This is a genomic window from Nitrospiria bacterium (genome assembly GCA_035517655.1).
In the GTDB taxonomy this organism is placed as follows: domain Bacteria; phylum Nitrospirota; class Nitrospiria; order JACQBZ01; family JACQBZ01; genus JACQBZ01.
The window spans coordinates 1-56520 of record DATIYJ010000024.1; the positions used below are offsets into that span (position 1 = coordinate 1).

A 56520-nucleotide genomic window follows, 5' to 3' on the forward strand; every position below is an offset into this window, starting at 1 on the left:
GTCCATCTGCGTCGTTCTCGGTCCCTGCGGCCTTGCATCCGGAGCTTTTTGAACACCCTGAATCGTCTGGCCTGATCTTCCGCCGGTCTGAGCCGCGGCCTCGTAGGGGTTTGATTAATCAAACCCCTACAACGAGACGCCGATCCTCGATCCGGTTTCCGGAGGCACCCGTTATGATCACGCGCTCTCCTTCCCCTCAACGAACATCATACAATCGCGAAATCCACCACCGCGAATCGGTCCGCCTGAAGGCGTATGATTATTCTTCTGCAGGCGCGTATTTCATCACGGTCTGCACATGGAACAAGGAATGTTCGTTTGGGAAAATTGTGGATGGTACTGTTCGGTTATCACCGATGGGTGAAATCGCGCAAAATTCATGGTTGAAAATTCCGGATTATTTTGAGAATGTCCAATTGGACGAATTTGTCCTCATGCCTAACCATCTTCATGGAATCATCATTCTGACGCAAAACCATATCGCGCAATCGGATCATCGTAGGGGTTTGATTAATCAAACCCCTACAAGAACCGGCCATAAATGGATATTAATGCAAAACCCCAAACCGACGTTGGGGAAAATTTTGCGGCACTATAAGGCAAAGACGTCCAAATTAATTCACGACCGCGGCCATGCCGAATTTCGATGGCAGCGCAATTATTACGAACGTGTCATACGGGACAATCCCGAAATGCGCCGCGTACGGGAATATATCACCGGCAATCCGGCAAGATGGTTGGAGGATGAAGAGAATCCAGTTCATCACGTTTGAAACGTAGGTGCACAGCGCGGATTCGAAAAGGAGCAATATATTCGATCTGCATCTATTATATATATAGGTATATATATATAGGCCGGAGGGGCGGGAGCAGATTTGGCTATGGCTAAGAAAAGGGGACAGGCTGATTTTCAGAGATCACCGGCCAGTGAAAGCCAGAGGATGACGATAGAAAACTAGCCTGTCCCCTTCTCCTTTCTTTGATGCATCAAACGTCGCGTTGGTTGCAGCTAATAGCAATTACCTGTTCCTATTAGACAGAGACAGGAGGACCCAGATCAACTATGTCATGCTGGATGGGATAAAATTTAACAAATCGCTCCAGCCGACGCCATAAAATAAAGGCCTGAGGTTAGGTTTTGAGGTATGACATTGCCACCATGCGCCGGAGCCGAGGGCGGGGAGCGGGCGATGGCTCGTTGCGGTTAGCCCGTCTTGACATTCTCGCTCACAAGGTATAATTTCAAAGCATGGACTACCAACGTCTTATCACGATCGAACCCGGTAAGCGCGGCGGCAAGCCGTGTATTCGCGGATTGCGCATCACGGTATACGACGTGCTCGAATACCTCGCCTCCGGCATGACGGAAGACGAGATTCTTAAGGACTTTCCGGATCTCACACGCGAGGATATAAAAGCCTGCCTCGCGTTTGCCGCGGATCGAGAGCGAAGGCTCATCTCGATCTCAGGAAAGTGAAACTCCCCTTCGATCAGAACTTATCTCCACGACTGGTCAAAGCTCTCAACGATCTCTACCCCGACTCGGTCCACGCGCGAGACGTCGGACTAACCGATGCCTTGGACGAAACGGTCTGGGATTACGCCGCCCGAAACGGATTGATCATCGTTTCCAAAGACTCGGATTTTCACCAGCGAAGTTTCCTGTTCGGACATCCACCCAAAGTCGTCTGGATTCGACGCGGCAACTGCACAACAAACCAGATCGAGTCGATTTTGCGCGCTCATCACGCTGATCTGCTGAGGTTTGAGCAGGACACGGAAGGCGCGTTTCTGACATTAGACTAAACCGTTGCCACCCCGCGCCAAAGCCGAGGGGGGGAGGGCGAGGAGATAAAAAGTGAAAGTCATCGAGATTGCATTTACCGTTTACCCGGTCACGGACCTGAAGCGGGCGCGGCAATTCTATGAGGGCACGCTGGGCCTCAAGGCCACGCATGTCTTCGGAGACGAAAAGACGGGCATGGTGGAGTATGATATCGGACCCGGCACGCTCGCCATCGGCGCCGGGGCTCCTAATTTCAAGTCGTCGGCGGGCGGCGGATGCGCGGCCCTTGAAGTGGATGATTTCGGCGCGATGGTGAGTCGTCTCCGCGAGAGCGGCTGCACCTTTGTGAGCGAGCCGACCGAGACGCCCATCTGTCATATCGCGGTCGTTTCCGATCCTGCCGGAAATACGGTAATGATTCATAAACGGAAGGCTCGATGAGTCTGCGCACCACCGATCCCACGCCGGAACCGAGAATTCCAGCGCGGGGTGGAAGGATTAATAAAGATTGACTCCCTTAGACGGAAGGCGTAGGGTTGGAATAGAGATGAAACAACGTCTGCGGAAGTCATTTAGAGTCCGAGTAAGCAAGGAGAATCGATATGGCGACGAACCAGGTTCAATATACCGTTGAGATGACGATCCCCGCGGGGCAAACCGGCGAGTTTAAGAGACTGGCCCAGGGCGCCATTAATCTCGTCAAAGCCAATGAGCCCAAAATGCTGAGTTCCGAGTGGTATATCAGCGACAACGGCCGCCAGTGCTACGTGGTGGAGCGGTATTCCGAGGCCGATGGAATTCCGGCGCACATCAAGAATCTCGGCCGGATCCTGACGGATCTGATCAAGGTGTCTCCGATCACCCGATTTAAGGTCTTCGGCACCATCTCCGACGAGATCAAAAATACCTTGACCCCGCTTGGAGCGAAGTTTTTCCCGGCCTGGAACGGCATGACGCGTTGAAGCTTCCCCATGCGCCGGAGCCGACCGCGTAAGGGGGAGGAGTCTACGATTGTCGGTTGACAAGGTTCAGCCGAAGGGTTGATGCAATACCCGGCGTCCAGTCTTGAAATATGAGCAACGTTCAACCGGGAATACTCGCCCCCATTCCCAGTCTCGCGCGCTATTTGTATTTTCATCTCAACCCCGACCACCGGCCCGACAAAAGCCTTCGGGCATTGGGCGACATCTGCGACGGTGAAAAGACGGTTGTGGGGATCGGTCCATCGACGGTTCGGACCCTGGAAAAGAATATCCAGGGACTTCGGACCTTTCCTCCTTACGCGGGACCGGGTTTTGAAGTGCCCTCGACGCCGTTTGCCTTATGGTGCTGGCTGAGGGACGACGACGGGGGGGAACTTGTCCATCGGACGAGGACCATTGAACGCGTTCTGTCGCCCGCCTTCCGCCTCGATCATGGGATCGAGGCCTTCCGGTACGGATCCGGCCTGGACCTGACGGGTTACGAGGACGGAACGGAGAATCCCAAAGGAGCGAAGGCGGCCGCCGCGTCCGTTGTGCGCGGACAAGGCGCGGGCGTCGACGGGTCGAGCTTCGCGGCCGTCCAACAATGGGTGCATAACCTTGATCACTTTGAAGCGATGACGGCCAAGCAACAAGACAAGACATTCGGACGCCGGAGAAGCGATAACGCGGAATTAAAGGATGCGCCTCCGTCGGCGCACATCAAGAGAACGGCGCAGGAAAGCTTTGAGCCGGAAGCGTTTATCTTGAGACGCTCGATGCCGTGGGCGGACCCGGCCCGGGCCGGGTTGGTTTTCGTGGCGTTTGGCCGGTCGTTCGACGCCTTCGAGGCGCTTCTAAGACGGATGGTCGGGACGGACGACGGTATTACGGACGCCTTGTTCCGCTTCACCCGCCCGATCTCGGGGGCGTATTTCTGGTGTCCCCCGGTCGCGTCCGGCCGCTTGGACCTTCGCGCGCTCGGCCTCTGACAACCGCTTTCCGTGGGGCGACCACGTCAGAATTTGGCCCTCCTGTAGAAAATGCGTTTCATCATCTCCGCGGCCAGAATATAAAAGACCACGATCATTCCCATCAGCAGGAAAAACAGGGCCGGCAACCGGCCGAATCCAAAGAGCCCGCCGATCGGGGTGAAAGGGAAGACCAGCGTCGCTCCGATGACGAGCAGCGTGGCGATCAGCAAATGGGGTCCGGGCAGGCTTTGGAAGAAAGGTTTCCGGGTGCGGATCACCAGCACGATCAGCGAGGCCGAGATCACGGATTCCATGAACCATCCGGTCCGGAACTGAAGCGGCGTCGAATGAAGGACGAACAGAAGGACGCCGAAGGTGAGATAGTCGAAGACCGAACTGACCAGGCCGAAGGCGAACATAAAGTTTCGGATGAAGCGGATATCCCACTGTCGGGGCTTCTCGACCATCTCGGGATCGACGCGGTCGGTCGCGATGGCCATTTCGGGGAGATCCGTCAGTAAATTGGTCAGAAGGATCTGCTTGGGCAGCAGGGGAAGGAAGGACAGAAAAAGCGAGGCCCCGGCCATGCTGAACATGTTCCCGAAATTGGCGCTCGTCGCCATGAAGACGTACTTCAGGGTGTTGGCAAAGGTCGCCCTTCCCTCCTTCACGCCGTCCACCAGGACGTTCAGGTCCTTGGCGAGCAGTACGATATCGGCCGCCTCTTTGGCGACATCGACCGCACGGTCGACGGAAAGACCGACATCGGCGGCGTGAAGCGCCGAGGCGTCGTTGATTCCATCCCCCAGGTAGCCCACCACATTCCCGGCCTTCTGCAGAGCGAGGATGATCCGCTCCTTCTGATTGGGCTCGACCTCGGCAAAGATGTCGATATCGCCCGCGCGTGCCAACAACGCCCCATCGCTGATCGCATGAAGATCGGAGCCGGACAGGATCTGAAGATCGGGCAGTCCCACCTGCCGGCCCAGGGTGGCCGAGACCAGCCGGTTGTCTCCGGTGATGATCTTCAGCGAAATGCCCAGTTGCTTCAGTCGGCGCACCGTCTCGATGATTTCGGGTTTGGGCGGATCAAAGAAAACTAAAAACCCCAGGAAGGTCATGCCGGCCTCGTGGTCTTTGGTGATGACCGGCATCGAGCCGTCCGCCCGGTAAGCGATCCCCAGCGTGCGATAGCCCTGACGGCTGAGCGCGTCAAATTGTTTCCGGATTTGATCCCGGAGCGGAGCGATATCCGCGACCGTCCCTCCGGAAACCTCGACGCAGGAGCAGACCGCAAGGATGTTGGGCAACGCGCCCTTCGTGATCATGAGGGTCGCAGCATCTTTTGCAATCAGGATGCTCAATCGCTTGCGGATAAAGTCGTACGGCACCTCGTCCAGTTTCCGGTAGCCGGATAAATCGAACGGACGGTGGTTTCGAATCGCTTCATCCAGGGGGTTTGTGAAACCCGTCTCGTAAAACGCATTGAGATAGGCATAGAGCAGAACCCGCTCGCTGGGTTGGCCATCCGTATCCAGGGTGGAATGCAGCCGAACCACGCCCTCGGTCAGCGTGCCGGTCTTATCGGCACAAAGCACATTCATGCTACCGAAGTTTTCGATCGAGGCGAGGCGTTTGACGATCACCTGCTTGCGGGCCATTTTTTTCGCGCCATGGGCCAGGTTGATGCTGATGATCACCGGCAACAGCTGAGGCGTCAGGCCGACGGCCAGGGCGAGGGAAAAAAGGAAAGAGTCCAACACGGGCCGCTCCAGATAGACGTTGATCGCGAAGATCGCAATCACCAGCACCAGCGTCACTTCCATCAGGAGGTTCCCGAAGCGCCGGACGCCGCGCTCGAATTCGGTATCGGGCGGCCGGAGCTTCAGCCGCTCGGACACTTGGCCGAACTCGGTCTGCAAGCCCGTATGGACCGCCGCCGCCCGGGCGGTGCCGCTGATCACGTGGGTGCCCATCCAGAGCGCGTTTGTCCGGCGGCCCAGCGGCGTGTCCAGAGGGAGGACCCCGGCCGATTTTTCGACGGGGTAGGTTTCGCCCGTCAGGGTCGCCTCATCGATGAAAAGGTCCTTGGCGCTCAGAAGCCGGCAGTCGGCCGGGACGCTGTCTCCGGCATGGAGAACGATCAGATCGCCCGGAACGACATGCTCGACCGGAATCTCGATCGGGCTTCCGTCCCGCAGCACGTCGGCCTTGATTTGGATCATCGCCAGGAGCTTCTCGACGGCGCCGGCCGCGCCGCGTTCCTGCCAGAATCCGAGCAGGCCGCTGGCGGTCACGATCGTCAGGATGATGAGGGCGTCTACTGGATTGCGGAGAAAAAAAGACAGGCCCGCGGCGAAGAGAAGGATCACGATAAGCGGTGTTTTGAATTGTATCAGCAGCAGCGTCAGCGCGTCCGACCGCCTTTTGGCTTTTAGGCGATTGGGGCCGAAACGGGCGAGACGCTCCCGGGCCTCGTCGGACGTCAAACCCTGCGGCGACGCCTGGAGCTGCTGAAGCAGATCCTGCGGATCAACGCTCCAGAATGGATCGATCGGCCGGTTCAAGTCGGTTTTCCTCTCCATGAAAGTTAAGCCGTCCTGTCGCGGCGGAGAACGGAGCAGGACTACTGGATCTGGTGGATGTCCCCTTTGATGGAGGCGCCGGCCGATAAGGCGAAGGTGACGCCGTCCTGAAGCTTCAGGGTTGTCTTGACGATGCGCGACCGGTCGACGACATGGATCGCGCCGAGATAAAGATGGTTGCTCGGGATGTACACCACGGCCAGATTCCGCCGGGCGCCGTCCGCTTTCGTGAGCGTGAACTCTCCCGTCAGAAATCCGCCGTTGAATCCTTCCCCGGATGAATGCTCCACCAGGACGAATTCCTTGAATCCCGACGGATTGTTCGGGTTCAGGCTATCGACAATCCGCTTGATGTTCCGGTAGATGCCCTTGAAGATCGGAAGCCGTTCGAGAAGGCCGTCGATCCAGCCCAGGACCAGTGCGCCGTAAACACTTGAAAGAATCAGGCCCGCGATAAAAATGATCGCCAGCGTCATCAGCACGCCCAGCCCCCGTATCTCGACATGTAAAAACGTGGAGATCAAGGGCTGGAATAAGGCGTCCATCGTCTTCAGCAGCCAGACCAAAAGCGTGACGGTCAGATAAAGGGGAAGCAGCGCAATGAGACCGGTCAGCAGCGTATTTCGAAGGCGTTTCATCATTGGGTGTCTCCTTTAATAGTTAGAAACCACGGACCATTATACTGCCCTGGGGGGGTCTTGTCTAACCCTCCCGGAACGCCGATCGATTTTCGGACAACAAGCTCCTCTCGCCATCGTCAGGGGCAATGTGATAAAATAAAAGCAAAAGAGGGATTGTTATGGAAACCGCCGTGAACAGACCGGATGCGGTTGTGCCGACGCGGTACTGGCACAAGCTCGAGGACGGCCGCGTCCAGTGCGATCTGTGCCCTCGTTTTTGCAAGCTCAACGAAGGCCAGCAGGGCCTCTGCTTCGTGCGGGCCCGGCAAAACGATCAGATTGTCCTCACCACGTACGGGCGCTCGAGCGGGTTTTGCGTCGACCCCATCGAAAAAAAACCGCTGAACCATTTTCTTCCCGGCACCTCCGTGCTTTCCTTCGGAACGGCGGGATGCAACCTGTCCTGCCGGTTTTGCCAGAACTGGGACATCAGCAAGTCCCGCGAAGTGGACACCCTGGCCGACGCCGCGTCCCCCGAAGTCATCGCCCGCGCCGCGCGGGAATTGGGCTGCCGCAGCGTGGCCTTTACCTACAACGACCCGGTCGTCTTCCATGAATACGCGATCGACGTGGCCCGGGCCTGCCGGACGGCCGGGATCAAGACGGTGGCCGTGACGGCGGGCTACGTTTGCGAGGCGCCGCGCGAGGAATTTTACCGCTATATGGACGCGGCCAATGTCGACCTCAAGGGTTTCACGGAGCGATTTTATCAACAGATCACGGCCGGGCATCTCCAACCCGTTCTGGACACGCTGATCTATCTCAAGCACCGGACGAATGTCTGGTTTGAGATTACGACGCTCCTCATCCCGGGTGAGAACGATTCGGACCGGGAGATCGACGCCCTGACCCGGTGGGTGCTGGAACACCTGGGACCGGAGGTGCCCGTTCATTTCACCGCGTTCCATCCGGACTACAAGATGCTGGACAAACCGCCCACCCCGCCCGCGACACTGACACGGGCGAGACGGATCGCCATGGAAAACGGGATCCGCTATGCCTACACCGGCAACGTTCATGATCCCGAAGGTGACAGCACCTACTGCCACGGGTGCGGTAAAAAATTAATTGGCCGCGACTGGTACCTCCTTTCCGACTGGAACCTGACCGAGGACGGCCGTTGCCGGTCCTGCGGCACCGCCTGCGCCGGGGTCTTCTCCGGTCCGCCGGGAGACTGGGGCCCAAGGCGCCTTCCGGTGCGCCTTCAGGATTTTTATTGATTGAGTAGTGCGATCGCCCGCCTTTCCAATCCATCGTACGGCTCGCTTGTAACTCCCTTAACTTTATGAGATAATTCTGTCACGATGAATTCCGACAACCTGCGCAAAGGATTTTTAGAATATTTCAGCCGGCAGGGGCATACCCTTGTTCCGAGTTCCCCCTTAATTCCACAAAAAGACCCGACCTTGCTGTTCACAAACGCCGGCATGGTCCAATTCAAGGATGTTTTTCTGGGAAATGAAAGTCGTGCTTATAAGCGGGCCGTCTCGGTTCAGAAATGCATGCGAGCCGGCGGAAAGCATAACGATTTGGAGAATGTGGGGATGACGGGGCGTCACCACACCTTCTTTGAAATGCTGGGCAATTTTTCTTTCGGCGACTACTTTAAAACCGATGCGATCGCATTTGCGTGGGAATTGTTGACGAAGCATTGGAATCTTCCCAAGGCCCGGCTCTGGATTACGGTCTTCAGGGAAGACGACGAGGCCGAGGGATTATGGAAACAGATCGGGGTGCCGGCCGACCGGATCAAGCGCATGGATGAGAAGGACAATTTTTGGGCCATGGGTGATACCGGCCCCTGCGGTCCGTGTTCCGAGATCCTGATCGACCAGGGAGAGGCGGCCGCCGGCGCTCCGCATAACTGTAAAGGCGTCGGCTGCGACTGCGACCGGTATCTCGAGATCTGGAACCTGGTCTTCATGCAGTTCATGCGGAATCCCGATGGAAAACTCACCGCGCTTCCGAAGCCCAGCATCGATACCGGGATGGGCCTTGAGCGGATCACGGCCGTGACCCAGGGGGTCCTCTCCAATTACGACACGGATCTTTTCCTGCCGATCTTCAAAAGCGTTTCCGAAACGACCGACCAGGATCTGGTCGCGCTGCGCAACGGCATGCCCGGACGGGTGATCGCGGACCACATCCGCGCCATCACCTTTCTGATCGGCGACGGGGTGCTGCCCTCCAACGAAGGCCGGGGATACCTGCTGAGACGGGTCATCCGGCGCGCGGCGCGGTACGGAAAGGAACTCGGGCTGAACGAGCCGTTCCTCTATAAACTCTCCGGAGCGGCGGTGGATGCGATGGTCACGACCTATCCCGAGTTGGCCCGCTCGCGGACGGTCATCGCCCAGGTGACCCAGGGAGAGGAAGAGCGCTTCATTCAGACCTTGAATCAGGGCGTGGGCCTCTTCAAAGAAGTGATGGACAAGGTGAAGGCGACCGGCCAGTCGGTCATCCCGGGCGGCGAAGCTTTCCGGCTGTACGATACTTACGGGTTCCCCTTGGACATCGCGACGGACATGGCGCGCGACGTCGGCCTTCGGATCGACGAGGCCGGTTATCAGGCCGCGATGGCCGACCAGCGGGACCGGGCGAGGAAATCCTGGGTGGTAAAGGAAGTGGCGCCGTATTATAGCGAGGCTTCCGCCAGACTGGGGTTGACCGAGTTCGTGGGCTACGACAGCCTGGAAGAGGAGATCCGTCTCATCGGGATTTTAAAGGGCGGCCGCCCGGTGAGCAAAGCCGCGGCGGGCGAAACGGTCGAGTTGATATTCGACCGGACGCCGTTTTACGGCGAATCGGGCGGACAGGCCGGCGATCAGGGACTGCTCGAGCATCCCAGCGCCCTGGCCGAAATTCATGCCACGATCAAACCGGTGCCGGGATTTTTCGTCCATCAGGGAAAGGTGACTCAGGGCGAAGTGGTGGAGGGAGAAACCTACCGGGCGGTCGTGAGCCCCGCGGCGCGGTGGGGAGCGGCGAGAAACCATACCGCCACGCATATCCTTCATTCGACGCTCCGTGAAATTCTGGGCGAGCATGTCAAGCAGTCCGGCTCGCTTGTGGCCCCGGACCGTCTCCGGTTTGACTTCGGACATTTCAAGCCGTTAACCGCGCAGGAGATCAAACGGATCGAGACCGTCGTGAACGAACGCGTTCGCGAAGACGATCCGGTCGAAACGCAGGTGATGGATTTTCAGGAAGCGGTCCGGACCGGCGCGCTGGCGTTTTTCGACGACAAGTATGGAGACCGCGTCCGCGTGGTGCGTATTTCGGACTTCAGCAAAGAACTCTGCGGGGGAACCCATTGCCATGAAACCGGCCAGGTCGGGTTGTTCAAGCTCGTGCAGGAGGGCAGCATCGCGGCCGGCGTCCGACGGATCGAGGCGCTGACGGGCGAGATGGCGTATCTGCATGTCCGGAAGCAGGAGGAAGACATCCGGGAGATTGCCGCGTTGTTAAAGGTCCAACCGGCCGAGGTGGTCGAGAAGACCCGGCGGCTTCTGGCCCAGATGCGCGAGCGCGAAAAAGAGATGGACCGGTTTAAAGGACGGGCCGCCGGCAGCCAGGCGGAGGACCTTGCATCGGAGGCCCGGACGGTGGACGGGATCCGGGTGCTGGCCAAGCAGCTTCAGGACGGACTGGAGGCGAAAGATCTGCGGGCGTTTATGGACAGGTTGAAGAACCGGCTGAAAACGAATTACATCGCGGTGGTAGCCTCCACCTCCGCCGACCAGAGCAATGCGTTTCTGATCACGGCCGTTTCGCCCGATATGACGGGCCGCTTCAATGCGGGCGAGATCGCGAAGGAAATCGCCGGCATTGTCGGCGGTTCGGGCGGAGGCCGTCCGGACATGGCGCAGGCCGGAGGGAAAAACGTCTCAAAGCTTTCGGAGGCGCTGGCCCGCGTTTACGAAATCGTGGAAAAAAAGCGGCCATAATGCGCGGTATAATATAAAACAGGCGGGTGGGAGGAAACGATCATGGTTACGAAGATGATGAAAAAAATGGTGATGGCCGGTCTTGGGGTTGAAGCGAAGGCCCGCGAGACTTGGGAGGAGCTGGTCCGGCGTGGAGAGGAGAACCAGAGAGACTATGCCAAAAAAATGAAGGAACGCGTCGCAGGGCTGGAGAAAGATCTGAGCAGGCTGGAAAAGAAAGAGCGGGATCTGATCGATAAAGTGATGGCCAAGCTTCCCCTCGCAACCAAGGCAGACCTGGATCGCCTTGAGAAGAAGATTCAGGAGCTGACGGCCAAAATAAAAAGCGGCTAAGATGTCGGCCCCGGGCGAACGCATTCTGGCCTTGGATCTGGGCGAGCGACGGATCGGCTTGGCCGTCAGCGATGAACTGGGCTGGACCGCACACGGCCTTCCCACGATGGAGCGGATCGGCCCCAAGAAGGATATCCAGAGGCTCCGCGAAGTCGTAGGCCGGTGTCAGGTCCGGAAGCTGGTCGTAGGCCTCCCTCGCAACATGGACGGCAGCTTGGGACCTCAAGCCAACCTCGTTCTGGACTTTATCGAGCACCTGAAGGACAAGCTGAAGCTGGATGTTATCCCGTGGGATGAACGTCTCACAACACAGGCGGCCGAACGGGCCCTTCTCGAGGCGGACATGAGTCGCGCCAAACGCCGGAAGAAAGTGGACCAGGTTGCGGCCGTGCTGATCCTGCAAGGCTATCTGGACAGCCGCCGAGGTCTGCTCCAGACCGCCTCCCAAACCGACGCGTGATGGAGTTGACGGTACAAAAACGAATCGGCCGCATGGCGATTCCGCTCCTTTTCATCGGGACGGCCCTCCTGTTTGTGCTCGTGCAGGAGGTGACCTTTCTCTACATCCCGCCCGATCGGGATCGGGTTCAAAAGGTGCTGGAAATTCCGGAGGGGACGACACTCCGGAAGACCGCCCGGTTGCTTTTTCAAAACGGATTGATCACCAGCGTCGAGTCGTTTGTGGTGGTCGGCAAGATTCTGGCGATCGAGCGGCACATCATCCCGGGCGAATATGCCTTTCATACGCGGATGCTGCCGCTCGAGATTATAGGACTGCTGAAGAGCGGCCGGGTGATTGAGCACGAAATCACGATCCCGGAAGGATCGACCCTGGCTCAGATCGGACAATGGGTGGAGGAAAAACATCTGGCTCGGGCGGACGAGTTTATCCGACGGGCGAACGATCCCGTTTTTGTTCAATCGTTGGGATATGAAGCCGATTCGCTGGAGGGTTATCTCTATCCGGAAACGTACTATTTCTCCAAGCGCGTCGGAACGGACGGGATCCTACGGGCGCTCGTCAAGCAGTTTGAAACGGTCTATACGCCTGAGATGGAAAAACGGGCGCAGGAAATCGGGATGACGCGGCAGGAGGTCGTCACACTGGCATCGATTATCGAGAAGGAAACCTCGGTCGAGGCCGAACGGCCGATCATCTCGGCCGTGTTTCACAATCGGATCCGAAAAAACATTCCCCTGCAGAGCGATCCCACCGTGATTTACAGTCTTCCGCATTTCAACGGGAACCTGACCCGGAAGAACTTAAGAATTCCTTCTCCCTATAATACCTATCGCATCAAGGGACTTCCCCCGGGTCCGATTGCGAACCCCGGTCGGGCGGCGCTTTGGGCGGCGCTTTACCCGGCGCCGGTGGACTATCTCTATTTCGTTTCCAAGAACGACGGAACGCATTATTTCTCAAAGACGCTGGCCGAGCACAACCGGGCCGTCCAGAAATACCAAAAACGGCGCCTCGTAAAAAGCACGTAGGGATTCCGATGTTTTCACAAGCGGGCGAGCTGGCCGGAATGATTGACCACACGCGCCTGGCCCCGGACACGACGCCCGCAGATATCCGCCGGGTTTGCAAAGAGGCCCGGCGGCATGGTTTCGCGTCGGTTTGCATCCCGCCCTGTTATGTCGAGGAGGCGGCCCGCGGGCTCGCGGGATCGAAGGTGGCCGTCGGCACCGTCATCGGCTTTCCGATGGGGTATCAATCCCTGTTCGTGAAGATCGTCGAGGCTGTGGAGGCCGTCAAGCGCGGGGCCGAAGAGCTGGATCTGGTCGTCCACTTGGGGGCCGTTAAAACGGGAAACGCCGACGCCGTACGGACCGAGGTGGCCCAGATCCGGAACGCGGTTGCCGGGGCCCGGCTCAAAGTGATTCTCGAGACCGGCTATTTGACCCGGAAAGAGATCGTCTCGGCCTGCCGCTGGGTCCGGGAAGCGGGGGCCGTGTGGGTCAAGACCTCCACCGGATTCGGTCCCAAAGGAGCCACGGCGGCGGATGTCCGCCTGCTCAAGAGGTCGATCGGGAAGGGCGGATTCGTCAAGGCCGCGGGTGGAATCCGGAACCTCAAAATGGTGGAGATCATGGTCCAGGCCGGCGCCTCCCGAATTGGGACCAGCCGCGGCGCGGAGATTCTAAAAGAATACCTGCGCGGATCGGATCAATCATGAAGCCCCCAAAAGTATCCAAGGAAGCCTTGACGGCGTCCGACCGACAGGCGCTGGACCATCTGGTCGCCCAGCTCCGTAAGCTCTATTCCGAGCGCCTGAGGCAGGTGATCCTCTATGGCCACAAGAGCCGCGGGGAGCGGGGGTCGGACCTGGATATCTTGGTTGTGATCGAGGGAATTACGGACCGCTTTGTTGAAATGAGCCGGATCCATCGGATCACCGGCCCGATCACCGTAGAGGAGGATATTCTGATCACGGCCGTTCCGGTCGACGCAGCCTACCTCGATCAGCAACGCGAAGACTCGTTCTTTGCCGCGATCCTTCAGGACGGGATTACGCTGTGAAAGGGAGAACGCTCGAATGAGCATCGAGACCCGGCTGAAGGAGCAGGGGATTGTGCTTCCGATCCCGCCCAAACCGGTGGCGAATTATGTGCCGGCCGTCCGGACCGGGGAATTGCTTTTTACCAGCGGGGTGTTGCCGATGAAAGAGGGGAAGCTGGCTTACGAAGGAAAACTGGGCCGGGACCTGACGGTGGAGCAGGGGCAGGATGCGGCCCGGCTGGCGCTGCTCAATGCACTGGCCGTTGTGAAACAGGACCAGGGAAACCTCGACCGAGTCGTCCGGGTCGTTCGGTTGACGGGACATGTCGCCTCGGCGCCGGGGTTCGTGCAGCAGCCGGCCGTGCTGAACGGCGCTTCGGATCTGTTGGTTGCGGTCTTCGGCGAGGCTGGCCGGCACACCCGCGCGGCACTGGGAGCGGCCGAACTGCCGCTGAACAGCCCGATCGAGCTTGAATTGATCGTGCAGGTCCGCCCGTGAAGAGAATACGCAGTTAAGCGGGTCCTGTCCTTGGGCAGCCCCGCCTCGGCCACCCGCGTATGTGGCCAAATCCGAATTACTCCGGAGGCGGCCGATTGATCCGGATCGTCGCTTTGGCACGAAGACGGCCGAGATATTCCTTCAACTTCGAATTCGTTTTCTCCGCAATCAAACTGTCCTGAACCGCTTTTCGGGCGTCCTCCGGTTTCTCGCTCTTGAATTCCTCGCTGTGATCCTGCAAGTAATGGTCGGTCTCCTCCGGAGTGACGAACACGAAAAATTGGATACGCTGCTCAATCAGTTTGTGAACGATCAGCTGTTGCTTGAGTTGTTGTTCGATCTCGGCGTCCGTGAGGGACAATCGATCCTTGAGCAGGTCGAATGTCTCCGCGCGCCCGAACCGGAGCCGGAGCTTTTTGTAGGCGGCCGCCACGTCGTCGTCCGACGGCGGAGGGATCTCGAGTTTCTTGGCCTCGGCCAGGAGCAGTTTCTGATCGATGAGATCATTGAGCACGGTCGAGTCATCCGCGCCGCGTTTCTCCACAAAGACCTCCCGGTATTCCTGGACGTCGCTCAACGCGATCACTTCGTTGTTCACGACGGCCAAGATCCGATCGGCTACGACGGCCGGAACCGGCGAGGGAGAGGACAGGATGAAGCAGAAAATCCCAATCGGAATCAACGCAAAGAATCGCATACCGTCTAAACGGTAGCATAAAAAAGGCTCGTGATCAAATGGGAAGGGGTTCATTGACAAAACGGTCCCGACCAACGATAATACGCCCTGCTCGACCGAATCATCAACAGCGGAAGGAACAGCCATGGCGTATTCCAAAGAGAAAGACAAACTGATCGAAGTCGTCGGCACCGTGGAAGGCCCGCGGTCGAACATCGAAGTGGCGATCTATTCGTACGACGGCGCGGCGCCGAAAATCGCCGTCACCCGGTTTTCCGAGCGGGAGGACGGAAGCCGCGGCTTTCAAAACCTCGGCCGGTTGACACGCGAAGAAGCTGAGGGACTCCTGCCCTTGCTGAAGGCCGCCATCGGCAAACTGTAGCCGTGTTCAAGACCCGGCGGGGCAGGGCGGAGCTTTTTCTTTTTGCGACCACCTTTATCTGGGGCGGGACATTTGTCGTCGTCAAGGTGGGGCTGGGAGATTTTTCACCGGTCCTCTTGGTGGCCCTTCGGTTTTCGCTGGCGGCCCTTGTTCTCTTCGTCTTCGGCCTCAAACGGATCCTCCGGATCGACCGGGTCCTGCTCTGGAAGGGGAGCCTGCTCGGTTCGCTCCTGTTTCTCGGGTTTGCGCTCCAGACCATCGGGCTGAACGACACCACGGCCTCGAAGTCGGCGTTTATCACCGGCTTGATGGTGATCTTCACGCCGGTCTTTCAATTCGCCATCGAGAAACGGGTCCCGAAACTCGGCAACCTTGTCGGCGTCGCGGTCGTCACGGCCGGGCTCTGGTTGCTGACGTCACCGTCCGGCGCCGGTTTCACGCGCGGAGACGCGCTCACACTGCTGTGCGCCGCGGTATTCGGCTTGTATATTGTCATGCTGGATCTCTTCTCGAAGGCGACGGAGCCTCTTCCCTTGACCTTTGTTCAGATGCTCACCCCGGCGATTTTGGGGTGGACGACGCTTCCCCTGCTCGAAACCCCTGTCTGGCATCCCACGGCGAACGCTATCACGGTCTTGCTCTACTGCGCCCTGCTCGGAAACGTCCTGAGCAGCTACGTCCAAACCCGGTATCAGCGCGATACGACCCCCACACGGGCCGCGATCATTTTCACCGTTGAACCGCTCTGGGCCTCGATACTGGGTTATCTGATGCTTAAAGAGATGATCGGGTATTGGGGAATGGCGGGCGGCGCGCTGATCATTGCGGGGATCTTGGTTTCGGAACTGTCGGATTCCGTGCCTTCTCCGCCAGCCGAAGGATGATTTTCCATTCTTTCTTCGTGACGGGCTGAACGGAGAGTCGGCCATGGCGGAGAAGGACCATGTTCTCGAGCCCCGGTGTTTTTCGGAGGGTCTGGACCGGGATGACGGACGGAAAGGCCTTCACGAACTTCACGTCCACACGGTACCAGATCGGATGATCCGGGCTGCTCTTGGAATCGTAATGGAGATCGGCGGGGTCAAAGGCCGTGTCATCCGGGTAACCTTCCCTTACGACCTCTGCAAGACCAGCAATCCCACTTGGGTACGTGCTACTGTGGTAAAAAAGAACCTGGTCTCCCACTTTAATGGAGTTTTTAAGGTAATTCCGTGCTTGGTAATTCCTTACGCCGTCCCAGCCGGTCACGCCGCAGGTCTTGAGGTCCTGGATCGAGAAGGTGTCGGGTTCGGACTTCATTAACCAATAGGAGGGAGTTCGGACCATTTACTCCACTTTGATAGAGGCATTTTCGAGGATCGCCTTGTAGGTATACCCGGCGCCGAGGTCTTTATCGGTGTCCAGAGTCCCCGAAACGAGGACATGATCGCCGACCTTCACGTCCTGTTGGGATGTGACGGCGAGGTCGTTCGTTCCTTCTTTGCCGCTTCCGTCCTGGATGTGAAGGAAGTTCTTTCCCATGATTCCGGGGTTGAATTTCACCACCTTGCCGCGAACCTGAACCTGTTTTCCTTTCAGAGTTTCGCGGTCGGCATAAACCTGCTCCACCGTCTTAACCTCTTTTGAACCGGACTGTGTTTGAGCGCCCGGCGGTTTTGACCGCCCGCCTTTGTCGGGGGAAGGATCATTTCCGATTACCTTGACCGATGGAGTAAAAATGATCGAGTCAAAGGTGCGTTTCAGCGTCGGGCTGTAGAAGTCTTTCATCTCCGAGCCGGGCGCAACATCCACCTGATTGCCGACGGCCAGATCCATTTGGGGTGTGGCGGCCCAATACCGACCGCTTTTTGTCTCGACCTCAAGATAGGTGTACGATCCCGCGTTCATGGTGGTCACCACGACGCCGGTTCGTTCCAAGGCCCCCGCCGTTTCCGTCCCGATGATTAAGACCGCGCACAGCGACGTCAAGATGACAAAGCGGTTTTTCAAGGAGTTCCTCCGTTCAGGTTGATGGGACGACTCACATCCCCATGATATGATAGCCGGCGTCGACGTAAATTACTTCTCCCGTGACTCCGCTGGACAGATCGCTGGCCAGAAAAAGGGCCGTGCCGGCCACTTCGTCGGCAGAAATATTTCGCCGCAGAGGCGCCCTGGCCTCGACGTGATGAAGCATGTCCAGAAAACCCGAGATGCCGGCCGAGGCCAGCGTTCGGATCGGACCGGCCGAGATCGCGTTGACGCGAATCCCCTTCGGACCCAGATCCGCCGCAAGGTAACGGACGCTGGCCTCCAAGGCGGCTTTGGCTACGCCCATCACATTGTAACGCGGGACGACTTTTTCGGCGCCGTAGTAGCTGAGCGTGAGAATACTGGCCGGCCGGCCTTCCATTAGAGGCGCGGCATGGCGGGCCAGGACCGTGAGCGAGTAGGCGCTGACGTCCTGCGCGAGCCGAAATCCGTCCCGGGACGTGCTCAGAAAGTCGGCTTTGAGATCTTCTTTATTGGCATACGCGATCGCGTGCACGAGAATGTCGAGATGGCCGAAGACGGACCGCACCTGATCGAAGACGGCTTGGATCTGATCGTCCTTTGTGACGTCGCAGGGAAGGATCAGCTTGGCCCCGACGCTCTCGGCCAGCGGCCGGACCCGCTTCTCCAGAGCGTCGCCCGCATAGGTAAAGGCCAGCTCGGCCCCCTCCTGGTTCATCGCCCGCGCGATCGCCCAGGCGATGCTCTTCTCATTCGCGACGCCGAAAATAATCCCTTTCCGACCGTTCAGAAGGCTCATCAAGAAGTCTCCGGCGGATTCATTATAAAGAGAGGTGAATCATACATGAATAAGAGGGAGTTTTCAACTGCCGGGGACAACGATCCCAGGGAGTAAGGACGGGCCGGATTGGAACGGAGAGATCCGGGCGAACCATTCAGGCGTAATGGCAGGCCGGGTTTCCCGGCACTGAAATCGTGTCAGTCTCCGCCCGCGAAGGCGTCCTCTTCGTATTCTTCGATTCCTTCGTCATCGGTTCGGCCCAGGCCGTTCAAGAAGGAATGCCGAAGCTCACGAATTTGATTGGATTGAGTCTGGTTGATTTTGCCCGCGGTCTCTTTGAGATAGCGGCGACAAAGCTCAAGACCCTTTTTGAAGCGATCGGGGCTGGGGCATTCGATGACGTAGTTCCAAGTCGTATAGATCAGGAATTCAAGGAAGGCCGTGGCCGTCGGATGAGTCTCGCCGATCTTGAACAGCGTCGCGTAGGCTTCCGCGGATTCCTGCCCGGTGCTGGAAGCGAACCGTTCCTCGGCCTCGGTGGCGGGATACAGATCCTCGCCCAGCTCCCCGGCTGTCTGTGCTCTCTTAAGCGCCTCCCGGGCCGCGACGGCGGTGTCAAAGTTCATTTTGGTTCGACTTTCACGACCACCGTGCCTGCGATGACATCATGCAGGGCGCGTTTGGCGGGCGGGACGGCGGCGAGAATGAACCCGATGCCGAGGGTGAAGATGTCCAAGTTATAGCAGAGGGTCCGGCCGATGGCGCGAAGCCAGGAAACGGGCTGGCCGTTGGCCGTGACGACGCGGACGCCGAGCGCCATTTTCCCGGGCGTCCGGCCGTCGTACGCGGTGAAGAAAGAAAAATAAACCAGAAACAGAAAAGACCAGACGCGGGTATGCAGCTCGGCCCAGTCCATCAGAGATTCCGACAAATCATTTCCGAAGTTCAGGGTCTGGGCCAGGGCGAGATCTTCGGCGGCGGCGCCGATCCAGAGAAAAAGGAGCGTAACCCATTGCAGCAGGATGAGATCGATGGTGAACGCCGCGGCCCGTCGCCAGAAGCCCGCTTTATCCTTGACGGGGACGGCCTCCAACTCGGCGACAGTCGTTTCCTTGATCGGCTGTTCCGGGAACAGCGGCCAGGGATTCTCCGTGCCTGAAGCGGTCGACTGAGGAACGTTCGGGTCCATCCATCACCTCCGAGTTTCCAATTCATATTGAAGAATCGCCAGAACGGCCAGCCCGGCTGTTTCGGCGCGAAGAATCCGCGGGCCCAATGAAACCGAGACCCAACCGGTTTTGCGGGCCTCTTCAATCTCCGGAGAAGTGAACCCCCCCTCGGGGCCGATCAGAACAAGAATGGAATCTCCCGCTCGACCGGAGGGGCCGCAGGGAAAAAAGGCGGTCAATGCCGCCTTGAGCGATTGGTTCTGTTCCTGCTCCCACGGCAGCAGGTTCAGCGAAACGTCCGGCGGATTTTTAAACAACTCGTCCAACGAGACCATGGGCCGGACCGGGGGAATGTCCAACCGGCCGCACTGCTGCGAAGCCTCTTTTGCGATCTTCTGCCAGCGGTCCCTTTGGCGAAATTTCCGTTCGGCGCGAGGCCGCGCGATCGTCCGTTCGGACACGACCGGCAGGATGGCGTTGACCCCCAGTTCGGTCGCTTTTTGAACCACCCAGTCCATCTTGTCGCCTTTCAGAACGGCCTGGGCCAGTGTGACGGAAACCGTCGGTCGAGCCGACGCGGCCTCTTTTTGAAGAATCTTTGCGATGATCTGTTTTTTCGTGACCTGACTTAGCGCGGCGCGGTATCGTGTCTGTTTTTCATCCACCAGGTTCACAACTTCGCCGGGTCGGCATCGGAGGACATCCCTTAAATGATGGGCCAAATCTCCGGTCAACGAGATTTGGTTTTCGTGGAGGGAGCGGGACTGAATAAAAAAAACGGGCATCCGGAGTCATCATTATTATTCAAAAATATTTTTGACCTTCTCAAAGAGCCCTTCCTCGGTTGCCACCGGATCCCCGCTCAGTTTTGAGAACTCCTCGAGGAGTTCGCGCTGGCGGGTGGTGAGCTTGGTCGGGGTCGTGACGCGAACCGTCACCCGCTCGTCGCCGATTCCGTGTCCTTTGACGTTGGCGACGCCGAGGCCTTTGATACGGAAGACGCGGCCGCTCTGAGTGCCGGCCGGGATCTTGAGGTGCGTCTTGCCCTTGAGTGTGGGTATCTCGATCTTGGCGCCCAGCGCGGCCTGGCCGATGCTGATCGGGACTTCACAGAGGAGGTCGTCTTCCTCGCGCGTGAAGATCGGATGGTCCTTCACGGTCAGCACGACATACAAATCCCCCGGCAGACCGCCGTTTGAACCCGGCTCACCCTCTCCGGTCAAACGCAGACGGGTGCCGGTCTCGACCCCGGCCGGGATCTTGACCGCCAGTGTTTTTTCATGGTGAACCTGTTTCTTCCCGTGACATTTCGGGCAGGGATCCGAGACGATCCGGCCTTCGCCGTGGCAATGGCCGCAAGACCGGCTGATGGTGAAAAAACCCTGCTGAAATCGGATCGAACCGGCGCCGTTGCAGGTCGGGCAGGTCCGAATTCCTCCGGCCGATTTCGCGCCGCTGCCGCGGCACTCGGAGCAGGTCTCCCATTTCGGGATCCGGATTTTGGCCTCTTTCCCGAAGACGGCCTCTTCGAATTCGATCTGAAGATTGTACCGAAGATCCGTTCCGCGCTCCGGTCGGGCACGAGACCGACCGGCCGCGCCGCCGAAAAAGTCCTCAAAGATGTCGCCGAAGATATCGCCGAAACCGCCCCGGTTGAAGTCAAACCCGCCCGCGCCCTCCGTTCCGACCCCGGCATGTCCGAAGTTGTCGTACCGATGGCGCTTCTGCGAGTCGCTTAACACTTCGTAGGCTTCGTTGATCTCTTTGAACTTCTCTTCCGACGACTTGTTGCCCGGATTCCGATCCGGATGGTACTTGAGAGCCATCTGGCGGTAGGCCTTTTTCAGTTCCTGGTCCGAGGCGTCGCGTTTGACGCCCAGGACTTCATAATAGTCGCGCTTGGCCAAGAGTGCTCTCCGTAAAATTTTTTATTTAGAGGAAGCCGGTCCGGCCAATATCCGTTTTCCCGGCTTATGTTCCCTCTTTGCTGTCTTTTCTTGTTTCTTCAAATTCAGCATCCACCGTTCCCGCTTCCGCCGACTTGGCGGAGGGTCCTCCGCCCTCGGCGGAAGGGCCTCCTGGCTGAGGGCCTTGGCCTGCCTGCGGTCCCCCCGCACCTTGCGACGAAGAATGCTTGTACATCTCTTCCGCCACCTTGTGGGAGGCCTTGGTGAGCTCCTGCAACGCGTTCCGGATCGTGGTCGTGTCGTTGGTTTCGAGGGCTTTTTTTGTCGCCGCGATTTTTTCGCGGATATCATTCCGTTCGGCCATGGCGACCTTGTCGCCCAACTCGGTGAGCGTTTTGTCAACGGTGTAAACCATGCTGTCCGCTTCGTTCTTGACCTCGGCCAGCTCCCGCTTCTTCTTGTCTTCCTCGCTTCGGGCCTGCGCCTCTTTCACCATCTTGTCGATTTCTTCCTTGGACAGCCCGCTGGAAGCCGTGATACGAATGGACTGCTCTTTTCCGGTGGCCATGTCTTTGGCCGAGACATGCACGATTCCATTGGCATCGATGTCAAACGTCACCTCGATCTGAGGAACGCCGCGGGGTGCCGGCGGGATTCCGACCAGATCGAAGCGCCCGAGCGTTTTGTTGTCGCCGGCCATTTCCCGTTCGCCTTGCAGCACGTGAATGCTGACCGCGGTCTGGTTGTCCGAAGCCGTGGAGAAGATCTGGCTCTTCCGGGTCGGGATGGTCGTATTCCTCTCGATCAGTTTGGTGAAGACGCTCCCCAGGGTTTCGATTCCCAAGGAGAGCGGTGTGACGTCCAACAGCAGAACGTCTTTCACTTCGCCCTTGAGCACCGCGCCTTGAATGGCCGCACCGATCGCCACCACTTCATCCGGATTAACCCCCTTGTGCGGTTCCTTTCCGTAGAAGGATTGGACGACCTGCTGGACCTTGGGCACCCGCGTCATTCCGCCGACTAGGACGACTTCGTGGATGTCCTGGGCCGTCAGGCCGGCATCCGTCATGGCCTTCCGGCAGGGCTCGATCGTCTTCTGAACCAGCGCATCCACTAATTGCTCGAACTTTGAGCGGGTCAGTTTCGTGACCAGGTGCTTGGGCCCGCCGGCATCCGCCGTGACAAACGGCAGATTGATCTCGGTTTCCTGCGACGAAGACAGTTCGATCTTGGCCTTCTCCGCGGCCTCTTTCAACCGCTGAAGGGCCATTTTATCTTTTCGAAGATCGATTCCCTGATCTTTATTAAATTCTTCGATCAGCCAATCCATGATGCGGAGATCAAAGTCGTCTCCCCCCAGATAGGTGTCCCCGTTGGTGGCCTTGACTTCGAACACCCCTTCGCCAATCTCGAGGATTGAGATATCAAAAGTCCCTCCGCCCAAATCGTACACCGCGATTCGCTCGTCCTTTTTCTTGTCCAGCCCGTACGCCAGCGACGCGGCCGTCGGCTCATTGATGATCCGAAGCACGTTCAGTCCGGCAATGGCGCCGGCGTCTTTGGTCGCCTGACGTTGGCTGTCGTCAAAATAGGCCGGAACGGTGACGACCGCATCGGAGACCTTTTCGCCCAGATAATCTTCGGCCGTTTGCTTCATTTTTTGAAGGATCATGGCCGAAATTTCCGCAGGGCTGTATTTTTTCCCGCGTACTTCCACATGCGCATCCCCGTTGGAGGCCTCCACAATTTTGTAGGGAAGGCGTTTCATCGCGGCCTGGACTTCGGGGGAACGAAACTTGCGCCCGATCAAGCGTTTGATCGAGAAGATCGTGTTCTCCGGATTGGTGATGGCCTGCCGACGGGCGATCTGTCCGACCAGTTGCTCGCCCTTGTCGGTGAAGGCCACGACCGACGGCGTAATCCGGCTTCCTTCCGCATTGGGAATGACGACGGGGTCTCCGCCGGACATAACGGCCACGCAGGAAAACGTCGTTCCCAGATCGATACCGATAACCTTACTCATTGTAAACCTCCTCGCTAAAAATGCGGATCAGAACAGTCATGAATTCCACGCAGGAAAGAATTACAGGTTTTTATCGTTGTCTTCGGTTTCCCGTTTTTCAGGTGCTTCCGTAACCGGTGAATGCGACGGTTTCCGGGCGACCGCCACCATGGACGGCCGAAGCACGCGCTCATGATACAGATAGCCTTTTTGCAATTCCTCTGCGACATGGTTTTCCGGATACTCGTTCGTGTCGAGGTATGTAACGGCTTGATGGCGGCTGGGATCAAAAATCTCGCCCACACTTGCGATCGGCGTTACCCCGAATTTCTTCAAAGCATCCGAAAATTGCCGGTAGGTCAATTCCACGCCTTCAATCCACGGGGATCGTTCCGATGCGTCTTTGGCATGGCTCAAGGCCCGCTCCAGATTATCAAGCACCGGCAAGAACTCCTTAAGAAGTTTTTCGTTTGCGTATCGCAACTGCTCCATTTGATCCCGAGCCGCGCGTTTTTTGTAGTTTTCCATCTCGGCAAAGACGCGGAGTTGCTTTTCCTGGGCGGCTTTGAGTTCATTGGTTTTTTGTTCCAGTTCGGTTTTTAGAGACAGAACGTCCTGTTCCAGCGACGTCGGCTTGAGAGCGTCCGAACCCGACGGGATTTCATCCGGTTCGGATTGCGTCCTGTTGGGTTCGGGATTTGGGTTCGGTTCTTCCATGCGATGCTCCATGCGAAAACTCAGTCTTGGTCCAGGAGACGACCGAGCAATTTGGCGGTATGATCGACCAATGGAATAACCCGTGCGTATTCCATCCGTGTGGGCCCGATCACGCCTAGAGTCCCCCCGATATCATCGCCGCTTCGATAACTGGAAACGACCAAGCTGAAGTCCTCGATTCCGGGTACACTGCTTTCGGAACCGATGAAGATCTGAACTCCTTGGGTTTCCAAGCAGTTGTTTAGGAGTTTCATTATAACGGCTTTTTCTTCAAAGGTCTTGAACAAGCCCTTCATCTTTTCCATGTTCTCGGTAAACTCTGGCAGGTTCAGAATGTTTGAAGTTCCCACCACGTAGAGTTCTTCGTCCGGTTGGTCGGCCAGGGCCTTTTGACCGAGCTCGGAGGCTTTCTGGAGCAGGTGGTTGTACAGTTCTTTCTCGGCCTCCATTTCCTTAAGAAGCCGGCGGCGGATTTCGTCCAGGTTTAAGCCGCTGAACTTTTCGTTGAGAAAAGCGCTGATCCGTGTCAGGTCTTTCTGAGTCAATTCCGGACCCACATCGATCATCCGGTGTTGAACCAGCCCGTCTTTGGATACTTGGACAATCAGGGCGTGACCCTTGCGCACCAAAATAAACTCCAGTCGATCCAGCCGTGCCTTGGATACCTTCGGGGCCAGGACGATTCCGGCGTAGTGAGAAAGAAGGGAAAGCATCCGTGTCGTCTCTTGGAGAAGCGCATGAGGGTCTTCCCGCTTCATGCCGAGATAGGTTTCTTCCAGAAAATCTTCATCGAAGATGGATGGCCAATCTTCTTCCATCAGTTCATCCACGTACAGACGATACCCTTTGGATGTGGGAATCCGTCCGGCCGAGGTATGCGGCTGCAGCAAATAACCCATCTCTTCCAACTCGGCCATGATATTTCGAATCGTGGCCGGGCTCAAACCGAAAGAAAAATTCCTGGTCACGGTCTGCGATCCAACCGGTGAGGCCTTTTCAATATAAGACAAAATAACGGCATTTAAAATTTTGCGATTTCTTTCGTTTAGTTCCATAACAACCGCACCGAATTTAGCACTCAGCCTTTTAGAGTGCTAATAGCTTATCAAGTTTTGGATGTGTTGTCAATAGAGTCTCTTCGGGCCCTCTTCTTGTTTCTTTCATACAAGAGTTGAAGACCTTCCAGCGTTAAAAAGGGCCGAACCTCGTTGATCGTCTTTGTCTCGGACAGGATCAGCCGGGCCTGGCCGCCTGTCGCGATAACTTTGGCCGTCGGTGCCAACTCCTTTTTCATCCTTTTGACCATTGCATCTACAAGTCCTGCATAACCGTATAATAATCCGGACTGTATGCTGCTGACGGTATCTTGGCCGATGACCGATTTGGGTTTGGCCAACTCCACTTTGGGAAGTTTCGACGCTCCCCGAAAGAGAGCTTCGGCCGAGATCGTAATCCCGGGCGTGATCGCTCCGCCCAGATATTCTCCCTTCTTGCTCACGGCGCAAAAGGTGGTGGCGGTTCCAAAGTCAACGATAATAACGGGTCCTCCGTAACGCCGGTACGCCGCGACGGCGTTGACGATCCGGTCCGCACCCACGTCCCTCGGGGACTCGTATCGATTGATCAAGCCGGTGTTCATGGTTCCATCCACGATCAAGGGGGCGGAATGAACGTAGCGCAGGCTCATCTCGGTGAAGATCGGGGTCAAGGGGGGAACCACGCTGGATAGAATCACTCCGTCGATTTGATCGGCTCGGAGCCCGTTCGCGCGAAAAAGATCCAACAGCAGGATGCCGTACTCATCGGAGGTCTTGCCGAGTCGGGTGGCGATTCGCCAGCTCCCTTTCAGTCGGCTTCCCAGAAAAACACCCAGGACGATATTGGTATTTCCGATGTCAATCGCGAGCAGCATCGGAAGGCCTCACATGAACGACGTCGTCGGATCGGACGATGACTTCCTTCCGATCGGTCCTTTTCAAGATCAGTGCGCCTTCCGGTGTCAATCCCTCCGCCTTTCCCGTCCAATTGTGGTGTTGTTCCAGGACCGTTACGAACCGTCCCAGGGTTTCGGAGCGGGCGGCGTAGGCGTTCAGAATTGTTTGAGAAGGTTCGGTCAGGAAGGAGCGGTATTGAAGTTCGAGGATTTCCAGGATCCCCTGGAACAGTTGGACCCGGTCGATCATGCGGCCCGATTCCTGTCGCAGCGAGCTGGCAGAGTCGTGAAGCGTCTCAGGAAGCGCATCACGGAGGAGATTGACATTAACTCCAATTCCCAAAACCAGGTATCGGATCCGCTCTTTTTGGACGACACTTTCCAGAAGAAGACCGCCGATCTTTTTCCCATGAACCAGAAGATCATTCGGCCACTTCAGGCGAGTCGGCAAGTCCGTGGTTTGTTCGATGGCCCGCGCCACGGCCACGGCGGCGGCCAGTGTCCATAGGCCAATGCGCCTGGGGTCGCCGTCGGGTCGGAGGATGATCGAGAAGTAGAGGTTGACGTCCGGGGGTGAGATCCAATGACGGTCCATCCGACCCCGGCCGCGGGTTTGGGTATTGGCCAGGACCACGGTCCCCTCGGTCGCGTCTTGTTGGGCCAGCAGGTGAGCGGTGGTGTTTGTCGACTCAATGCTGTCGTATACATGGAGCGGGCGGCCGAAGCGGTCCGTTCGAAGCCCCGGCAAAATCGCTTCGGGGATCAATCGTTGTTGCGGTTGTGGGTCGCCTGATAAAGGTTCAGTTGAAACCTTGGGGGTCATCCGTCCCTTTCATGATAATGGCGTGATGTCCAGATGAATGTCGACGGCAGGGGCCGAATGGGTCAGGGCGCCGACCGAAATGAAATCAACGCCTGTTGCGGCGATCTCTCCTACGGTGGTCAGATTAACGCCCCCAGACGCCTCTGTCAAGGCCCGTGCGCCAATCAATGTGACGGCCTCTTGGAGTTGAGGGATCGACATGTTATCGAGTAAAATGATATCGGCATTGGCCGAAAGCGCCTCTTCCACTTCGTCCAAGCGGGTGGCCTCGACTTCGACCTTGAGCCCCCGCGGAGCGGATTTCTTCGCGCGCTGTACGGCGCTCATTAAGCTCCCAGTCAATGCGAGATGGTTGTCTTTGATCAATATTCCATCGCTTAGATTCATCCGGTGGTTCCTTCCGCCCCCCATCCGGACGGCATACTTTTCCAGTTCACGGAGCCCCGGTGTGGTTTTTCGCGTATCCAGAATCGTCGCCTTTGTGCCACGGACGGCCTCGACAAACTGAGCCGTAAGGGTGGCAACGCCCGAAAGACGCTGCAGAAAATTAAGCGCAACGCGCTCGGCGCTTAATAGAGAACGACCGTCGCCCACGATGTGGGCAATCTCCGTCCCGGGCTTGACTCGATCCCCGTCCTGGGCAAGCGGTTTGAACTTGAGTCTCGGAGCCACTTTGTTGAAAACCGCCTTGGCTACAGGCAGGCCCGCCAGGACCGCCTCCTGCTTGACTTGAATCACGGCCTCGGCCTTGATCGCTTTTGGAAATAGCAAACGGGTGGTCAGATCGCGGGAGCCGAGGTCTTCGGCGAGAGCACGCGAGACAAGGGCTCGGATAAGAGTTTCAGAGAAGGGCAGATTCGGACTCACCTTTTTCCCTGGCCATTTCATGTAAATGTTTGAGCGCGGCGGCCAATTTCTCATGCTCAAGCCGGAGCTCTTCTTGGCGCGATTTCATTTTTTCTAGAACCTCCGGAGGCGCCTTCGCCGCAAGATTAGGGTTCGAAAGCTTTTTTTCCTCCACGATCAACTGAGCGGCGAGATCGTCGAGGCGTTTTTGCTTTTTCGTGATTTCCTTTGCGATGTCTATCGTGTCCGGCATCAAGGGAATGAAAACGTCGCCTCCTTGGCCGCCCGGGAAGATTATCGGAGCCATGAGAGCGTGCACGGGTTGCTCGACGTGCTGTCCGATCTTAAGGTAGCGGAGGCCTCCAAGCGCAGTGATCGTCGAATAATTATTTTGCAAGTAACGCTCGATGTCTTGGTTGGACACGCGGATCGTCGCTTGGAGTTTTTTTGAGAATGGGATGCCATGTAGGCCGCGCATTTCTCGGATCCCCTCGATGACCTTTTGAAAGCTCTCGCATTCCTGTTCGACGGGTTCATTAATGAAGGAGACGCTCGCGATCGGAAACGACGCGATCACGATACTGCTGTCAGTCTGTGTGAACGTCTGCCAGAGCTCTTCGGTAATAAAGGGCATGAACGGATGGAGGAGCCTGAGCACCGTTTCAAAAACCCGGGTCGCGACGGTCCGGGTCCGATCCGCCGCGTCAGAGTCCTTACCATACAGTGTCGGTTTAATCAGTTCCAGATACCAGTCGCAGAACTCGTGCCAGAGGAACTGATAAAGGTCCTTCGAAGCTTCATCGAAACGGTAATTTTCAAGCTGGCTGTTAACGGAGATGATCACTCGTTGGAGTCGGCTTAAAATCCAACGATCCGCGAGCGAAAGCGTTGTTGGGTCGGTGAGTGGTCTATCAAGATAGGCCTTCGGGCCGCTCGGACAGTTCATTAAAATAAACCTCGCCGCGTTCCAGATCTTGTTGGCGAAGTTCCGGTAGCCCTCGATCCGCTCCTCGGAAAGCTTGATGTCCCGTCCGGGGGAGGCCATCGCGGCGAGGGTGAAGCGCAGTGCGTCGGTGCCGTATTTCTCCATAATCGCGAGCGGGTCGATAACGTTCCCCTTGGACTTGCTCATTTTCTGTCCCTCGGCGTCGCGGACCAGGGCATGGATGTAAACATCCCGGAAGGGAACGTCCTTCATGAAATGCAGCCCCATCATGATCATGCGGGCGACCCAGAAGAAGAGGATGTCGAAACTCGTCACCAAGGCCGAGGTGGGATAAAAAATTTCAAGTTCTTTGGTCTTTTGGGGCCACCCGAGCGTGGAGAACGGCCAGAGAGCCGAGGAAAACCAGGTGTCCAGAACGTCCGGGTCCTGGTGGAGATCGGCCGAACCGCAGCGCGGGCAACGCTCCGGCGTCGCGACCGCGACGATCGGCGACGCGCATTCCGGCTGGCATTGCCCGATATCCGTTCCCCTACAGTACCATGCCGGGATCTGGTGGCCCCACCAGATCTGCCGGGAGATGCACCAATCCTGAATATTTTCCATCCAGCCGAAGTAATTATTCTTCCAGCTTTCCGGAATCAGGCGGATCCGGCTGCTTTTCACCGCTTCGATCGCAGACGCCGCAAGGGAGTTCTTCGGGTCATTCACTCGGACAAACCATTGAGGTGAGAGACGAGGCTCGACGACCGTTTTGCACCGATAGCATTTTCCGATCGCATGACGGTGGTCTTCGATCTTGATCAGCAGGCCTTCGGTCTCAAGACGTCGGACGACTTTCTCCCGGGCCTGGGGTACCTTCAATCCGGCGATCTCATTCAATAATGTTTTTTCAGCCCTGGCGTCCTCTTCCAGGGCCGCCGGATTCATTTCCCCCCGTCCGTTCAGCAACGAGATTCGGGGAAGGTTGTGACGCTGTCCCGCCTTTTCATCGTTAAAGTCATGCCCCGGCGTGATCTTCACGGCCCCGGTTCCAAATTCCCGATCGACCAAGATCGGATCGCCCACGACGGGGATGATGCGGCTTGTCAATGAAAGCAGGACCCTTTTCCCGATCAACTTGTTGTATCGGGGATCTTCGGGATGCACTGCCACGGCGGTATCCCCCAGCATCGTCTCGGGACGGGTGGTCGCGACGGTCAAGAAAACGTCAGGACCATCGGCCAGGGGATATTTGATGTAGTACAGCTTGCCTTTGACTTCCTCATGTTCGACCTCGATATCGGATAACGCTGTCTCGCAACGCGGGCACCAGTTAATCAATCGCTCTCCGCGGTAGATCAGGCCTTCTTTGTACAAGCGGACGAAGACTTCTCGGACGGCGGCCGAAAGGCCTTCGTCCAAGGTGAACCGTTCCCGGTTCCAGTCACAGGAGGCACCGAGCCGTTTGAGTTGTGATATGATCGTTCGCCCCGATTGTTGCCGCCACCGCCAGACCCGTTTGATGAATTCTTCACGTCCGAGTTTTTCCCGAGAAGTTTTCTCGGCCAGAAGTTGCCGCTCGACGACATTCTGCGTGGCGATCCCGGCGTGGTCCGTTCCGGGCACCCAGAGGCTGTTAAACCCCTGCATCCGCTTCCAGCGGACCAGGATATCCTGCAACGTGTTGTTCAAGGCATGGCCCAAGTGAAGCGAACCGGTGATGTTCGGGGGCGGAATCACGATCGAGAATCGCTTCTCCGTGAACGCGTTCTCGTCTGCAGAAAAGTAGCCTCGGTCGATCCAATACCGATACCACCGGTCCTCAACCTCCCGAGGGCTGTAAGGTTTGTCAAAGCGGGTTGTGTCTGATTTTGGGATGATGTCGGCCATAAGAGTGAAATTCTAACATGAAGAATCGGGACAGGGCAAGCGGCCGGTTTGGAGAGCCGCTTGACAATTTTGAGACGCAACGGTTTAATAGGCCGTCGAAACCAATCAACCTGATAGGAGAACAGTCCATGCCACGAGGGCGCGAAGTCGATCGTGAATTGAGAAGAAAGTATCGGAAAAAAGAACGGAAAATGAAAGCAAACCGGCAGGCGCAGATGAAAGCGGCGAAAGGAAAGGGGAAAAAATAGACAATTAGGCCGGCTTGTCCGCCTTGAGTTTATCGAGTTCCTCTTTAATCATGGTCTCGGCTAAGGACGGGACCACGTCCCAGGCGACCTTTTCAATGATTTCCCTGGCCATTTTGGAAACGAGCGACTCGACCATCTCTTGAGAAACGGTGCCGCCGGAGGCCGGCGGGGGTTGAGCACCCGCCTCCTGAACGGTGGGGGTGGGCGGCGGAGCTTCGATGGTCTCCGGACTCGTGTAGAGCTGGGGAAAGGCTTCCTCCAGGGTGGCCAAAGTCACCGGCGGCGAGGGAGCTTCCGGCGGTTCGACCTTGGAAGCCGGCGTGGCCGCATCGGCGGGCGCTTCCGGCGTTGTTGACGGCGGGGAAATCGGCGGCGTTCGCAGGCCGATCACGGTTTGTTCCGAGTCCTCCAAGGCGGGTGGTGGGCTTACCGCGGGGACTTCCGACGATTCTTTCGTCGGTTCCGGCGGGGCCGAAGGCAGAGCCGTAACGTCGGTCCGGCTCTGGATCATGGTCGTCTCATTATCAATTTCAGGGATACCCTTTTCGGCCTTTTGAGATACTTCCCCGGGTGGTTTCTCTCCGGGCAGCGACCACCCCAGCAGTTCCTCGATCTTCATGATTTCCGCTTGGTCTTTCGATGGCGGAGGAGAGGCGGCAACGGGTGTTTGGGATGGAGGAAGGGGGGGGGGCGAGTCGAGGGCGGCCGGAACAACCGGTTTGGGTGCTCGATCGATAAGGGTTGCGGCATCTTGGGAAAGCTCCTTGAGTTTTTCGATCAGGTCTTTCGGCTCAAGCGGCTTCTTGACGAAATCGACGACTCCGAGGGAAACGAGCGTGTTGGGGTCGTAACTGTCCGTTCCGCTGACCAAGACAAGAATCGCCCGTTCTTTGGAAGTCTGCTTCTGTTTGACCTTTTCACAAAAACGAACAAAACTGATCCCTTCAAGATGGAAGTCGGCCAAGATTAAATCCGGATCAATTTGGGCAAGCAGATCCAATGCGGACAGGCCGTCGTTGAGGCAAGTCACCTCGAATTTTTCACGGGAGAGGTTGTATTCGACCAATTTCTGGATGGCAAGATTGCTATCGACGACAAGCAGCTTTTTCGCCATGCGCAGATGCCTTTCGGGTCTTGTTAGTGGAATATTTTGACGGTAGCACAATAAAAAAAGACTGTCAAGGCGCTTCGGAGATCGACGAATAGCTGACAACCCGGTTCCGGCCCGACTTTTTAGCCGCGTCCAGCGCCGCCTCGGCTTTTTTGATGAGGTCTTTCGAATCCTTTCCATCCGCGGGGAAGACGGCGAGCCCCCCGCTGATCGTGACGCGCTTTAACGAAAAGGAATGAGCTTCCACGGATTGCCGAATCCGCTCGGCTACGAATCGCCCTTTTTCCGGATCGGTTTCCGGAAGGACCACGGCCATTTCTTCCCCACCATAGCGACATGGAATATCCACTGTCCGGAGGCCGTCCCTGATAATGTTCGACACCACCCGAAGAACCTGATCCCCTTCCAGCCGGCCGAAGAGTTGGTTGTACGTTTCAAATTGATCCAAATCGAAGAGCGCCACGGTTAACGGTCGATCGTAACGCTGAGCCTTCTGGAGCTCGCGGTCGAGGTACTTATAAAAGTAGGTGACGTTATAAAGCTTGGTCAGGCTGTCCAGATCGGCCTGTTGCTGAATCTCGTGGACCAAGAGGATATTTTCCAGGGCGACCACGCCCAGATGACAGATCAAGTTGATCAACCGTCGGCTGTTCTCGGGGGTGGTGCCCATCCCCCCGACATTAATCACTCCATAGAACCGGTCCCAGTGAACCAACGGGGCACAGAGATCGGTTTGAACGTTTTTAGAAGGGTCTTGAAGGAAAGAGGTTTTCACCAGGTTGCTTTCCTTTTCAAAATCATCGGCCGTCATGATCACCCGCTTCTTGGCCGTCCAGCCGATGCGGCCTTCGCCGATGTTCAACCGCCTGATCCTATCGGCCGTTTCGGATGAAAAGCCCAACTGGGCCTTCAGCACCAACACATCCTGCTCGAGCGCGAAAAGAGACACCTCTCTCGCCTCCAGGAGTTTCTGCGTCAGAAAGACGATCGTCTCTTCCAGTTCCTGGGTTGTATGGGCCGAGGATAACTGCTTGGCCAGGTCGGGGAGAAGGAGGAGGATCCTTGAAAGGTTGGCCGTCTCTTGTTTGATATGAAGGAGCGATTGGCGTTGTTGGTTCAGAGTCAACTCTTTGAGGTCTATCTGAGACCGAAGATGACTCAGGTCGCTTCCCATGCTTCTGGTCATGTTGGTCAGGCGCCTCAGCGCAACCAGACCGGCCAGGACGAGTAGACCTATAACGACACTGATGCTCGAAAGAAGAAACATGAAATCCAGCATGACGATCCTTCAGCTGTTAGTTGATCAAAAATCCGGAGTATCCCACGACCCGGTTATAATCACCGCTGGCTTCTCCCGACGTCATGTACTTAACCAGTTTGGCCTGCTTGGCCCCCAAACGAAGAACGGCAAAAAGCATGGCGACCGTTGGGGCGAAACCGCACATCGAGATCTGTTTTTCTCTGACCACGCGGTGAAGGCCGATTGGATTTAGGGACAGGATCTCATTATTCGCCCAGTGGTCCTTCCTTCGGGCCACGGCATCGGGTTCATAATGACTCATGTCCGTGCTGGCGATAATCAAGACCGGTCTGTGGGCTTCCGTTACGGCCGTCGCCATCGCCTCGCCCAGGTCCCTGCAAACGGCCAGCTCTGTGCTCATCATGAGTACCGGCACGATTGCGACCGTGGGGTGAAGGTATTGAAGAAAGGGAAGTTGCACCTCAAGGCAATGTTCGAACCGGTGCGCTTCCGTATCCGATTCAGCCTGATGGCACCGGGTCAGAACATCCGCGGCCAAACGGTGATCGATCGAGACCGCGCCATTCGGCATGTTCCAGCGACCCTCTGCATAGATTGAGAGCGGAGGGCCGAAACCGGTGTGATTGGGCCCGACCAGCAGAACCGTGTCGGGTAGTTGAACGCGGGAATAGACGGCTCCAGCAACAGGACCGGAGTAAACCAAACCGGCATGGGGGCAGACCACCGCCCGGGCGGATTCCCGGATGGCGTCTTTCTCAAGGCATTGCATGACGTGGTTTCGAAGCTGTTCAGGAGCCGCTGGATAGAACTGTCCGGCGACGGCGGGGCTACGGACCATGGGACCCTCCCGAAGGTTGAGACGTCTGAGGACACAAGAAAAAAACAGCCCAATGCAAATTGAGTCTGGCAGATCAACAGTACTGAACGTTTGCGCAGGTCAAGACCTGTTGGTCCCGGCTTCCGCTCCGGTAGATGGTCACCCCTTTGCAGTCCAACCGGTAGGCCAAGAGAAATGCCTGGCGGACTTGATTCGGCGTGGCCCGTGCGGGTAAGTTCACTGTTTTAGAGACGGCATTATCGGTGTATTTTTGAAACGCGGCCTGCATCCGAATGTGGTATTCGGCGGAAATGTCATGAGCCGTGACAAAAAGCCTTCGGATGTCTTTAGGAATGTTCTTGTCGCCTTGAATTGAGCTTTGCCGGGAGAGGCGGGCCTGGAACGCTTTGTTGAAAACCCCGGCCGCTCGGGCCGCCTGGATAAAGAGGGGATGAACCTCCACCAGTTTCAAGTTCTTCATCGCGATGCGTGCCGTGGCGATGCCGTATAGGGGTTCGATCCCGCTGGAGCATCCGGCGATCAGGGCCAGCGTCCCCGTGGGCGCGATCGTGATCGTGGTGGCGTTACGGAGCCGCGGCCCATGAGGGGCAAAGATGCTTCGCGAGAAATTTGGAAAAACTCCCCGCTCATCGGCCAAGAGGACCGAGGCTTGGCGGGCTTCTTTATGGATGAAGGCCATGAGGTGCTCTGCAAAACCGATGGCCTCTTCGGAGTCGTAGGGAATGCCCAGAAGAATGAGGATGTCCGCAAGACCCATGACCCCCAGTCCGATCTTTCGGTTGCCCTGCTGGGTCATTGTCTTAATTTCGGACAGAGGATAACGATTCTGATCAATCACATTGTCCAAAAGCCGAACCGCCAGCTTGACGGTTCGACCGAGTTTGCCTTTATCGAGTTCAGGGCCGGAAGAACCCTGCCGGACCATTTTCATCAAGTTGATAGAGCCGAGATTGCAGGATTCGAATGGCAATAACGGCTGTTCGCCGCAGGGATTTGTGGCCTCGATCGGACCCAGGGCGGGAGTCGGATTATCCAGATTGATCCGGTCTAAGAACAGGATGCCGGGTTCGCCGGTCGCCCACGCGGCACGGACGATTTGATCGAAGACACGTGCGGCCGAAAGACGCCGGACCCGCCGCCGGGTGTTGGGATGAATCAGATCGTAAGACGTTCGCTTCAAAGCAGCCGCCATGAAGCGATCGGTGACACCGACCGAAAGGTTAAAATTGGTCAGCTCCCGGGGGTTTTCCTTTACGGCGATGAATTCGAGAATGTCGGGATGGTCGACCCGAAGGATGCCCATGTTGGCCCCCCGACGCGTCCCTCCTTGCTTGATGACTTCCGTAGCCGTATTGAACACTTTCATGAACGAGACCGGACCGCTGGCGATCCCGCTGGTGGACAGGACCGGGTCATCTTTGGGGCGGAGACGGCTGAACGAGAAGCCGGTCCCGCCACCGCTTTGATGAATCAGCGCGGTATGCTTCACGGCGTCAAAGATCGATCGAAGGGAGTCTTCGATCGGCAGGACGAAACAGGCCGAGAGTTGCTGCAACTCCCGGCCGGCGTTCATCAGGGTCGGAGAGTTGGGCAAAAATTCCAGATCGGCCATCAATCGGTAAAAAGCGTCGGCCGTTTTTTGAATGTCGGCTTTGGGGTCGTAGATTTTCTCTGCCTCGGCGAGGTTTTCCGCGACACGGCGGAACATTTGGGCCGGGGTTTCGCAGACACGGCCCGACGAGTCTCGTCGTAAGTAGCGTCCTCTAAGAACCGCGAGGGCGTTGGGCGAGATAGAAACCGAACCGTTGTGTTTCATGGCGTTCAACCGGAGCGGAACAACGGGCGCGCCTAAGGGTTGGAGAGAGTTCGGATGTATGCCAAGACGTTCCAACGGTCCTGCTCTGAAAGAACATTTTTCCAAGCCGGCATACCGCTTCCTTTTCCCCCGTTTGAGATCTTGTCAAAAAACTCCTGATCGGTTTTACCTGCCATGGTCTTGGCATCGGCGAAATTGGGAAAACGGGGACGGGAACTGAGACCGTCGCCCTTCTGGCCGTGGCAGGAGACGCAATTTTTAATGTAGATCGTCTTGCCGAGTTTGACATCCCCGCGGGATTCCGCTCGGCCGGTCTGGATCAGAAACAGGAAAGCGAACACCAACCCCAGGAGGAGGCCGTGAGGCCCGTACCGGGAATTCCATGTTGCGAAGTAAAAGAACTTCCCTAAGGAATATGGGCGCACGGATTGAGTATAGTCTGGGTCCCTTGGACCTGTCAAGCCACGAGGCCGGTCACGTTGACAGTCCAGTGCGATTTTGATAAAGTGCGGTTCCCATGCGACTCAAAAGGGAACGAATCACCGCATTGGCCCAAATCCTTGTCGACCAATTGACCGAACAAAAAGCGATCCGGCTGGAGGTGCCGAGGGCCGAGATGGTCTCGTCGCTGGAACAAGTTATCACGGGCGAGTTGATGGTTGAAGACCGGTTGGATGCCGAAGTCCGCCAAATCCTCGAGACTTACCGAACCCAGATCGAGAAGGGCCAAGTGGATGAGCGCAAGATGTTTCTGATGATCAAGAAGCAATTGGCCAAAGAACGCGAGATTATTCTGTAAAAACAGCGAGAAGAACGTGGCGCTCAGCGATGACAAGATTAGTCACCTTTCTCATCTGATCCTGAAAAACTTGGCTCAGGGCCATAGGGCCAGTTATCTGATGGAAGAAGAGAAGGTCCTGCGCGAAATCAAACAGGTCCTCATCCGCGAATTTCGGGTGGAAGAAGAGATCGATCAGACCGTTCGTGCGAAGCTGGCCTCCTATTCGCGGCCTATTTCAGAAGGCAGCCCGGAATGGGAGGTCCTCTATCAAAAATTCTTCGCGGAAGAGCGCCAGAGGCGGAGACGATGACTCCCGCTTATTTTGATTGTTCTCCGAAACCCTTCTTAGAATTACAGAAAACATCCGCTTGAATCCACTCCACAGGGTGTCGATCGGGATGGGGCTCAACCCTTCGGCCGCTCCGCCGCCGGAAAAAGGGAGGGGCTTGACAGCGACCCGGCCGATCGTATAGTGTTACCAACCCTTACGGAAACAATCGTGTATAATTGATAACGACGGAAGTCAAGCCGTGGGAACGCGAACGATGCCGGATCGCGATGAACGATATGCATGGCTGGCCTTGAGAGCCGTCCCGGGAATCGGAGACGTTCTGTGCAAACGCGTGATCGAACGGTTCGGATCCCCCGTTGCCGCGCTACGATCCGATCCTTCCGAGTGGGCAACCATCGAGGGTATCGGGTCCAAAGTAGTTCAATCGGTTCGGACTTATCGTGCGGATGACACGGCCATTTCACGGGAGCTGGATCGCATCGACGAGTTGGAATACGAGCTGGTCGGACTGACCGATTTGCGATACCCTGATTTGCTGAGGATGATTCCGGATCCGCCGTCCTACCTTTATCTTCGGGGAGAGTTGCGATCGGAAGACCATCGCGCCATCGCGATCGTCGGTGCGCGCCGGGCCAGCGGATACGGCCGCGCCGTCACGGAAAAATTGAGTCGGGAGTTAACCGCGAAAGGATTCACCATTGTGAGTGGAATGGCCCGTGGAATCGACGCGTGGGCGCATCGGGCGGCCCTTGAGGCCCCCGGCCGTACGATCGCTGTGCTCGGATGCGGGCTGGATATACTTTATCCCCAAGAGCATAATGAACTGCGGGAATCGATCGGCCGACACGGCGCGGTTATATCTGAGTTTCCGCTGGGGACGCCGCCCGACCCCGTGAATTTTCCCAAGCGCAACCGCGTGATCAGTGGTCTGAGTTTGGGGGTCGTGGTGGTGGAAGCGGCCGAGCATAGCGGATCGCTGATAACGGCCCGGCTGGCCTTGGAACAGGGGCGGGAAGTGTTTGCCGTTCCGGGTCCTATCGGGACGAAGACGAGCGTCGGTACGCATGCCTTGATCAAACAAGGCGCCAAGCTGGTCGACAACGTCGAGGACATCCTCGATGAACTTCGGCCACAACTCGAGATCCCGGGCGCCGCCGCTTCAGCGAGCGATCAGGCGGGTGATCCGCGACAGCCGGCGCTTTTACCGGACGAGCGGTCTGTATATGAATGCCTCTCGGCCGAACCGCGACATATTGACGAATTAACCGCTGCATTGCGGTTGTCTCCCGCAAAGACGGCCGGCGTGTTGCTTCAGTTGGAATTAAAGGGAGCCATCCGTCAACTTGCAGGTAACTTGTTTATACGAGTGGAATAGAGCATGCCCAAGAATGCACGGAAGAAATCCAAATTACATCCGGCCATAGAAAAAGGGGCCGTGCCGAAGAAGCGGGGCGCTCCCAAGGATACGGTGCTCAATGCCCCCGTGGGGATTCGTGCCGACCGGCCAGAAGCGGCACGCTCGTCGGAAAAACCACGCCCATCGTCCTCCAAGGTGCAATCCTTGATCGTCGTCGAATCCCCCTCAAAAGCCAAGACCATTACCAAATATCTGGGTAAGGGTTTTTCGGTGATTGCATCCGTCGGCCATGTGAAGGATCTTCCCAAGAGTAAATTCGGAGTTGATGTTGAAAAAGGCTTCCGGCCCCACTACGTCGTCATCAAAGGCAAAAAGGCAATCTTGGATGAGATCAAACAGGCGGCAAAAAAAGCCGAACGGGTTTATCTGGCACCGGACCCTGACCGTGAAGGGGAGGCAATCGCCTGGCACATTGCCGAGGAGCTCAACGGCAAGTCGAACAAAATCTATCGGGTGTTGTTCAACGAAATCACAGAGCAGGCGATCACGCGCGCGTTGGAACATCCGGGGAAAGTGGATCGGAACAAGGTCGATGCCCAGCAGGCCCGGCGGATCCTGGACCGGATCGTTGGGTATAAGATCAGTCCGTTGCTCTGGGAAAAAGTCCGCCGAGGGTTATCGGCCGGTCGGGTTCAGTCAGTGGCGGTCCGCCTGGTTTGTGAACGGGAGAAAGAACGGGAGGCGTTCGTTTCGGAAGAGTACTGGTCGATTACAGCCAAATTGGAAGGACGCAATCCGCCTCCGTTTGAGGCCCGCTTGATTCAAATCCGGGGCCAGGAAGCCGAGCTAGCGACCGGGGACCAATCGCGTTCCTTGGCTGAGCAAATAAAAACTCGGCCGTTTGTCGTCAAACAGATCGAGAAAAAAGATAAGCTGCGCCATCCGCATCCGCCATTTATCACCAGCCGGCTTCAGCAGGATGCCGCCCGCAAACTCCGCTTTTCACCCAAGCGGACGATGATGCTGGCTCAGCAGCTCTACGAGGGAATCGAGATCGGGCAGGAGGGTCCGGTGGGGCTGATTACCTACATGAGAACCGACTCCACGCGCGTGGCTCAGGAGGCCCTTGAGGAAGCTCGCGGTTTCATCCAAGAGGGGTACGGGTCGGAATATCTGCCATCGGGTCCGAACATCTACAAGACGAAAAAAGACGCACAGGACGCACACGAAGCGATTCGACCGACCTCCGTCCGGCGAACACCGGAATCGATCAAGGCCCATCTTACCAAAGATCATTACCAACTCTACAAGTTGATCTGGGATCGATTCGTGGCCTGCCAGATGAACCCGGCTAAGCTTGAAGTGACCCGTGTGGATATTTCGAACGGCGACGTACTCTTTCGAGCCAATGGTCAAGTGGTAAAATTTCCGGGTTTCACCGTGTTGTATACCGAATCGCAGGAGGAGAAGCCTTCGGACAAGAAGCCGGCGGCTGAACTTGCAAAGGCGGAGGAAGCGGAATCCGATGAGGAGCGGACGCTTCCGTCTTTGGAAGTCGGGGAGCGACTCAAGCTGTTAGGACTTGAACCCAAGCAGCATTTTACACAGCCTCCGCCCCGCTACACGGAAGCCCTCCTGATCAAGGATCTGGAGGAAAAAGGCATTGGTCGGCCCAGCACGTATCACACCATTCTGTCGACCATCGTGGATCGGAAGTATGTCGAAAAAGAGGAAGGGCGGCTGAAGCCGACCGATCTGGGGCGGGTGGTAAACGAATTGCTGGTCGAGCACTTTCCGGAAGTCTTGAACGTTCAGTTCACGGCCCAAATGGAGACCGAACTGGATGAAATCGAAGCCGGACAGAAACCCTGGGTCGAAACGGTGCGACAGTTCTACGAACCCTTCACGAAACATCTGATGACCGCCCAAAAACAGATGCGCGATGTGAAACGCGAGGAGATCCCGACCGAGATCGTATGCGAGAAATGCGGCCGACACATGGTCATCAAATGGGGCCGCCACGGACGATTCCTCGCATGCCCTGGATATCCCGATTGCAAAAACACGAGCGAGTTCGTCGAAGAAAACGGCCGAATCCGCAAGGTCGAGAAGATCGAAGAATCCAAAGAGTCCTGTCCCAAGTGTGGAAACCCTCTTGTTGTTAAACGGGGTCGGTTTGGACGTTTCCTGGCCTGTTCGACCTATCCCAAGTGCGATTTCACCAAGGCAATCGGGACCGGCGTCAAATGTCCTCAGCCCGGTTGCGGAGGTGAACTTGTCGAAAAGAGAACCCGGCGCGGCAGGACCTTTTTCGCTTGCGGCAACTATCCAAAATGCACATATGCCCTCTGGAATCGGCCCATTCCAACGGTCTGTCCTGAGTGTAAGGCGCCTTTCTTGATTGAGAAGTTCGACAAGCGCTCAGGGCTGAAGGTCGTCTGCCTCAATAAAGACTGCGGGTATGAGCAGGGGGAAAAACCCTCAACGGAACCGGCCGTCAGTCACACAACGCGAACCTGATCTTCCATCGAATGATAAACCTCCACCGGAACTTCCCGGGTTCCCTTGTATTTCATCCTGGATTCTTTTACAATGGAAGCGTTTGGAGGTGATCATGGCCCAGCAGGGATTGATGATCATTGGCGGCGGCTTGGCCGGTTCGGAGGCAGCCTGGCAGGCGGCCCAGCGCGGCGTCAAGGTGCAGCTTTACGAGATGCGGCCTCACGTTCACACGCCCGCACATAAAACAGACGGTCTGGCCGAACTGGTTTGCAGCAATTCGCTGGGATCCAATGATCCATTAAACGCTTCCGGAATATTGAAGGAAGAGATGCGGTTGTTGGACTCGCTCGTCATCCGCACGGCGGATGGGGCGACCGTCCCGGCCGGCTCGGCTTTGGCGGTGGAACGCGAGGAATTCTCACGGCGGATCACCAAAGAAATCGAAAATCATCCGAACATCCAACTCGTCCGGGAAGAAATCACCGACGTTCCATCGGACCGGGTGGCCCTGATCAGCACCGGGCCGTTGACCTCCGATAAACTCGCCGAATCACTCCGGTATCTCACCCGCGCCGATCACCTCTATTTCTACGATTCGATCGCCCCGATCATCGATGGAGAGAGCATCGAGACGGACAAGGTGTTTCGAGCTTCGCGATACGACAAAGGGGGAGCCGATTATATTAACTGCCCCATGACCCGGGAGGAATATGACCGGTTCTATCAGGCGGTTCTTGCCGCCGAGAAGGTGCTCTCCAAACCCTTCGAGAAGATCCCTTATTTTGAAGGATGTGTTCCAATCGAGGTGATGGCCGAGCGCGGTCGTGAAACGTTGGTATTCGGGCCGATGAAGCCGGTGGGTCTAATCGATCCGCGCACGGGGAAAAGGCCGTATGCGGTGGTGCAGCTTCGGCAAGAGGACGTATTCGGTTCCTGTTACAACATGGTGGGTTTTCAGACCAAGCTCACTTGGCCCGAACAGCGCCGGGTATTTCGACTCATCCCAGGGCTGGCCCAGGCCGAATTTCTTCGCTATGGAAGCCTTCATCGGAACACTTTTATCAACGCACCCTTTGTGTTGAAGGAGACGTTGCAGGTCCGAAGAAAATCATCCCTCTTGCTGGCGGGGCAGCTGGTGGGGGTTGAGGGATATGTCGAGTCGGCCGCGATGGGCTTGATCGCGGGGATCAACGGGGCGCGATTAATGAAGGGGCTGGATCCGGTTTCCCCGCCTCAGACCACCGCCCACGGGAGTTTGCTGGCGTATCTCACACGGAGCAGTCCGCGGCATTTCCAGCCGATGAACATCAACTTCGGGCTTTTCCCGCATATCACTGAAACCATCCGGGACAAGCAGTTGAGGCGGAAAGCGGTCGGGCAGCGGGCGGTTGAGGATTTGAAGCAATGGTGTCGGCAAAACGATCCTTTATAGAATATCTGCAGGTCGAGCGAGGGAGTTCGGCGCATACCGTACGAAACTATTGGTCCGACCTGGAACAGTTCGAGCGGTTTTTAGTACCGTCTGCCGAAAGCGCAAGAGGTTTGCCCGGTGAGCAGCTACAAGAGTTGACGGAAGAACCAACATGGAGCGAGGTTGAGCCGCTGAAAATACGGGCTTACCTAGTCCATTTGCGGCAGACGGGTATCCAAAAATCATCCATCGCTCGCAAACTGGCGGTGATCCGCACCTTTTTCAAGTATCTCCAAAGGGAGGGTCGGTTAAAGAACAATCCCGCCCGGCTGGTGGCAACGCCGAAGCTGGAACATCGTCTTCCGGCGTTTCTTACGGTGGACGACGCCGCGACGCTGATGGAGACATTCTCCATCGATGAGGAAAGCGGCCCGCGGAACCGGGCCATGCTGGAAACCTTCTATTCAACCGGAATTCGCCTGAGCGAACTGGTTGCGCTGAACGTCAACGACCTTTCTCCGAATGAAGGGGTGATTCGAGTCCAAGGCAAGGGCCGCAAAGAGCGGATTGTTCCGATCGGTTCCAGGGCGCTCGGTGCGATCGAGGCGTACCTGGCGGTGGTTCCCTTTCGTCAATACCACGAAGAGCATCGTCCTCTTTTTCTGAATCGTTTCGGGAAGCGACTGACGACGCGAACGGTGGCCCGAATCGTGACCCGGGCGGCTTCACGGCTTTCCAAGGGTCCGCGGGTTACGCCGCACGCCCTTCGCCACACCTTTGCGACGCATCTTTTAGACGGCGGCGCGGACCTTCGAGTGATCCAGGAGTTGCTGGGACACGTACGGCTTTCCACTACGCAACGGTATACCCATGTCACGACGGACAGGCTGATCGAGGTCTACGACCGGGCGCATCCCCGGGCCAAAAAAGCAAAAGGGTAATCGACGGCGAACGCATGCTTCCCCGGATTCGAAGTACGACGATACTTTGCCTTCGTCACAAAGGCCGGGTGGCCATCGCCGCCGACGGCCAAGTGACGGTGGGCACCACCGTCATGAAGCACAACGCCCGGAAGATCCGGAAGATGTATAACGACCAGATCCTTTCCGGATTCGCCGGGGCGACGGCCGATGCCCTGACGCTGTTCGAAAAATTCGAGTCCAAGCTGGCCGAGTACCGGGGCAATCTCACACGTTCGGCGGTGGAGCTGGCCAAGGACTGGCGAACGGACCGGGTCTTGAGACGACTGGAGGCCCTCATGATCGTGGCCGACGCCGACCATTCTTTGTTGATATCGGGAACGGGCGACGTGATCGAACCGGAAGACGGAATCTTGGCCATCGGATCCGGAGGACCGTATGCCCTGGCGGCGACACGGGCCATGATCGACCGGCCGGAGTTGACGGCCAAGGAGATCGTCGAGCGCGCAATGAAAATCGCCGGCGGGATTGACATCTACACCAATCAGGAAATCGTTGTGGAGGAGTTGAAGGATTGAAATGACCGGATCGTCGGATGACCGCATGAACGCCCTGACGCCCCGCGAGATCGTGAAGGAGTTGGACCGGTACATCATCGGTCAGGGCCAAGCCAAACGAATGGTGGCGATCGCCCTCCGAAATCGATGGCGGCGGCAGCAACTTTCTCCGGAACTGCGAGAGGAGGTGCTGCCCAAAAACATCATCATGATCGGGCCGACGGGCGTCGGAAAGACCGAAGTCTCCCGCCGGCTGGCCAAACTCGTCAATGCGCCGTTCATCAAGGTGGAGGCTTCCAAGTTCACCGAAGTGGGCTATGTAGGCCGGGACGTCGAATCGATGATCCGAGACCTGACCGAACTTGGGGTCAATATGGTCAAGATGCAGCATGCAGAAAAGGTCCAGGATCGTGCGGCCAGACAGGCCGAGGAGAGACTGTTGGACATTCTCCTGCCTCCGCCCGCGCCCAAGCCCCCGCCGGGAATTTTCGACGAAGGGCGCCTTGAAACGGCCCGAACGGAACTGCCGGAATCCTACGAGCAGACCCGCGAGAAGCTGCGCCAACAGCTCCATGAAGGTAAATTGGACCACCGCCCGGTTGAAGTCGACGTCAAGGAAAAGGCGCTGCCGGTCGGGGTGATTTCCAATATCGGCATGGAGGATCTGGAGATCAATCTCCGCGAGATGTTCGGAGGGTTGTTTCCGGGGAAAAAGAAGAAAAGGCGCATGAGGGTGCCGGAAGCGCTCAAACTGTTGACCCAGGAGGAGGCCCAGAAGCTGATCGATATGGAAGAGGTTCTGCGCGAAGCGATTCAAAAGGTGGAGCAGTCCGGCATCGTGTTCATCGATGAACTGGACAAGATTGCCGGTCGTGAAAAAGGAATCGGTCCGGATATATCCCGCGAGGGCGTTCAGCGGGATCTTCTCCCGATCGTGGAAGGCTCCACCGTCAATACCAAGCATGGCATGGTTCGAACCGACCATATTCTATTCATTGCAGCCGGCGCGTTTCATGTTGCCAAGCCTTCGGATCTCATTCCCGAACTCCAGGGGCGCTTTCCCATCCGCGTCGAGTTGGAGCCCTTAACCAAAGACGATTTTATCCGCATCTTGACCGAACCGAGGAACGCGCTGATCAAGCAGTACATTGCCTTGATGGAAACAGAAGGCATGGCATTGGAGTTCAAACCGGACGCGATCGAAGAAATCGCGTCCATTGCGGTGTTGGTGAACGAGCGGACGGAGAATATCGGCGCGCGGCGCCTCTTCACGATCATGGAGAAGTTGCTGGATGACGTGGCCTTCGACGCGCCGGACCGGGCCGAAAAGAAGATGGCCATCGATGCGATCCACGTCCGCGACCGATTGAACAACATCATTAAGAGCGAGGATCTGAGCCGGTATATTTTGTGAACTCAAGCCATGACAGATATCTCGATACGCTGGACGGGGTCCGGATTCACTATGAGCTGGTTGAGCCGGCTGAAGATCGCAGACCGGTGTTTCTCTTCATCCATGGTTTGGGAAGCAACCGGACGCGGTGGAAACGTCTGTCGGAGGAGCCGTTTTTCAAATGGTTTCGCTTGATCATTCCGGATATGCGGGGGCATGGCCGCTCGATCACGAGGCGAGGGATCCATGCGGATGGGTTTGCGTCGGATCTGGAGTTGATTTTAAAAAAAGAAGCTGTTGAACGTCCGGTAGTGGTGGGACACTGCCTGGGTGCGAACATCGCGGTGAGGTTTTGGGAACGGAATCCCCAAAACGTTCGGGCGCTGGTTCTCATCGAACCCTTTGTCACGGAAGATCTTCAGCCGGCCTGGACGGTTCTGCATGCGGTTTTAAACCCGATCGTTGGGTTGATCGAGTGGATCGTGAAGGGTCTCAATCACCTTGGACTGCGGCGGGCCGGGTTCCGGCTGATCGATTATTCGATCTATGACGACTGGGTGCGACCACGGCTGACGAATCTTTTTAACATCATCCGCTGGATGGGGCCGGGGCTGGACCTTCAATGCATGCCGGTTGCCAGTTATATCGCCTCGTATCGTGTTTTGTTCCGTTATCGGCCGCCGTGGAGAACAATCCATGTCCCGGTGCTGGCCTTGATCGCGCGGGAGGGAGGGGTGATGTCGCTGGAGGCCGGCGAGAACCCCTTCAACCGGTCCGGAGTCCGAACGGTCGGGATTCAGGCAAGTCATTTTGTATTGACCGATAATCGTGAAGAGGTGGTTCGACAAATTCAGGCCTTTGTCGAAGATCTCAACAAGAGATGACCGTGGAAAAGCTGATTGAGAAAGCGAAGGTTCTTATCGAGGCGCTGCCGTATATCCGGGCCTTCTCCGGAAAAACGGTTGTGATCAAGTACGGCGGCAAGGCGATGGCCGAGGAAGCGCTCAAAAATGCCTTCGCCCAAGATGTGGTGCTGATGAAATACATCGGCCTCAACCCGGTCGTGGTTCACGGCGGGGGTCCGCAGATCAATCTCATGATGAAACGCCTGGGACTGGAACCGAAATTCGTCAAAGGGGTCCGCGTGACGGACGCCCAAACGATGGAAATCGTCGAGATGGTTTTGGGAGGGATGATCAACAAAGAGATCGTTGCCTTGATCAACCGGCATGGCGGACGGGCCGTCGGATTGACCGGCAAGGACGGCGGACTGATTCGGGCGAAGAAAGTGATAGGGACCGACGGCTTTACCGGTGGGGACGAGCCGATCGATATGGGACTGGTCGGAGAAGTGGAAGAGGTGGATCCTCAAGTCTTACGGAATCTCGACCAGGACCGATTCATCCCGGTCATTGCGCCGATCGGTGCGGATCCGGAAGGGCGAACCTACAACATCAACGCCGATTGGGTCGCAGGGGCCGTGGCGTCTTCTTTGAGAGCCGAAAAACTCCTGCTTCTGACCGATGTAAAAGGCATTCTGGATGGGCAGGGAAAACTCCTTCCGACGCTTTCGAAGAAGGACGCGGCCCGGCTGATCAAACAGGACATCATCAAAGAGGGCATGCTTCCAAAAGTGAAGGCGGCCCTCTTGGCCGTCGAAGGAGGCGTGACCAAGGCCCATATTATCGACGGCCGTGTGGCGCATGCCTTGCTCCTGGAAATCTTCACGGACAAGGGAATCGGCACCGAGATCACGTCGTAGCGGCGCACGACGATCGGTCGGGCATGAAATATACCTTAATCACATTGGTGTATTTGGCGGTCGTCGGGCTGATCGCCGTGCCGTTGCATCGCTATGGGTTCAAGCGGCCGCTGCGGACGTTTGACATGACCTTTTTCGGTGTTGCGTTCATTTTAAGCGCTTTCGGCGAGCTCGCTAATATTCAGTCGACAAACTGGCAATATACCCCAAAATTTTTCGGGATCACGAGCCACGGTATAGTGGCGAAGGGCATCCTGGCGGCTCAGCCGGTTCTTCATCTGGCGTTGGGATACGGGTTTCTGGCGCTTCGCCGGTGGGCGGTCTACCTCGGACTTTTTTATATCGCCGATGTCTTGGTGAGCTCGATTTCAAGTTTTATCCTCTATGGTTATGGACGAGTTCGGACGATCTTTGTTGTTCTGTTGGTGCCGTTTCTCATTTACCTGATCGTCCGTCAGGCCCAATTCAAGAGGTGAACCCCCATGGCGACGATTCCAAAAGTCCCGCCTCCTGAAAAGCGGAGGTACCCGCGCGCCCCGATTTCGATTCGGATCCAGTACCACCAGCCCCAGAAGGGGATCCAGGAAGGATTTACGGCGATCATGGGCGGCGGCGGTTTGTTCATCGATACCGTTTCCCCGCTTCCCATTGGAACGCCCGTCCATCTGGAGTTCGGCCTTCCGGGCCAAGTGGGTGCGGTCCGAGTGGACGGTCAGGTGGCATGGGTCCGTTCCGATTTTGATCCGAAGGGTTTTTCTCCCGGGATGGGAATTCAATTTCGAAAGATCAACGAGTCCGACCGTGAAAAAATCGTGCAATTCGTCATGCGCGTTCTGCTGGGCCAATCGGAGAGCCATCCATGAGAAGTCCCCCGACGGCCGCCTTTCTCTCGGCGATCTTCCCGGGGCTTGGGCAGTTTTACAACCGACAATGGTTCAAGGGGGTCGGTTTTTTTATCGGCTCCGGTGTGCTGTTTGAGAGGATTGGTGACGGGCTTTCAGTTGACACTCTGATGGCAGGAGATCTTTCGGGAGTTAGAAAAGACCTCGGTTTTTTATTGGTCCTGTTGGGTCTTCTGGTTTGGAGCATGGTGGATGCCTATCGCTCGGCCAACAAGTCTCCGAAGACCCCGTGACCCCGAGAGGATCATCCGGGACCGAATAGCCCAAATTACCGAGACGGGATTGACGCAACATCTCCAACGAATCGTTGGAGTCCGGCATCATCAATCGGCGCCTGAGGCATTGGAGGCGGCCGGCGATTATATCGCGGAACGATTTCAAGACGCCGGGCTTACGATTCATCCCCACGTGTTCGAAGCCTTCGGCCATCGGAACCGGAATATCATCGCCTCGACAGGCGGCCCAAGCGGGAATTTCGCCGACCGCCCCCTCTTGATTCTGGCGGCCCACTATGATACCGTCAGTCAAAGTCCCGGGGCGGATGATAATGCCAGCGGCGTGGTCGTGATGCTTGAAGCGGCCCGGTGGTTGTCCGGTTTGGATGGACGGAGTTGGTTGGCCTTTATCGGATTCGCCCAAGAAGAGCAGCACTGTCTGGGAAGCACGCTTTACGCCATCAAAGCCCGACGGTCCGGTCTCAACATTCAGGGAATGTTCTCCTTGGAATGCGTCGGCTACGCCAGCCATAAACCCGGTTCTCAGCAACGCCTGAGAGAGCTTCCTATTGCGATTCCGGATGTGGGAAATTTTTTGGGCGTTGTGAGCAATTCGGAAGCCGCGGCGTTGAAGCAGCGGTTTGAAAAAGTGATCCATCGCTATGTTCCGGATCTGCCCGTGGTGGGTCTTGTGGTTCCGGATGCCGGGCAAGGGTTTCCGGACACCCGCCGAAGTGATCACGCCCCTTTCTGGGATGCCGGTTATCCGGCCATGATGCTCACGGACACGGCGAACTTTCGAAATCCCTGGTACCATCAGGCCGGTGATCGGTTGGAAACCCTGAATCTTCTCTATATGGTCAAGGTGACGAAAGCCGTCGTCGCTTTTCTGGCTGAATTGGCTTTAATGGAGGAATAATAATGATGCAGACACGGTTTAAATCGCACGGCTTGTTACATTCTTTCCTTCCGCACGCAAAGATCGGTTTGAAGGCGACTGCGATTCTTCGATTGTTGGTGACGGGTGTTCTTTTTTTCAGTGTTACCGCAGTTGCCCTGGCGGATCGGGTGGACGATTTGTTGAAGATGTTGCAATCCAAAACCCCGATGGACCGTCGGGAAGCCGCGCATGAGCTGGGGAGGGCCAAGGATTCTCGGGCTGTGTCGCCGCTGATCGCGGCGCTCAAAGATGAGGAGCCCATGGTCAGACTGGATGTCTCCGGCGCTTTGATCGAAATCGGAGAGCCGGTGGTCGATCCGCTCATCCAAGCCATGAAGCTCGACAACGATTCCATTTTTTTATGGAATGCGATCCGGGTCTTAGAGGAGGTTGGGGATCCCAAGGCGATCGAACCGCTAAAAGAGATTGAGCAGAAGCATCCGGATCCGTCAATCCAACAGATCTCGAAGTATGCTTTGGAAAAGCTTCAGCGAACCCAAAAACCTTGACCCACGCTTCGCCGGAGTGGCGGAATGGCAGACGCAGCGGACTCAAAATCCGCCGAGGGCAACCTCATGAGAGTTCAACCCTCTCCTCCGGCACCAAGTATATTTTGGGCTTGGGCGGACGAGACCAAATGAGAGTCTCTGACGCCTCCAGGCCTAGCGCCCTAGGCGGCGCGGCCGCGAACCGGCTCGTTTTGCGGAATTCCACGACGGACACCCTGCGGTACTCTTCGTGAACGCGTTCCTGCAAAGCGATCCTTCCCTAACCGCGAAAGACCGGCTGATTTTTGCTCTCGACTATGGGAGCCTTGAAGAAGCCAAAAAGGCCGTGGTTACGTTAAAGGGGCATGTCGGGTTGTTTAAGGTAGGTCTGGAGCTTTTCGTAAGTTCTGGACCTGGGATATTCAAAGTTATTGAAGAGAGCGGTGATTGTGGCGTCTTCCTTGATCTGAAGTTTCACGATATTCCAGAAACGGTTCAGGCCGCCGTGAAGGCCGCCGCGGTTCTTCGTCCGCGATTTGTCACGGTTCATGCCTCGGAGGGAAAGCGGTTGCTCAAAGCGGTTGTCGATGAAATCCACAACGATACAAAAGTACTGGCTGTGACGGTCTTGACCAGTTTTAGTCAAGAAGATATGCGGGAAGCCGGGATGGAGAAGGAGATCGATGTCCGCGAACTGGTCCTGCGAAGGACCCAATGGGCGCGCGAGGCGGGCTGCGCGGGTGTGGTCTGTTCCGGATCGGAAGTGCAAGAGATAAAAAAGCGGGTCGGTAAGGAGATGATCACCGTGGTACCCGGTGTTCGTCCGGCATGGGCCATGGTTTCCAATGACGATCAAGTTCGGGTTACGACACCGCGACAAGCCATACTGAATGGCGCAGACTATGTTGTGGTCGGTCGTCCGATCCGAAGGGCAAAAGACCCCGTACAAGCAGCCAATAAAATTGCTGAAGAAATCAAGACTGCCCTTCTCGATCTTACGATCCATTCCTAGAGTCCGTGTTGAGAATCTTATTTGAGAGTCGAGATCGCGCGACGCCTTGACTTCTCACGGAAAAACATTATAATAATATGAAGTTAAGCGGGTGAACGCCATGACTGAGAGTACAGAGACCGTAACAGATGCCGAATTGGACCTTCGTGGAATACTGTGTCCGTATAACTATGTGAAAACGAAGTTAAAATTGGAGTCCATGGAGGTTGGACAGATCTTATCGGTGATTGTGGATGATGGTGAGCCGATTCGGAATGTTCCACACAGCATCGCTGAAGATGGACACACCATTCTCAGACAAGAGAAGGTTGATAACTCCTTTCGGGTATTGATTCGAAAACGACGCTGATTCCGGAAGGCTGTAACAACCCAGATTTGATACACGGTCGACCGACCAGCCTGTTCCACGCCTCAGAGAATTCTCTTCACGTCCTTCCGTCTGTTATGAATGTAATCCCACCCTGTTGCTGCCGGGCGGTTGTTGATTGACGATCTCGGTAGAAACACCGCACAACGGCGTCCGAATCAGCTGCCGGGGTTGGAAGAAAGAGCCTCCGAATGCGATTGACCCTGATCAAGAAGATGCTTCTCGGATTTTCAATCATGGTTCTTCTGACCCTGTTGACCGGTCTGTATGCCGTCTTGAGCCTCCGGGACCTTCGTCGAATGAGCGACAACATTGTCGAATGGGACCTTCCCATTATTGAGACCACCGCTCAGATGACCGAGAACTTATTGGCGGAAGACCTCTATGAGAAACGCTCCGTCATACTTCGGGACCCGGCGGTCCAAACCCTCTTCTTAAACCGAAGCGATGAATTCCGGCTGAAACTGGCCCAGTTAAATTTAATATCTCCCGAAGACCAAGACCTCAAAGGGCGAATCCAGAGCCTTCATCAGCAATACGACCAATTTTTTAAAGAAGAACAGGATTACCTCAATCGCAAAGAGGAGTCGATGGCGAAGGCCGTTTCAGAAGGTCCCATGCAGTCCCGACTGAACGAAATGGTCCAATTGCTACGGGAGCTCGAACGCCGCGGACGTGATGATCAAAATGCCAAGACGCGTCTCGCCAATCAATTGAGTCTTCAGGCGTTTAACATCACGGTGGTACTGGTGACCATCAGTTTTTTTTTCGGAGTCGGATTTGCCGTGTTCATCAATTCGAATCTCACGTATTCGATCAAACAGCTTCAGGAGGCTGCGCATTATATCGGCCAGGGGCTGTTTGACCGAGCCTTGAACGTCAAGGCAACGGAAGAAGTTCAGGAGTTGGCGGACTCTTTTCGTTGGATGTCGAAGCGGCTGAAGGAACTGGGGGAGATGAATCTCGATGCCAATCCCCTCACGCGGCTTCCAGGGAATCTGGCGATTGAAAAGGCGCTTTTGACCCGACTTCAGGAAGCGGTGCCGTTTGCGTTCTGTCTTGTCGATGTGGATAACTTCAAGGCGTTTGGCGATCGGTACGGCTATATCCGGGGCAGCGAGGTTTTGAAAAAGGTGGCCGCCATTTTGTTCGACGCGGTCAGGACGCTCGGATCGGCATCGGACTTCCTCGGACATATCGGCGGGGATGACTTTGTCATCATTACGGATCCACCGCGGATGGAAAAGCTGTGCGAAAAAGTCATCCATGATTTTGATAAAGCCATTCCGGATTTTTACGACGAGGAAGACCGTCGAAGAGGTTATATTATTTCCCGCGACCGCAAGGACGTCGAACAACAGTTCCCGTTCATGACGGTTTCGATTGCGGTCGTCACGAACCAGAAACGCGTGATCACCAGTCCCATGCAGGTCGCGGAGATCGCCGCTCAACTCAAACAGTACGCGAAGACCTTCCCCCGCAGCGTGTACGTCGTGGATCAACGGAGGACCGTTTGAACATATCTGAATGGATGGTGCCGATCGGCCGCCGGTTTCATCGCCGGTCCCGCCTCGGGGGGGCCGGAGTATTCGTTCTCCTTCAATTTTTGTCAAGCTGCGTTGGTTTAACATCGCCGGAACTACCGACCGCGACCGCGGCCGCGGATCACTTCAAAAGGGGCGAAGTTTTTTTTGAAGAGGGCAAGTATGCCGAGGCCATTAAGGAATACCGATACGTGGCGGCTCAATTTCCGAACGAAGACCTTGCATCCGACGCGCAGTACAAGGTGGCGTACACCGAAATCTATTTTAAGAATGCTGCTTCCGACTATGGGATGGCCGAGAAAGATTTTCAGAAGTTGATTCAGAAGTACCCGAACAGTCCCTGGAAAGATCCGGCGCAGAATTGGTTGAGTTTTTTAACCCAGATGGAGTTGTTAAAGGCGGACAAGGAAAAACTCAAGGACGATCTGCAACGATTGCTCGACCTGGATATGCAGTCCGAGAAGAAGCGGCGTGAGTTGAAATGAATTACCACATCGATGAAATGGTGCGGCAACCCTCGATGACCAGCGTGATCTCTCCACGGATGGCCCCGCCCTCCATGGTCGCAATAATCTGAGAGAGTTTTCCCCGAATGATTTCTTCAAAAATCTTGGTCAGTTCTCGAGCCACCACGGCGCGGCGGTCACCCCAGGTTTCGTGCACGTCGTGGAGACTGCGAACTAGGCGATGAGGCGATTCATAAAAAATGACCGTTCGGGGCTCGTCTTTTAGCGCCTGGAGGTGTTTGAGTCTTCCAATCCGTTTTTTGGGAAGAAAGCCTTCGAATAGAAAAGCGTCCGTGGGGAGACCGGATACGGCCAGCGCTGCAAGAAAGGCGGACGGTCCGGGAACGGGCGAAAGGGGGAGTCCAGCTTGGATGCAACGATTGATTAGATAATATCCCGGATCAGAAATTCCCGGTGTGCCCGCATCCGTAACCAGAGCGATCGCGTGACCTTCCTTGAGACGCTGAACCAGAACCTCCGCTTTTTCCTCCTTGTTATGATCATGGTAGCTTGTCAGTGGAGTATGAATCTGGTAATGATTGAGCATCTTCTGCGTATGCCGCGTGTCCTCGGCCGCGATGAGACGGACTTCCTTGAGAACCCGCAGCGCCCGCAACGTGATATCTTCCAAATGGCCAATCGGAGTGCTGACGATGTAAAGAACGCCGTGTTCGGTGTTGTCCATTTAATAATGCCACCGGTGGTTTATTTAAGTGGTTTATTTAAGATGAACGCGGTTGAGGCGGTAGTATAGGCGTTTATAGGACTCAAAGCAAGAGAGCTTGCCATTGGATAGTCATTCTGATATATTAAAACGATTTTATCCGCATGTAAAATCGAGGTGTTATGAATATCGCCGTTATAGGTACAGGATACGTGGGCCTTGTGACCGGCGCATGTTTTGCCGAATTTGGAGTTCATGTCACTTGCGTCGACAAAGATCGGGACAAGATTGAAGCCCTCCGTAAAGGCCAGATCCCGATTTACGAGCCGGGGCTGGGTGAGTTGGTCGGTAAAAATATGGGCAGCGGTCGGCTCCAGTTTACCACCGATATCGGCAGTGCGGTACAGGGGGCGCTCGCTGTTTTTATTGCGGTCGGGACGCCTCCTCGGGGAGACGGATCGGCCAATTTGGAGTATGTGGAGGATGTGGCGGAAACGATTGCCCAACATTTGAATGGTTATAAGTTGATCGTCACAAAAAGCACGGTTCCGGTGGGAACGGGGGGACGGCTTCGCAAGATCATCGGGAAAAACCTTAAGGAGCAGGTTGACTTTGACATCGTTTCAAATCCCGAATTTCTGCGAGAAGGTTCGGCCATCGAGGATTTTTTGAGGCCCAATCGCGTGGTAATCGGAACCAACAGTCCGCAGGCGGAAGCGATCATGAAAGACCTCTATCGACCGCTTTACCTGATCGAGACCCCCTTCATTGTGACGGAGGTGGCCACAGCGGAGATGATCAAGTACGCCTCCAACGCCTTTCTGGCGACGAAGATTTCATTCATCAATGAAATGGCGAATCTCTGTGAGAGGGTTGGGGCGGATGTACATCAGGTGGCCAAGGGAATGGGTTTGGACGGCCGGATCGGTCCAAAATTTCTCCATCCGGGCCCCGGCTACGGCGGCTCCTGCCTGCCCAAAGACACGCTGGCCTTGGTGCAGATGGCGAAGCAGAATGACTGTCCGCTGGATCTGCTCGATGCCGTGGTCCGCGTCAATACGAAACAGAAGGCCGTGATGGTTCAAAAAATTCTTCAGGCCTTGGGGAGCGTTAAAGGGAAAAACGTGGCTGTTCTTGGACTGGCCTTTAAACCGAACACGGACGATATTCGGGAAGCCCCTGCCGTCGAGATCATTCAAGCCCTGGTGAGGGCCGGCATTAAGGTTCGGGCCTTTGACCCCGCCGCGATGGCGGAGGCCCGAAAAGTTTTAAAAGGGATTCACTACTGCGAGGACCCCTATGAAGCGGCCCGGGATGCGGATGCGGTGGTTCTCATAACGGAATGGAACGAATTCAGGAATCTCGACTTGGGTCGCCTTCGACAGACGGTGCACAACCCCATCTTTATCGATCTCCGTAATGTCTATGACGAACAGCGCATGAAACAAGCCGGGTTCCGGTATATCGGTGTAGGAAGAGGAAAATAGGTGGTCGGATTAACCTGTGCCTCGATGGAGTGAGAAATCATACCTCGGTAAGTTTCCCTCTTTGTGTCTTCTGTAAACATCATGGAGAGCATATTCAAAAATCCCGGGCGTTGGGTCAAAACCCACACTCCTTTTTTTGAAATCGGTTCATCCGCACGGAGCGCCTTCGTCCGTTTTCTGGTTGTTTGCCTGACCCTTGCTTCGACCGTCTCTTCCGGCCGGCCTGAAACTTCCGCGCTCTCTCTTGAGGACCAGATCGCCCGAGCACAGTCGGAGCTCGCGCTCATTAAAACGGAAATTATTCATCGGTATCAGTCCAACACCGCCGAGTTGGAACCATCGGATCCGTCGGCCGTCCGATCCTCACATCCGGAGACGAGGAACATTGTTGCGGAGGGGGAACTTTCCGGAGACGGAGCCTCGCAAAGCATGGAGGCCAGGCTACGGGAAATAGCCGTCCTGATAAAACGCTTGGAGACGGGGGGCGATTCCTCTTTATTGTTCAATGAGGTCGGTCCGCCTTCGACCGATGAGATTCGGCTTTTGTTGGCGGATCGTCTGCTGCAGGCGAATCTTACTTCCCAGGCAGAGCAGGTACTGAACAATGTGGTGGTTCAAACCCGTCGTGCGCCGATCGCGGCCGAGGCGTGGTTTCGATTGGAAAAATTATACTATCGGAAAGGCGATTATCCCCGCGCCCTTGGGGCGTTCTTCAAGATTCCAATGGATAAGACATTTCCGTGGCGACAGGAAGCCACCTACTTGGCCGGCAACAGCGACCTTTATCTTAAGGAGTATCTCAAGGCGATCGACCTCTTGGGCAATGTCGGCGAAGGCAGCGAGTACTATCCTTTTGCGGTGTATTCAAGCGGCCTGGCCTACCTAAATTTGGGAGATGCCTGGTCTTCGACTCAGTTACAGTTTCAAAAACTCACCGCGTTGAATCCGGGAGAGGATTCCGTCCTCCGGGAATTAATCAACAAGACGCGTGTGACCCTCGGATTTTTCTTCATCGATCAAAAACGCTATTCGGAAGCCATGGCCGTCTTCGAAGCGATTCCTTCCGAGAGCCGGTATTGGGTCCAGGCTCGCTTCGGGCTTGGCAAGGTTTTTATGGGTATCGGGGATTGCGTGAAAGCCATCGTCGTCTACAACGACCTGATCGACCAGGCGCCCACCCATCCTTATGCCCTTGAATCCCGCCTCCAGATCGGTGCTTGTTATTCAAAATTGAGTGCCTACCATCGGGCCGTGGGCAGTTATCAAGAGGCCTTAAAAGCCTATTCCGAACGATCGGAGGGCTTAAAAAAACTGACCCAACAAATTCAGGCCACGGGCGTGGAAAGTTGGCTTTTTGCATCGGGAGTGGAGAAGACGGAAACGGGGTTCGATCTGGAACCCGGATTTGCGGAATTAGTGGACATGTATACCGATTGGCTTCGACTGCACAAAGAGATCGCCGAGCCATTCCAAGGGGATAAAAATCATGCACCGCGCGAAACGGAGCGCGGCTCGTTGGCGGACGATAAATCGCTTCAGATGAAAATGGAGGATGTCCACGAAGATTTGATCCGATTACTCCGAGCCTCCGCAACCCGCCATCTTTCGTTCCAACTGGCCCGGATTGACGGACTGGCCCTCCGTGCGAATATGGGCATCGCCAAGAATATGACATTCATGCAGGACCATGAGACGGCGCCGTAGAAAAAATCAGTGGAGTCGGGATTCCGCCCCGCTGGCGTGGATGGTGCTTGTTGTGACCGCGCTATGGATTGAACTGGGCGGGTGTTCTTCTTATCGAAAACCGGACGAATTGGACCCGCAAAAGATTAAA

The 56520-nt window shown here is 56.4% G+C and carries 60 protein-coding genes and 1 tRNA gene; 38 read left to right on the top strand and 23 right to left on the bottom strand.

The genetic code is table 11. The features are described from left to right. From VLY20_04965 to VLY20_04990, 6 genes are all read left to right on the top strand, one after another. Positions 1 to 773 (top strand): transposase (locus VLY20_04965; GenBank protein ID HUK55990.1); only part of this gene is annotated, 773 nt, incomplete at its 5' end. Positions 774 to 1249: 476 nt separating this feature from the next. Next, positions 1250 to 1477 carry a DUF433 domain-containing protein gene (locus VLY20_04970; protein ID HUK55991.1) on the top strand — a complete coding sequence of 76 codons (228 nt, stop codon included), beginning with the start codon at positions 1250 to 1252 and terminating at the stop codon, positions 1475 to 1477. Then, the gene (locus VLY20_04975) at positions 1474 to 1806 is read left to right on the top strand and encodes a DUF5615 family PIN-like protein (protein ID HUK55992.1); all 333 of its coding nucleotides are present in this window, start codon (positions 1474 to 1476) and stop codon (positions 1804 to 1806) included. Before VLY20_04970 ends, VLY20_04975 begins: the two co-directional genes overlap by 4 nt. Positions 1807 to 1858: 52 nt before the next feature. Beyond that, complete coding sequence (locus VLY20_04980; GenBank protein HUK55993.1) at positions 1859 to 2227, top strand: VOC family protein; 369 nt, start codon at positions 1859 to 1861, stop codon at positions 2225 to 2227. A 161-nt stretch (positions 2228 to 2388) separates the two neighbouring features. After that, positions 2389 to 2748, top strand: coding sequence for a hypothetical protein (locus tag VLY20_04985; protein ID HUK55994.1), 360 nt, complete (start codon positions 2389 to 2391; stop codon positions 2746 to 2748). A 110-nt stretch (positions 2749 to 2858) separates the two neighbouring features. Further along, on the top strand, positions 2859 to 3740 hold the full coding sequence (locus VLY20_04990) for a Dyp-type peroxidase (protein ID HUK55995.1): 882 nt from the start codon (positions 2859 to 2861) through the stop codon (positions 3738 to 3740). 26 nt (positions 3741 to 3766) lie between these two features. Here VLY20_04990 and mgtA read toward each other — a convergent pair whose 3' ends face one another. Together mgtA and VLY20_05000 are read right to left on the bottom strand one after the other, a co-directional pair. Continuing rightward, positions 3767 to 6307 (bottom strand): magnesium-translocating P-type ATPase, encoded by a 2541-nt coding sequence (mgtA, locus tag VLY20_04995; protein ID HUK55996.1) that lies wholly within the window; start codon positions 6305 to 6307, stop codon positions 3767 to 3769. A 41-nt stretch (positions 6308 to 6348) separates the two neighbouring features. Further along, entirely contained in the window at positions 6349 to 6948 is a 600-nt protein-coding gene (locus tag VLY20_05000; GenBank protein HUK55997.1) for a DUF502 domain-containing protein, read from the bottom strand. 158 nt (positions 6949 to 7106) lie between these two features. Here VLY20_05000 and amrS point away from each other — a divergent pair, with 158 nt between their 5' ends. From amrS to VLY20_05040, 8 genes are all read left to right on the top strand, one after another. Continuing rightward, positions 7107 to 8207 carry an AmmeMemoRadiSam system radical SAM enzyme gene (gene amrS, locus VLY20_05005; GenBank protein ID HUK55998.1) on the top strand — a complete coding sequence of 367 codons (1101 nt, stop codon included), beginning with the start codon at positions 7107 to 7109 and terminating at the stop codon, positions 8205 to 8207. Between the two features lie 84 nt (positions 8208 to 8291). Beyond that, on the top strand, positions 8292 to 10934 hold the full coding sequence (alaS, locus tag VLY20_05010; GenBank protein ID HUK55999.1) for an alanine--tRNA ligase: 2643 nt from the start codon (positions 8292 to 8294) through the stop codon (positions 10932 to 10934). Between the two features lie 42 nt (positions 10935 to 10976). Next, complete coding sequence (locus VLY20_05015; protein ID HUK56000.1) at positions 10977 to 11267, top strand: phasin family protein; 291 nt, start codon at positions 10977 to 10979, stop codon at positions 11265 to 11267. Position 11268: 1 nt separating this feature from the next. Further along, complete coding sequence (gene ruvX / locus VLY20_05020; protein ID HUK56001.1) at positions 11269 to 11727, top strand: Holliday junction resolvase RuvX; 459 nt, start codon at positions 11269 to 11271, stop codon at positions 11725 to 11727. Then, positions 11727 to 12758, top strand: coding sequence for an endolytic transglycosylase MltG (gene mltG, locus VLY20_05025; protein HUK56002.1), 1032 nt, complete (start codon positions 11727 to 11729; stop codon positions 12756 to 12758). The genes ruvX and mltG overlap by 1 nt, the downstream gene beginning before the upstream one ends. A gap of 8 nt (positions 12759 to 12766) precedes the next feature. Continuing rightward, positions 12767 to 13447, top strand: a complete 681-nt coding sequence (gene deoC / locus VLY20_05030) for a deoxyribose-phosphate aldolase (protein ID HUK56003.1) — start codon at positions 12767 to 12769, stop codon at positions 13445 to 13447. After that, entirely contained in the window at positions 13444 to 13791 is a 348-nt protein-coding gene (locus tag VLY20_05035; GenBank protein ID HUK56004.1) for a nucleotidyltransferase domain-containing protein, read from the top strand. Before deoC ends, VLY20_05035 begins: the two co-directional genes overlap by 4 nt. A 16-nt stretch (positions 13792 to 13807) precedes the next feature. Continuing rightward, entirely contained in the window at positions 13808 to 14269 is a 462-nt protein-coding gene (locus VLY20_05040) for a RidA family protein (protein ID HUK56005.1), read from the top strand. Positions 14270 to 14345: 76 nt separating this feature from the next. Here the strand turns inward: VLY20_05040 and VLY20_05045 are convergent, their stop codons facing one another. Next, positions 14346 to 14966: a hypothetical protein gene (locus VLY20_05045; protein ID HUK56006.1), complete on the bottom strand. Its 621-nt coding sequence runs from the start codon at positions 14964 to 14966 to the stop codon at positions 14346 to 14348. 124 nt (positions 14967 to 15090) lie between these two features. Between VLY20_05045 and VLY20_05050 the strand changes: the two genes are divergently transcribed. After that, positions 15091 to 15327 (top strand): hypothetical protein, encoded by a 237-nt coding sequence (locus tag VLY20_05050; protein ID HUK56007.1) that lies wholly within the window; start codon positions 15091 to 15093, stop codon positions 15325 to 15327. 2 nt (positions 15328 to 15329) lie between these two features. Beyond that, a complete protein-coding gene (locus tag VLY20_05055) occupies positions 15330 to 16211 on the top strand; it encodes a DMT family transporter (protein ID HUK56008.1) in 882 nt (293 codons plus the stop codon). Here the strand turns inward: VLY20_05055 and VLY20_05060 are convergent. From VLY20_05060 to VLY20_05150, 19 genes are all read right to left on the bottom strand, one after another. Beyond that, on the bottom strand, positions 16147 to 16653 hold the full coding sequence (locus VLY20_05060; GenBank protein ID HUK56009.1) for an EVE domain-containing protein: 507 nt from the start codon (positions 16651 to 16653) through the stop codon (positions 16147 to 16149). The genes VLY20_05055 and VLY20_05060 overlap by 65 nt on opposite strands. Continuing rightward, positions 16654 to 17316 (bottom strand): DNA-binding protein, encoded by a 663-nt coding sequence (locus tag VLY20_05065; GenBank protein HUK56010.1) that lies wholly within the window; start codon positions 17314 to 17316, stop codon positions 16654 to 16656. It abuts the gene before it with no gap. Positions 17317 to 17347: 31 nt separating this feature from the next. Then, positions 17348 to 18118 (bottom strand): enoyl-ACP reductase, encoded by a 771-nt coding sequence (locus VLY20_05070; protein ID HUK56011.1) that lies wholly within the window; start codon positions 18116 to 18118, stop codon positions 17348 to 17350. Positions 18119 to 18297: 179 nt separating this feature from the next. After that, the gene (locus tag VLY20_05075; GenBank protein HUK56012.1) at positions 18298 to 18726 is read right to left on the bottom strand and encodes a hypothetical protein; all 429 of its coding nucleotides are present in this window, start codon (positions 18724 to 18726) and stop codon (positions 18298 to 18300) included. After that, positions 18723 to 19289 (bottom strand): RDD family protein, encoded by a 567-nt coding sequence (locus tag VLY20_05080; protein ID HUK56013.1) that lies wholly within the window; start codon positions 19287 to 19289, stop codon positions 18723 to 18725. Before VLY20_05080 ends, VLY20_05075 begins: the two co-directional genes overlap by 4 nt. Before the next feature lie 3 nt (positions 19290 to 19292). Further along, positions 19293 to 20054, bottom strand: coding sequence for a 16S rRNA (uracil(1498)-N(3))-methyltransferase (locus VLY20_05085; GenBank protein HUK56014.1), 762 nt, complete (start codon positions 20052 to 20054; stop codon positions 19293 to 19295). A gap of 15 nt (positions 20055 to 20069) precedes the next feature. Then, complete coding sequence (dnaJ, locus tag VLY20_05090; GenBank protein HUK56015.1) at positions 20070 to 21176, bottom strand: molecular chaperone DnaJ; 1107 nt, start codon at positions 21174 to 21176, stop codon at positions 20070 to 20072. A gap of 64 nt (positions 21177 to 21240) precedes the next feature. Then, positions 21241 to 23199, bottom strand: a complete 1959-nt coding sequence (gene dnaK, locus VLY20_05095) for a molecular chaperone DnaK (GenBank protein HUK56016.1) — start codon at positions 23197 to 23199, stop codon at positions 21241 to 21243. A gap of 60 nt (positions 23200 to 23259) precedes the next feature. After that, a complete protein-coding gene (gene grpE, locus VLY20_05100; protein HUK56017.1) occupies positions 23260 to 23895 on the bottom strand; it encodes a nucleotide exchange factor GrpE in 636 nt (211 codons plus the stop codon). 20 nt (positions 23896 to 23915) lie between these two features. Beyond that, positions 23916 to 24950, bottom strand: a complete 1035-nt coding sequence (hrcA, locus tag VLY20_05105) for a heat-inducible transcriptional repressor HrcA (GenBank protein HUK56018.1) — start codon at positions 24948 to 24950, stop codon at positions 23916 to 23918. 50 nt (positions 24951 to 25000) lie between these two features. Then, complete coding sequence (locus VLY20_05110; GenBank protein HUK56019.1) at positions 25001 to 25807, bottom strand: type III pantothenate kinase; 807 nt, start codon at positions 25805 to 25807, stop codon at positions 25001 to 25003. After that, entirely contained in the window at positions 25791 to 26576 is a 786-nt protein-coding gene (locus VLY20_05115; GenBank protein ID HUK56020.1) for a biotin--[acetyl-CoA-carboxylase] ligase, read from the bottom strand. The genes VLY20_05110 and VLY20_05115 overlap by 17 nt, the downstream gene beginning before the upstream one ends. An 84-nt stretch (positions 26577 to 26660) precedes the next feature. Continuing rightward, entirely contained in the window at positions 26661 to 27518 is an 858-nt protein-coding gene (nadC, locus tag VLY20_05120) for a carboxylating nicotinate-nucleotide diphosphorylase (protein ID HUK56021.1), read from the bottom strand. Further along, positions 27493 to 30312: a valine--tRNA ligase gene (locus tag VLY20_05125; GenBank protein HUK56022.1), complete on the bottom strand. Its 2820-nt coding sequence runs from the start codon at positions 30310 to 30312 to the stop codon at positions 27493 to 27495. Before VLY20_05125 ends, nadC begins: the two co-directional genes overlap by 26 nt. Before the next feature lie 252 nt (positions 30313 to 30564). After that, positions 30565 to 31674, bottom strand: a complete 1110-nt coding sequence (locus tag VLY20_05130; GenBank protein ID HUK56023.1) for a response regulator — start codon at positions 31672 to 31674, stop codon at positions 30565 to 30567. A gap of 64 nt (positions 31675 to 31738) precedes the next feature. Further along, positions 31739 to 32950: a sensor domain-containing diguanylate cyclase gene (locus VLY20_05135; protein HUK56024.1), complete on the bottom strand. Its 1212-nt coding sequence runs from the start codon at positions 32948 to 32950 to the stop codon at positions 31739 to 31741. Between the two features lie 16 nt (positions 32951 to 32966). Further along, positions 32967 to 33770, bottom strand: coding sequence for an AmmeMemoRadiSam system protein B (amrB, locus tag VLY20_05140; GenBank protein ID HUK56025.1), 804 nt, complete (start codon positions 33768 to 33770; stop codon positions 32967 to 32969). Positions 33771 to 33843: 73 nt separating this feature from the next. Next, complete coding sequence (locus VLY20_05145) at positions 33844 to 35586, bottom strand: adenosylcobalamin-dependent ribonucleoside-diphosphate reductase (GenBank protein HUK56026.1); 1743 nt, start codon at positions 35584 to 35586, stop codon at positions 33844 to 33846. A gap of 32 nt (positions 35587 to 35618) precedes the next feature. Next, positions 35619 to 35927, bottom strand: a complete 309-nt coding sequence (locus VLY20_05150; GenBank protein HUK56027.1) for a cytochrome c — start codon at positions 35925 to 35927, stop codon at positions 35619 to 35621. Between the two features lie 176 nt (positions 35928 to 36103). Between VLY20_05150 and VLY20_05155 the strand changes: the two genes are divergently transcribed. The 20 genes from VLY20_05155 (at position 36104) to VLY20_05250 (ending at position 52514) form a co-directional block, all read left to right on the top strand. After that, positions 36104 to 36385, top strand: coding sequence for a DUF507 family protein (locus VLY20_05155; GenBank protein ID HUK56028.1), 282 nt, complete (start codon positions 36104 to 36106; stop codon positions 36383 to 36385). A gap of 16 nt (positions 36386 to 36401) precedes the next feature. Further along, entirely contained in the window at positions 36402 to 36677 is a 276-nt protein-coding gene (locus tag VLY20_05160) for a DUF507 family protein (protein ID HUK56029.1), read from the top strand. A 220-nt stretch (positions 36678 to 36897) separates the two neighbouring features. Next, complete coding sequence (gene dprA / locus VLY20_05165) at positions 36898 to 38034, top strand: DNA-processing protein DprA (GenBank protein ID HUK56030.1); 1137 nt, start codon at positions 36898 to 36900, stop codon at positions 38032 to 38034. Between the two features lie 3 nt (positions 38035 to 38037). Next, positions 38038 to 40536, top strand: coding sequence for a type I DNA topoisomerase (gene topA, locus VLY20_05170; GenBank protein ID HUK56031.1), 2499 nt, complete (start codon positions 38038 to 38040; stop codon positions 40534 to 40536). Between the two features lie 94 nt (positions 40537 to 40630). Then, positions 40631 to 41950 (top strand): methylenetetrahydrofolate--tRNA-(uracil(54)-C(5))-methyltransferase (FADH(2)-oxidizing) TrmFO, encoded by a 1320-nt coding sequence (gene trmFO / locus VLY20_05175; GenBank protein ID HUK56032.1) that lies wholly within the window; start codon positions 40631 to 40633, stop codon positions 41948 to 41950. Next, entirely contained in the window at positions 41923 to 42870 is a 948-nt protein-coding gene (gene xerC / locus VLY20_05180; protein HUK56033.1) for a tyrosine recombinase XerC, read from the top strand. The genes trmFO and xerC overlap by 28 nt, the downstream gene beginning before the upstream one ends. Positions 42871 to 42884: 14 nt before the next feature. After that, entirely contained in the window at positions 42885 to 43427 is a 543-nt protein-coding gene (gene hslV, locus VLY20_05185; GenBank protein ID HUK56034.1) for an ATP-dependent protease subunit HslV, read from the top strand. Between the two features lie 25 nt (positions 43428 to 43452). Further along, entirely contained in the window at positions 43453 to 44820 is a 1368-nt protein-coding gene (gene hslU / locus VLY20_05190; GenBank protein HUK56035.1) for an ATP-dependent protease ATPase subunit HslU, read from the top strand. Beyond that, positions 44817 to 45683, top strand: coding sequence for an alpha/beta hydrolase (locus tag VLY20_05195; protein HUK56036.1), 867 nt, complete (start codon positions 44817 to 44819; stop codon positions 45681 to 45683). The genes hslU and VLY20_05195 overlap by 4 nt, the downstream gene beginning before the upstream one ends. A gap of 2 nt (positions 45684 to 45685) precedes the next feature. Then, positions 45686 to 46561, top strand: a complete 876-nt coding sequence (gene argB / locus VLY20_05200) for an acetylglutamate kinase (protein HUK56037.1) — start codon at positions 45686 to 45688, stop codon at positions 46559 to 46561. Between the two features lie 23 nt (positions 46562 to 46584). Next, on the top strand, positions 46585 to 47037 hold the full coding sequence (locus VLY20_05205) for a hypothetical protein (GenBank protein ID HUK56038.1): 453 nt from the start codon (positions 46585 to 46587) through the stop codon (positions 47035 to 47037). Between the two features lie 6 nt (positions 47038 to 47043). Continuing rightward, positions 47044 to 47424 (top strand): TIGR02266 family protein, encoded by a 381-nt coding sequence (locus tag VLY20_05210; protein ID HUK56039.1) that lies wholly within the window; start codon positions 47044 to 47046, stop codon positions 47422 to 47424. After that, on the top strand, positions 47421 to 47696 hold the full coding sequence (locus tag VLY20_05215) for a DUF5683 domain-containing protein (GenBank protein ID HUK56040.1): 276 nt from the start codon (positions 47421 to 47423) through the stop codon (positions 47694 to 47696). Before VLY20_05210 ends, VLY20_05215 begins: the two co-directional genes overlap by 4 nt. Positions 47697 to 47745: 49 nt before the next feature. Beyond that, positions 47746 to 48597 carry a M28 family peptidase gene (locus VLY20_05220; GenBank protein HUK56041.1) on the top strand — a complete coding sequence of 284 codons (852 nt, stop codon included), beginning with the start codon at positions 47746 to 47748 and terminating at the stop codon, positions 48595 to 48597. Positions 48598 to 48599: 2 nt separating this feature from the next. Next, on the top strand, positions 48600 to 49127 hold the full coding sequence (locus tag VLY20_05225; protein ID HUK56042.1) for a HEAT repeat domain-containing protein: 528 nt from the start codon (positions 48600 to 48602) through the stop codon (positions 49125 to 49127). A gap of 10 nt (positions 49128 to 49137) precedes the next feature. Further along, positions 49138 to 49223, top strand: a tRNA-Leu gene (locus VLY20_05230). Between the two features lie 133 nt (positions 49224 to 49356). Further along, the gene (pyrF, locus tag VLY20_05235) at positions 49357 to 50118 is read left to right on the top strand and encodes an orotidine-5'-phosphate decarboxylase (GenBank protein HUK56043.1); all 762 of its coding nucleotides are present in this window, start codon (positions 49357 to 49359) and stop codon (positions 50116 to 50118) included. A 100-nt stretch (positions 50119 to 50218) separates the two neighbouring features. Further along, positions 50219 to 50467, top strand: coding sequence for a sulfurtransferase TusA family protein (locus VLY20_05240; GenBank protein HUK56044.1), 249 nt, complete (start codon positions 50219 to 50221; stop codon positions 50465 to 50467). 209 nt (positions 50468 to 50676) lie between these two features. After that, on the top strand, positions 50677 to 52002 hold the full coding sequence (locus VLY20_05245; protein HUK56045.1) for a diguanylate cyclase: 1326 nt from the start codon (positions 50677 to 50679) through the stop codon (positions 52000 to 52002). After that, positions 51999 to 52514, top strand: a complete 516-nt coding sequence (locus VLY20_05250) for a tetratricopeptide repeat protein (protein ID HUK56046.1) — start codon at positions 51999 to 52001, stop codon at positions 52512 to 52514. Before VLY20_05245 ends, VLY20_05250 begins: the two co-directional genes overlap by 4 nt. Before the next feature lies 1 nt (position 52515). On the opposite strand, the gene rsmI is transcribed toward VLY20_05250, so the two are convergent. Next, a complete protein-coding gene (gene rsmI / locus VLY20_05255; GenBank protein ID HUK56047.1) occupies positions 52516 to 53220 on the bottom strand; it encodes a 16S rRNA (cytidine(1402)-2'-O)-methyltransferase in 705 nt (234 codons plus the stop codon). A gap of 161 nt (positions 53221 to 53381) precedes the next feature. Between rsmI and VLY20_05260 the strand changes: the two genes are divergently transcribed. Both VLY20_05260 and VLY20_05265 read left to right on the top strand, forming a co-directional pair. Next, a complete protein-coding gene (locus tag VLY20_05260; GenBank protein ID HUK56048.1) occupies positions 53382 to 54686 on the top strand; it encodes a UDP-glucose/GDP-mannose dehydrogenase family protein in 1305 nt (434 codons plus the stop codon). 81 nt (positions 54687 to 54767) lie between these two features. Continuing rightward, positions 54768 to 56390: a tetratricopeptide repeat protein gene (locus VLY20_05265; protein ID HUK56049.1), complete on the top strand. Its 1623-nt coding sequence runs from the start codon at positions 54768 to 54770 to the stop codon at positions 56388 to 56390. The last annotated feature ends 130 nt before the right edge of the window (positions 56391 to 56520 follow it).

What these genes read in the sequence shown, in the direction of transcription:
- grpE (HUK56017.1), bottom strand. Translation starts at nt 23,895, where the DNA reads ATGGAAGAACCGAACCCAAATCCCGAACCCAACAGGACGCAATCCGAA.
- VLY20_05110 (HUK56019.1), bottom strand. Translation starts at nt 25,807, where the DNA reads ATGCTGCTCGCGATTGACATCGGAAATACCAATATCGTCCTGGGTGTT.
- amrB (HUK56025.1), bottom strand. Translation starts at nt 33,770, where the DNA reads ATGGTCCGTAGCCCCGCCGTCGCCGGACAGTTCTATCCAGCGGCTCCT.
- VLY20_05015 (HUK56000.1), top strand. Translation starts at nt 10,977, where the DNA reads ATGGTTACGAAGATGATGAAAAAAATGGTGATGGCCGGTCTTGGGGTT.
- alaS (HUK55999.1), top strand. Translation starts at nt 8,292, where the DNA reads ATGAATTCCGACAACCTGCGCAAAGGATTTTTAGAATATTTCAGCCGG.
- VLY20_05265 (HUK56049.1), top strand. Translation starts at nt 54,768, where the DNA reads ATGGAGAGCATATTCAAAAATCCCGGGCGTTGGGTCAAAACCCACACT.
- VLY20_05130 (HUK56023.1), bottom strand. Translation starts at nt 31,674, where the DNA reads ATGGCGAAAAAGCTGCTTGTCGTCGATAGCAATCTTGCCATCCAGAAA.
- VLY20_04990 (HUK55995.1), top strand. Translation starts at nt 2,859, where the DNA reads ATGAGCAACGTTCAACCGGGAATACTCGCCCCCATTCCCAGTCTCGCG.
- VLY20_05125 (HUK56022.1), bottom strand. Translation starts at nt 30,312, where the DNA reads ATGGCCGACATCATCCCAAAATCAGACACAACCCGCTTTGACAAACCT.
- VLY20_05205 (HUK56038.1), top strand. Translation starts at nt 46,585, where the DNA reads ATGAAATATACCTTAATCACATTGGTGTATTTGGCGGTCGTCGGGCTG.
- VLY20_04970 (HUK55991.1), top strand. Translation starts at nt 1,250, where the DNA reads ATGGACTACCAACGTCTTATCACGATCGAACCCGGTAAGCGCGGCGGC.
- VLY20_05060 (HUK56009.1), bottom strand. Translation starts at nt 16,653, where the DNA reads ATGGTCCGAACTCCCTCCTATTGGTTAATGAAGTCCGAACCCGACACC.
- xerC (HUK56033.1), top strand. Translation starts at nt 41,923, where the DNA reads ATGGTGTCGGCAAAACGATCCTTTATAGAATATCTGCAGGTCGAGCGA.
- dnaK (HUK56016.1), bottom strand. Translation starts at nt 23,199, where the DNA reads ATGAGTAAGGTTATCGGTATCGATCTGGGAACGACGTTTTCCTGCGTG.
- VLY20_05245 (HUK56045.1), top strand. Translation starts at nt 50,677, where the DNA reads ATGCGATTGACCCTGATCAAGAAGATGCTTCTCGGATTTTCAATCATG.
- VLY20_05045 (HUK56006.1), bottom strand. Translation starts at nt 14,966, where the DNA reads ATGCGATTCTTTGCGTTGATTCCGATTGGGATTTTCTGCTTCATCCTG.
- VLY20_05135 (HUK56024.1), bottom strand. Translation starts at nt 32,950, where the DNA reads ATGCTGGATTTCATGTTTCTTCTTTCGAGCATCAGTGTCGTTATAGGT.
- hslV (HUK56034.1), top strand. Translation starts at nt 42,885, where the DNA reads ATGCTTCCCCGGATTCGAAGTACGACGATACTTTGCCTTCGTCACAAA.
- VLY20_05050 (HUK56007.1), top strand. Translation starts at nt 15,091, where the DNA reads ATGGCGTATTCCAAAGAGAAAGACAAACTGATCGAAGTCGTCGGCACC.
- VLY20_05260 (HUK56048.1), top strand. Translation starts at nt 53,382, where the DNA reads ATGAATATCGCCGTTATAGGTACAGGATACGTGGGCCTTGTGACCGGC.
- VLY20_05240 (HUK56044.1), top strand. Translation starts at nt 50,219, where the DNA reads ATGACTGAGAGTACAGAGACCGTAACAGATGCCGAATTGGACCTTCGT.
- VLY20_05215 (HUK56040.1), top strand. Translation starts at nt 47,421, where the DNA reads ATGAGAAGTCCCCCGACGGCCGCCTTTCTCTCGGCGATCTTCCCGGGG.
- mgtA (HUK55996.1), bottom strand. Translation starts at nt 6,307, where the DNA reads ATGGAGAGGAAAACCGACTTGAACCGGCCGATCGATCCATTCTGGAGC.
- VLY20_05225 (HUK56042.1), top strand. Translation starts at nt 48,600, where the DNA reads ATGATGCAGACACGGTTTAAATCGCACGGCTTGTTACATTCTTTCCTT.
- VLY20_05085 (HUK56014.1), bottom strand. Translation starts at nt 20,054, where the DNA reads ATGCCCGTTTTTTTTATTCAGTCCCGCTCCCTCCACGAAAACCAAATC.
- VLY20_05035 (HUK56004.1), top strand. Translation starts at nt 13,444, where the DNA reads ATGAAGCCCCCAAAAGTATCCAAGGAAGCCTTGACGGCGTCCGACCGA.
- trmFO (HUK56032.1), top strand. Translation starts at nt 40,631, where the DNA reads ATGGCCCAGCAGGGATTGATGATCATTGGCGGCGGCTTGGCCGGTTCG.
- ruvX (HUK56001.1), top strand. Translation starts at nt 11,269, where the DNA reads ATGTCGGCCCCGGGCGAACGCATTCTGGCCTTGGATCTGGGCGAGCGA.
- VLY20_05155 (HUK56028.1), top strand. Translation starts at nt 36,104, where the DNA reads ATGCGACTCAAAAGGGAACGAATCACCGCATTGGCCCAAATCCTTGTC.
- VLY20_05040 (HUK56005.1), top strand. Translation starts at nt 13,808, where the DNA reads ATGAGCATCGAGACCCGGCTGAAGGAGCAGGGGATTGTGCTTCCGATC.
- VLY20_05075 (HUK56012.1), bottom strand. Translation starts at nt 18,726, where the DNA reads ATGAACTTTGACACCGCCGTCGCGGCCCGGGAGGCGCTTAAGAGAGCA.
- VLY20_05210 (HUK56039.1), top strand. Translation starts at nt 47,044, where the DNA reads ATGGCGACGATTCCAAAAGTCCCGCCTCCTGAAAAGCGGAGGTACCCG.
- rsmI (HUK56047.1), bottom strand. Translation starts at nt 53,220, where the DNA reads ATGGACAACACCGAACACGGCGTTCTTTACATCGTCAGCACTCCGATT.
- VLY20_05080 (HUK56013.1), bottom strand. Translation starts at nt 19,289, where the DNA reads ATGGACCCGAACGTTCCTCAGTCGACCGCTTCAGGCACGGAGAATCCC.
- hrcA (HUK56018.1), bottom strand. Translation starts at nt 24,950, where the DNA reads ATGGAACTAAACGAAAGAAATCGCAAAATTTTAAATGCCGTTATTTTG.
- VLY20_05145 (HUK56026.1), bottom strand. Translation starts at nt 35,586, where the DNA reads ATGAAACACAACGGTTCGGTTTCTATCTCGCCCAACGCCCTCGCGGTT.
- VLY20_04985 (HUK55994.1), top strand. Translation starts at nt 2,389, where the DNA reads ATGGCGACGAACCAGGTTCAATATACCGTTGAGATGACGATCCCCGCG.
- hslU (HUK56035.1), top strand. Translation starts at nt 43,453, where the DNA reads ATGAACGCCCTGACGCCCCGCGAGATCGTGAAGGAGTTGGACCGGTAC.
- topA (HUK56031.1), top strand. Translation starts at nt 38,038, where the DNA reads ATGCCCAAGAATGCACGGAAGAAATCCAAATTACATCCGGCCATAGAA.
- amrS (HUK55998.1), top strand. Translation starts at nt 7,107, where the DNA reads ATGGAAACCGCCGTGAACAGACCGGATGCGGTTGTGCCGACGCGGTAC.
- mltG (HUK56002.1), top strand. Translation starts at nt 11,727, where the DNA reads ATGGAGTTGACGGTACAAAAACGAATCGGCCGCATGGCGATTCCGCTC.
- deoC (HUK56003.1), top strand. Translation starts at nt 12,767, where the DNA reads ATGTTTTCACAAGCGGGCGAGCTGGCCGGAATGATTGACCACACGCGC.
- VLY20_05000 (HUK55997.1), bottom strand. Translation starts at nt 6,948, where the DNA reads ATGATGAAACGCCTTCGAAATACGCTGCTGACCGGTCTCATTGCGCTG.
- VLY20_05070 (HUK56011.1), bottom strand. Translation starts at nt 18,118, where the DNA reads ATGAGCCTTCTGAACGGTCGGAAAGGGATTATTTTCGGCGTCGCGAAT.